Below are 51,077 nucleotides of genomic sequence, written 5' to 3'. Positions count from 1 at the left end.
TATTTTGGTGAAAAGCTGTTTGAACGGATGGTTATTGCAGCTCTTCATCCTTACGTGCAGTGAAGCGGATACACATATTAGAAATTGAGTAAACACTTTGTTTGAAGGTTAAGAATGAAAGAAAATTCACTTCATCTTAACAAATCTCGCATTTATATTATTTGGGTTTTCCCTATAAACTAACTCAAGAACAAGTTCATTTTCAGTTACTTTAACTAACCTAAAAGCTGTCGATGCAATCTTATCTATGTAGTTTACATTAATTTTATCTCCTTCTAGGAAAAAAATCCCCTTCTTTAAATCTATTTTATTTCTAATAAAGTCGGTCATATAAATAGTATCGCCCCGAAATTCATAGATTGTGTTATCTAAAGTGAATTCTATATTCCTTTCGATTTCTTTTTTTGTATTTTCATCAGCTAATAGATAGTCCGGTGAATTAATTACTAAATCAAAAGGGTCGAATTGAACCATCTTCCATTTCCCCTCCAGTTTGGGTTCGGCGTTAAGAAAAGACAAAATGAAGCTTAAAATAAATAGTTTCATATTTTTGTACAGATACAGGATTATTGAAGATATCTTTTTCTTCTGAAAAATCAAGCTTTAGGTATTACTAAGTTTGGATCCTCAACTTTTTTCAATCTTAAATACGATTAATATTTCATTAGCCTTGCAGGTTAAAGCAAAAAGCCCCGAGTTTGGGGCTTTTTTTATTCTATCAATTTCAAAAGTTCCTGAAGTTCCAAATCCGAATTATTCTCCTTCTCAGATTTATCAAAAGCCTTTAGGCTTGCCTATCAAAGTGGGGGATAGGTTTTACGCTATAACTCATTTAACAAGTCTTTTGCATCACGGGCTTTTAATTTTCCTTTTTTGATCAGATTCATTTCTTCCACTGCTATCTGGATACCCTGCAAAATCTCCTCTTTTGATTGGTCACCAAGCACTTCCTCCTCCAATCCTTTGAATTTTGATTTTAGCAATTCCCATTCCTGAATGGGGATAAATACGCCTGTGGTTTTGCCTCTGTTTTCTGAAATATATTGCAGGTTCATAATCAAGCTGGTTTTGGTTGGAATAAAGACCAAAAAAATGTAAAGGAGAAATTATATTTTATAAGTGTCCGCAATGTTGTTCGCCAGGCTTGAAAGGACTTTATTGTATGCGGATACTTGTCCAGGGACGAAGGTCGACTGTCCACAGAACCGCTAATCGTTTCCAAACCATTATTGGTTTGGCTACGTGCAAGAAAGCGGACACGTCTAGTGTTTCATATTTATGAACGCTTTCTGGCTAAAAACCAAATGAAATTCGGATTGAAAATTATGTGCAGTGGCTATGGACTGTCGACCGTGGTCTATGGACCGATTATAACAATACCGGATGTCTTTCAAAATCCTTTTGCCTGTCAAACAAATACCTGTAGGTGATCAAGGTCCGAAAGTGCTTTCCCCCGAGGTTTTTTGAGATATTCAGCATTTTGGGATTGAAATCTCCCTGCCAATAAAGCTCCAGTTTTTTGTAGGAAGTAGTGGATTTGATGACTTTTTCGGCCTCCACGATCATATAATAATCGAGACCTGTGCCTTGGAACTCCGGTACCACACCGAACACCAAACCCACAAAATTCTCATATTTCCCAAAGGTTTTGATCAGAAAAAATTTCAGTTTCGAAAACCAGTCAAACTTTCCGTCAAGGTGCTTGATGATCTGATTGATATCCGGAAGGTTGATCCACATCACCACAGGTTCATCTTTGTGGTAGACAAACCAGATCAGTTTTCCATCCAAGACAGGTTTGATGGATTTAAACAACTTCAAGGCCTGTTCCGGTGAGATATCTTTGTTACCCTGATGCTTTGCCCAAGCCTTGTTGTACACGGTACTCAGGTCTTTGGCATATTTTTCCAAGTTGTCTTTTTTGAGGTATTCCGCCCTGAAGTCCGGGTTACCATAAAACTTTTGATGCGCCTCATAAAACTTCGGATCCAACTGGTGCGCTTCTTGCGCCACGGAAAGGCTCCAGCAAATCTGATTGTAAAAATTCTGGAAACCGTAGGCTTCAAATAACTTTTGGTAATAAGGCGGATTGTAATTCATGTTGTAGATAGGCGGATGAAATCCATCCACCAACAAACCCCACCATTTGTCCCGGTCACCAAGGTTGATCGGCCCGTCCATAGCCTGCATTCCTCTTGACCCCAGCCAGTTTTTGGCAGTATCAAAGAGGAAGTCCGCAGCCTTTTGGTCATCTATGCAATCAAAAAATCCGAATCCACCAACAGGGACATCATCCCCTTTGTTGGTGTATCTTTTATTGACAAAAGCGGCAATCCGGCCTATAAGCTTCCCCTTATCGTCTTTCAGCACCCATCGTATGGCTTCGGATTTTGCCAAAAGTTTGTTCTTATTTGGATCAAAAACTGACATCACATCGATATCCAATGGCCTGATCCAATTGGGGAAGGGTTTGTTTAGCAGAACGTGAACTTCCAAAAAATCCCTTTCCAGTATTCCGGAATTGACTTCAAAAATCTTCATAGCATCATTTTGATTACTCAAAATTAACCTATTTGATTTCTTAAAAACTGATTTTTGACATGGTTTTCAAGAAAGTAACTCTTTGATCATTTTTGAAAATCAATATTCCTTAAAAAGCCATTATACTTCGTCCTTTTGACAGCCGACTTTGAAAAAACCTTACTGAATGTTTCTTCCGTGATTTCTTCCCAATCCCGATTGGTCATTTTCTCCAATTCGGATTTGGGATCAAAAAGCGGTTCCTGATGGGGTTTTGAAAATCTGTTCCAGGGACATACATCCTGACAGATGTCGCAACCGAAAACCCAGTTTTCCATTTTTCCTTTGAAAGCAGCAGGGATATTTTCTTTGAGCTCGATCGTCAGGTAAGAAATGCATTTGGATCCATCCACGACACCGGGTTGGACAATGGCCTCCGTCGGACAGGCATCGATACATTTGGTACAGGTACCGCAATAATCTTTCAATATCGGCGGGTCAGGGGCAATCTCAAGGTCGATGACCAATTCAGCTAAAAAAAAGAAACTGCCCATCTTCTTATTGAGTAGAAGACTGTTTTTTCCCAACCAACCCAGACCTGATTTTTGGGCCCACTGCCGCTCCATCACAGGCGCGGAATCCACAAATGCCCTTCCGCCAATTTCGCCGATTTCTAGGCGGAGGTTTTCGAGCAGTACTTTCAGCTTGTCTTTGATGACATGGTGGTAATCCTGCCCATAGGCGTATTTGGCGATTTTATAGGCCTTATCTTCTTGGAATAATTCCTTTTTTGGAAAATAATTATAGACCAAGCTGACTACGGTTTTGGCTCCATCGACGAGTTTGGTGGGGTCCAGTCTTTTGTCAAAATGATTGGCCATGTAAGACATCTCGCCTTGGTAGTTTTGGTTGAGCCAAGCGTCGAGTTTTGGAGCTTCTTCTTCCAAAAATCCCGCCTTGGCGATGCCACAAAAATCAAAGCCCAGGTTTTTGGCCTGGGTCTTTATGATTTGGCTGTATTTTTCTTGAAGGTGGTCCACAATTTCAAATCAGAATGAAAAAGCACAAAGCAATTATTCAAACAAACTGCCGCTGCTTGCCCCAAAGTTCGGTTTGAGGTTCAGGTGCTTGTAAGCGAGTTCTGTTGCCATTCTGCCTCTTGCGGTTCTTTTGAGATAACCTTCCTGAATCAAAAACGGCTCATACACTTCCTCTATCGTCTCCGCTTCTTCACTGCAGGCAGTGGCAATAGTAGAAAGCCCTACAGGACCGCCTTTGAATTTTTCGATGATGGTCAGGAGTATCCTGTTGTCCATTTCATCCAATCCATTTTCATCCACGTCCAAGGCTTTCAGGGCAATTTTGGCGATTTCCAATGTAATCGTCCCGTTGCCTTTGATTTCGGCAAAATCTCTTGTCCTGCGCAAAAGCATATTGGCAATCCTTGGTGTTCCTCGGCTTCTTCTCGCGATTTCATAGGCAGCAACTTCTTCTATCGGTGTTTGAAGAATCCCTGAAGATCTCTGCACAATGTCGGTCAGGAGCTTGGCATCATAATATTCCAGCCGGGAATTGATCCCAAATCTTGCGCGAAGCGGTGAAGTCAATAATCCCGATCTTGTGGTTGCACCAATCAGGGTAAAAGGATTGAGCGAAATCTGAACAGACCGGGCATTGGGTCCTGAATCCAACATGATGTCAATCCTGAAATCTTCCATGGCCGAATACAGGTATTCCTCCACGATGGGATTGAGCCTATGGATCTCATCAATAAAAAGTACATCTCCTTCGTCAAGGTTGGTCAGCAATCCGGCTAGATCTGATGGCTTGTCCAACACCGGACCCGAGGTGATTTTGATGCCGGATTCCAGTTCGTTGGCAATGATGTAACTGAGCGTCGTCTTTCCTAAGCCTGGAGGGCCATGAAGAAGTACGTGGTCCAAAGGTTCATTTCTTCGTTTTGCTGCCAAAACAAAAACCTTTAGATTTTCAACAATTTTGAATTGGCCTGTGAAGTCATCAAAACTCAAAGGCCTCAAAGCCTTCTCAATTTCCTTGTCTGATGAATTCAGTTTTTCTTTGTCCCCACTCAGGTAATCTTCTCTCATAGCGCAACAATCAGCATTTACAAATATAGAAAATAAGCCCAAGGCAAAAAGTTAAAAATAAGCTCCTTCCTTTTTGCAACAAAATTGCAAATAATAATTTTTTTGGAAACTAATTTAGAAAATTACCCTTAACTTTCGAAAAATTGCGCTTTTATATGCGAACCAACGCCAACAAGAACATTATCTATTCCATCATCCTACTGCTTTTGGTGGCAGTGGTTTATCTCTACCGTCAAAACCAACAAAAACCGGAGGAGAATATCGAAGAAAAAGTTACGGGCAAAGTGATCCTTAGCGGAAACACGATGGGGACAACTTATAACATCACTTACCTGGATCCAAGGGAAAGGGATTTTAAAGCAAGTGTGGATTCCTTATTGGTGGTTTTTAACCAATCACTTTCCACCTACATTCCTGATTCCGAACTCAGCAAATTCAATCAAAAAGACACCCTGTTTTTTGGATTGCCCTATTTTCTTCCTGTTCTCCAAAGTAGCAAAAAGGTATTTGAAATCACCGGTGGTGCCTTTGACCCGACAGTGGGCCCTTTGGTCAATCTTTGGGGTTTTGGCCCAACGGGGCCACAACTTAAGGACAGTGTTAATATTGATGGCATGTTAGATTTGGTTGGCTTTAATAAAATCAACTTCGATTCGACAAGTGTCAGAAAATCAAAACAGGGTATTTATCTTGATTTTAGTGCTATCGCAAAAGGCTTTGGGGTAGATGTGGTCGCGGAGTATTTGCAGGGAAAAGGAATCGAAAACCTGCTTGTGGAAATAGGAGGCGAATTGGTAGCGAGAGGAGTGAATGAAAAAGGGGAATTATGGAAAGTGGGCATCAACCGTCCCGAAGAATTAGGTAGGGCTGACGCATTGTATAGTATCGTGGCATTGGACAACAAAGGAATGGCCACTTCCGGAAACTATAGAAATTATTACGAAGCAGGAGGCATCAAAATATCCCATACCATCAATCCCGCTACCGGAAGACCTGTTAACCATAGCCTCTTGAGCGCAACAGTCTTGGCGGATGATTGCATGACTGCTGACGCCTATGCCACCGCTATGATGGTGATGGGAACTGAACAAGCGATTGATCTCCAAAAAAATCAAGGTTTGTTTGAAATCTTCCTCATATATAGCGACTCCACCGGACAGTTAAAATCTTATGCCAGCGAAGGACTTAAGCCGTTTCTTTCCTTTCCCCAGGATTAAACCGGTTCAAAAACCTTCAGTTTAGTTCAATGATGCCAAGTTCTTTCCCTTTATAAAAATATCAATCTGAATTTGGATTCAGGCTTATCTCAAACCATCAAAAGATGACATTTAATTTCCTTGTTTTATTCTTTACTGCCCTATTTGCAGGGGGCTTGGCCTATTTTATACCGAGTTGGGAAGAAAGGTATTTCAAACTGGTATTGGTTTTTGCAGGTTCATACCTTTTTGCCATTACGGTATTGCATATTCTTCCGGAACTCTTCGTTGAGTCTTCCGATCCTACAAAGATGGGATTCTATATTTTGTTGGGGTTTTTACTACAACAGATTCTCGCATTATTGTCGACAGGAGTGGAACATGGCCATATCCACCATCCAGACCATCAGCATAATGGGATGCAGGTAGGAATATGGACAATCATGATCGGCTTGTTTTTACACGCATTTCTAGAGGGGACATTATTGACTGAAGATGGTTCTCTGGCAGGTCATTTACATGAACATGAAGAGCATGTAGGTCACGGTCACCACCATCATCATGGAAGCAATAACCTGCTTTTAGGTATCCTGTTGCACAAGGGGCCTGAAGCGTTTGCTTTAGTCGCAGTTTTGATGGCAAGTCTTAAAAAAAGATGGGTTTTTGCACTTTTGGTGGTTTTTGCTTTTGCATCTCCTTTGGGTATGGTCCTGAGTAATTACATGTACGAAAGCAATATCCTGGGTAGAGAAGGATTGAATGTATTTTATGGTATGGTAGCAGGAGGATTTCTCCACATTTCCACAACCATATTTTTTGAAAGCAGTCCTGACCACCGATTTTATCTCAATAAAGTATTGATCAGCATCCTAGCTTTCGGATTGGCGGTTTTGCTGGAAATGCTTGTGTGATAGGTTAAATACTGTCAAGAACATTGAAGCCAATATTTTATTCTGAAAAATTATTTTTTTATTCTTGAAAGATTATATGTTGCTAATATGGTATACTTTCGCTAAAATGATATATCAAAACCAAATTAGAGCATATGGAAAAGGCAATATGTCCTAAATGTGAGCATGCCAAGGTAGCCAAAAGTGGTGTAATAGACGGGAGACAGCGGTTTAAGTGCAAAATATGTGGCTATCACTTTACAGTAAATAAGCTCGGTAAATCGATCGATAAATATTATGTAGTGAAGGCTTTACAGCTTTATATTGAAGGAATCTCTTACAGAGAAATCGAAAGAATACTAGGAGTTAGTCATGTCTCGGTTATGAATTGGGTCAAACTTTATAAAATCAAAGCCCCTGAAAACTACGATTATAGACCAACATATAAAGTATTGAATCACTCTGAATTGGTCAAATTTATGACCCTAAAGGAAAATCTTACAGATACGGGAATGGTGATCACTGAACTGGGAGACAAGTTTATGATAATTAAATGGGAGCGGTTTAAAAACAGATGATCCAGAATAAAATGCTGTTTGCTATATTAAATTAACAAAAATATACCTCTGTTTTTTTATTTGAATTTCAACGTTTCAACTTGGGTGGGTCTTGTAGCAGTGACAACGCTACAAGATCCAATTACAACAAACCCAAATGATTATGTTTTCCCGCTCTTATTATTTGTGCCTTTTCTTTTTTTGGATGGTGGTGTTGCCGGGATATGGCCAAGACTCACTTGCATCTTTTAGGACCCAGAAAGATGAGATGTTATTTGACCATACCTATAAGCCTCTCTTACTCAAACTCAGTGATGATGGATCTAAATATGTCAGGTTCCTGATCTGGAATCAAATGTGGCTGAGATCAACTGATAATAATCCGGGAACCCTCGGTGTGAATGGCAATCCGAAAAACAGTTCCACCGATATTGGAATCCGCAGGGCTAGATTTTTGGCTTATGCCCAAGTATCTCCCCGGTTTTTGATTTTGACTCATTTTGGGATCAACAACCAGACCTTTACAGGCGGAGGTGTCCCAGGTGGAGGCGTTACAGGAAATCCCGGAAATATTCCTGTGACTGTTAATCCCGAAACAGGAACCGGAACAGCAAACGGAATGTCAGCAAAAAAACCCCAATTGTTTTTTCATGATATATGGACCGAGTTTAAAGTAACCGAAGAGTTGTACATCGGGAGCGGGCTTCATTATTGGAATGGAATTTCAAGGTTGTCCAGTCACAGCACCATGTCGTTTTTGGCGGTGGATGCCCCCATTTTTAATTGGCCCCTGATAGAGTTTACTGACCAATTTGCTCGTCAGTTTGGCATCTATGCCAAGGGTCAGGTGTCAAAATGGGATTATAGGATTGCACTCAATAAGCCATTTTCTATAGGTACGGGGGGAAGCTTCGATAACAACAGGGAAAGATCGGTCGCAGCCAATGTGGTCAATGAAAACTGGGCTACCCAAGGGTACATTGCCTATCAGTTTTTGGATAAGGAAAATAATAAACTTCCCTTTTTTGTAGGGTCTTACCTTGGCACAAAGAAAGTATTCAACATAGGAGGTGGCTGGCACCATCATCCAAATGCCACAAGCTCTAGAAATATGGATGGTGCAATAAACTACCACGATATTTCCCTGCTTGGGTTGGATGCTTTTTTGGATATTCCCATCAATCCTGTTTCGGGGACAGCATTGACTTCCTATGCTGTTTTTTACAATTATAATTTTGGCCCCAATTACCTAAGGAATGTCGGGATTATGAATATTGGATTTGGTCCGGGCACCAGTCAAAATGGACCAGGGAATGCCCAGCCAACTATTGGGACCGGGAATATTTTTTATTCCCAAACAGGATTTCTTATGCCCAAGAGCATTTTGGGTGACCATGGGAGACTTCAGCCGTTCGGAGCATTTACTTATAAAGATTTTGATTACTTTGACGAAAGTTCCTTCCAATATGATCTTGGCATCAATTATTTCATAAATGGTCACCAAGCTAAAATTACATTGCAATACAGTACCCGACCTGTTTTTGAAAATTTTATCAAAAGCAGTATGGCAAGTGAATTCATACTCCAAACTCAATTATTCCTCTAAAAACCCAAAGTATTATGTCAGAAAACAAACTCAAAATGCAGGCTTACTGGAAAAAGAACCTCCGGACACTGCTTATCCTATTGGTCATTTGGTTTACAGTTTCCTTTGGATTCGGTATCCTGCTGGTAGAACAACTCAACCAAATCAAAATTGGTGGTTTTAAGCTCGGATTCTGGTTTGCCCAGCAGGGGTCTATCTACGCTTTCGTAGTGCTGATTTTTGTATATGTCTACAGAATGAATCAGCTGGACAAAGAATTTGACGTCAACGAAGAATAACCCCTAAAAAACCAAAATAACATGGATATCTTAACTTGGACATATATACTTGTCGGTGTTTCATTTGCCCTTTATATCGGGATAGCGATATACACCCGTGCAGGGTCAACCAAAGAATTTTATACTGCCGGAGGTGGAGTTTCTCCTCTTGCCAACGGCATGGCAACAGCAGCTGACTGGATGTCTGCGGCATCTTTCATTTCCATGGCAGGGATCATTTCATTTTCGGGCTATGACGGATCGGTTTACCTGATGGGATGGACAGGTGGCTATGTGTTGCTTGCGCTGCTTTTGGCTCCATATCTGAGAAAGTTTGGAAAATTTACTGTTCCTGATTTTGTGGGAGACAGGTATTATTCCAACAAAGCAAGGGTTGTAGCTGTCATCTGCGCACTATTCATTTCCTTTACTTATGTCGCCGGACAGATGCGAGGCGTGGGAATTGTTTTTTCTAGGTACCTTGAAGTAGACATCAACACAGGGGTAATCATCGGGATGTGTATCGTTTTCTTCTATGCTGTTTTGGGGGGAATGAAAGGAATTACTTATACCCAAGTGGCGCAGTATTGTGTGCTGATTTTCGCTTATATGGTTCCTGCCATTTTCGTTTCCATGCAGTTGACAGGAAATCCTATTCCCCAACTTGGACTCGGAGCAACTGTCGCGGATGGTACTCACCTTTTGGATAAACTGGATGGGGTATTGACAGAATTGGGATTTGCAGCCTACACCTCTGGGAGAAAAGAAATGGTGGACATATTTGCCATCACGCTCGCATTGATGGTCGGTACTGCCGGGCTTCCGCATGTGATTGTGAGGTTCTTTACAGTTCCAAGGGTAAAAGATGCCCGTCTTTCGGCAGGGTATGCATTGGTATTTATTGCGATTCTATACACTACAGCCCCTGCGGTGGCAGCATTTGGGATTTATAATGCCATTGAAACTGTTGCCGGTAAGCCTGTAGATGATTTGCCTGAATGGGTGGGGAATTGGCAGAAGACTAACCTTATTAGCGTAGAAGATAAAAACGGGGACGGTATTGTGCAGTATGTTGCGGACAAGAATGCCAATGAACTCACCATCGACAAGGACATCATGGTCTTGGCTAATCCCGAGATCGCACAGCTTCCAAACTGGGTTATCGGTCTGGTAGCAGCCGGTGCTATGGCGGCGGCCTTATCTACAGCTGCAGGACTGCTACTTGTGATTTCCACGTCCGTATCAAGGGATCTTTTCAGAACATTTAGACCTGAAATGTCCGAGAAAAAAGAACTGAGAATAGCCCGGATCGCAGCAGGGGGAGCAGTGGTGTTGGCAGGATATTTTGGAGTAAACCCTCCGGGATTTGTAGCTGAGGTGGTTGCCTTTGCCTTTGGATTGGCAGCGGCATCATTCTTCCCGGTAATCATCATGGGGATTTTCTCCAGCCGAATGAACAAGGAAGGGGCAATCGCCGGAATGGTATCAGGGCTTGTATTTACAATCGTTTATATCAGCTACTTCAAATTTATCAGCCCGGAATTGAATAATGTCGAGCATTGGTGGTTTGGAATTTCCCCTGAAGGCATTGGCTCTTTGGGCATGTTGATCAACTTTGTCGTGTGTTTTGTGGTATCTAAAGTAACTCCTGCTCCCCCGCAACATGTGCAGGATATGATCCAAGAAATCAGGATTCCAAGAGGAGCTGGAGGCGCACAGGCTCATTAATAAAATTCTAAAGAAACCGAGATGGACTCCGGCGAAGGATTAGCCGGGGTTCCTCTTTTTGGGGACTTAAAACTTATACAGAACGAATCATGAAAGACACACTCAAAAGCCAATACTTATGGGCAGTTTTTTTTCTGGGACTGTTTATATTGAATTATCCTGTGCTGTCCATATACAATATTCCCAAAACCCTTTTTGGAATTCCTTTATTGTATTTGTTGGTTTTTGGTTTTTGGCTGTTACTTATTGCCATCACCATGCTGGTGATCAGAAAAACAAATAAGAAAAACAATGCTTAGCAACGGGCTGATCATATCGTTTACCTTTGGTTATTTGGCATTATTATTTGCCATTGCATGGTATTCCGAGCGGTCAGCATCCAGGGGTAAAAAGCTATCTTCAAATCCCTACATATATGCCCTATCACTGGCAGTTTACTGCACGGCATGGACATATTATGGTTCTGTCGGTAGGGCAGCTACCAATGGAATGGAGTTTTTGGCGATTTATATTGGCCCTAGCCTTGTGGCCCCACTTTGGTGGGTCGTGATGCGTAAAATTATCCGAATCAGCAAAGTTCAGCACATTTCCTCCATAGCGGATTTCATTTCCAGTCGGTATGGCAAAAATATCACTCTTGGAGGCGTGGTGACTGTTTTTTGCCTGGTGGGAATATTGCCTTATACTTCCATACAGATCAAAGCTGTCGCCAATTCATTTGATATTCTCCAGTATTCTGAATTCAACCAAAACCTGATTTCTTATCCCTTTTACCAGGATACAGCGTTTTATTTGGCAATGGGCTTGGCTTTATTTACGGTGCTGTTTGGGACAAGGAACATTGAAGCAACAGCTCAGCATGAGGGCATGGTGATGGCAGTGGCGTTTGAATCTGTTTTCAAATTAGTTGCTTTTCTTACTGTGGGTGTTTTTGTTACGTATTTCGTTTATGATGGATTTGCAGACATTTTTACGAAGGCATCTTCACGGGGATTGGACCATTTGTTTGTATTTCATGGTGAGCATGCCGTCTCAGAATGGTTTTGGATGAGTGTCCTATCCATGATGGCGGTTCTGTTTTTGCCAAGACAATTTCAGATGGGAGTGATAGAAAACAATGACGAAAAGCATCTGGATAAAGCCATGTGGCTTTTTCCCGCTTACCTGCTTTTGATCAATGTCTTTGTATTACCGATTGCGTTGGGGGGACTGGTCCATTTTCCTGTTGGAACTGTGGATGCCGATACATTTGTATTGGCATTGCCCATAGCTTTTAATCAGGATTGGTTGGCATTGCTCGTGTATCTGGGTGGATTTTCTGCTGCGACGAGTATGATCATAGTATCAACTATTGCGCTGAGCAATATGGTCAGCAATAACCTGATCATGCCCATATTGCTGGTAAACGATAACCTGAAAATCAAGTATCAACATAAGCTAAGCAAAATTGTACTCCGGATCCGCAGGGTTTCGATTTTTGTAATCATACTTTTGGCATACGTTTACTATAAAGAAATCTCTACACGGTTTTCATTGGTATCCATTGGCTTGATCTCTTTTGTGGCCATTGCACAGTTTACCCCGGCGATTATAGGAGGTATATTTTGGAAGAAGGGCGCCCGCCTAGGAGCGTTGTTTGGTATCATTGTAGGATTTGTCTTATGGTTTTATACCTTGGTAATACCTACCATGGTGACAGCAGGATATGTCGCTCCGGGGATATTGGAAAACGGGCTTTTTGGTATCAGTGGATTAAAACCAACTGCATTGTTTGGATTTCAGGAAATGAGTTATGTGACCCACGGTCTATTTTTCAGTCTTTCTGTCAATGTCATTTTATATGTAGTCATTTCCTTTTTTTCTACCCAGACTTCCAAAGAACACAATCAGGCCGTGGTATTTGTGGATATTTTCAAATACAGCACTTCACTGGACAGTTCTATTATATGGAAAGGACAGGCTTATCTACCCGATTTGAAAGCATTGCTCCATAATTTTCTAGGGGAAGAAAAAACCCAAGAAGTTTTAAAGGATTTTTCAATCCGGACGGGTAGGACCATTGGCACCAAAAATTACGCTGATCCTGAATTGGTCAATTATTCCGAACGCTTATTGACAGGGATCATAGGATCTGCATCAGCAAGGATCATGGTCGGGTCGGTTGTGGAAGAAGAGGAGATCAGTATGGCAGAGGTATTGGGGATTTTGAGAGAAACCCAAGAGCTTAAAAGTTTGAATTTGGCCCTCAAACAAAAAAGTAAAGAATTGAGGAAGGCTTCCGACAAACTCCAAAAAATGAATGAGAAGCTAAGACTCAATGATATGCTCAAGGATGAATTTATCTCGACAGTGACCCATGAAATGAAGACCCCCATCACATCAATCAGGGCTTTTTCCGAAATTCTTTTGGATGATGATCTTCCTGAAGCGGATAAAAAAAGGTTTTTGGATATTATCATTCAGGAGACTAACAGAATGACCCGCTTGATTGATCAGGTTTTGGATTTGGAAAGATTTGATTCCGGAAGACAAGAACTTAATCTTGAAAAAACGGACATCAGGATACTCATTCTTCAGACCGTTGAGAGTATGATTCAGATTTTCAAGGAAAAAAACATTGATTTCAATCTTGAAATCGGATATGATGAACTTCAGTTGTTGGTCGATGAGGATAGAATAAAACAGGTTATTCTTAATTTGCTTTCCAATGCCTCCAAATTTGCCGGAAAAAAAATAGTCCTGAAAACTTACCTGAAAGATTATGATCTTTATCTTCAGGTCTTTGATGATGGAAAAGGTGTTCCTGAAGAAGAAGCTCCCTACATTTTCGAAAAGTTTTTTCAGGCTAAAAACCAAACCAGTAAAAAGCCTTTAGGCAGTGGTTTAGGCCTGGCCATATCCAAAAAAATCATTGAATATCATGGGGGAAAGATAGGCGTATTTACAAAGTCAGGTATGACCTGTTTTGAATTCATCCTGCCTCTGCAACTCGAGCATCATTTATTAACACATTCCAATAACGCCGATGAACAAAATACTGATAGTAGATGATGAACCCAATATCCTCTTGTCATTGGAGTTTCTATTCAAGAAAGAAGGCTTCAGGGTGTTTATCGCCCGAGACGGAGAAGAAGCAATGGGTATCATTCAGGAAAACCATCCGGAGCTGGTTATTCTTGATATAATGATGCCTAAAGTGGACGGTTATGAAGTATGTAGGCACATTAAAGAAAATAATCAAGGTGTCAAAGTAGTATTCCTGACAGCAAAAAGTAAACAGCAAGATGTCCAAAAAGGGATGAATCTGGGGGCGGATCTTTACCTTACCAAACCCTTTTCAAATAAAGACCTGGTTTCCAAGGTGAAGTCATTAATGAATTAAAATCAATAACAATAACCTAAAAAAATATAACCATGAGTGATAGAATCCATACCCTGAGCGGGTATTTCTATGAATACCAAAAATCAGTGGCCGAACCGGAAAATTTCTGGGCGAGAATAGCAGATTCATTCCATTGGAAAAAAAGATGGGACAAAGTGTTGAAATGGGACTTTGAGGGACCAAACATCAAATGGTTTGTGAATGGTAAACTAAATCTTACTGAAAATATTTTTGAGAAGAACCTCTTTGCCTATGGTGACCGGACAGCCATCATTTGGGAGCCAAGTGAACCGGGTGAGGATGTCAGAAAGATTTCTTACAAAGAATTGTACCATCAGGTTTGTCAGTTTTCCAATGCAATGAAATCCAAAGGCATCCAAAAAGGTGATCGGGTGATCATTTACATGCCGATGATCCCTGAGGCAGCCATTGCTATGCTTGCCTGTGCAAGGATAGGGGCGATCCATTCGGTTGTTTTTGCGGGATTCAGTGCCAATGCACTTACAGACCGGATTATTGACAGTGGAGCAAAAGCAATTTTGACCTCTGACGGGAATTACCGTGGCAATAAAAAAATCGGCATCAAAGCCATCGTGGATGAAGCTTTGGAAAAGGCCGACGTAGAAACGGTGATCGTCTGTCAGCGTACCGGTCAGGGTGTAACCATGAAAGCCGGCAGGGACCATTGGTGGCACGAAGTCATCTTGGGAGAAAAGGACAGTAACGTGGCTGAGGAGATGGACAGTGAGGACCCCTTGTTTATCCTGTACACTTCCGGATCTACCGGTAAGCCAAAAGGTGTGGTTCATACTACTGCGGGCTATATGGTCTATACCAAATATTCCTTTGAAAATGTGTTCCAATACTCGCCGGGAGATGTGTATTGGTGTACTGCAGATATAGGCTGGATTACCGGACATTCTTATATCGTCTACGGTCCTTTGTTGTCAGGTGCGACCACGCTGATGTTTGAAGGCGTGCCGACTTATCCCGACCCGGGAAGATTCTGGGCGGTAATTGAAAAGCACAAAGTCAACCAATTTTATACTGCACCTACGGCAATCCGGGCATTACAGGCATTTGGGACTGATCCTATTGCTCCCTATAATTTGGATTCGTTGAAGGTATTGGGTTCGGTAGGTGAGCCTATCAATGAGGAAGCTTGGAGGTGGTATTACAACCACATCGGCCAATCAAGGTGTCCAATCGTAGATACTTGGTGGCAGACTGAGACGGGCGGGATAATGGTTTCGCCGATCGCAGGTATCACACCTACCAAGCCTGCATTCGCTACTTTACCTTTACCGGGTATCCAACTGGCAATCGTAGATCCTGAGGGAAATGAACTTACAGGAAATTCTGTCGAGGGAAATCTTTGTATCAAATTCCCATGGCCATCCATGATACGTACCACTTGGGGAGACCATGAGCGCTGCAAACAAACCTATTTCTCCACCTACAAAGGCATGTACTTTACCGGTGACGGAGTCAAAAGAGACCATGACGGCTACTACCGCATACTCGGACGTGTAGATGATGTGATCAATGTATCCGGCCATAGAATGGGAACTGCAGAAGTCGAAAATGCCATCAATGAGCATCCATTGGTCATCGAATCAGCAGTGGTCGGATATCCGCACGAAGTCAAAGGACAGGGAATCTACGCCTTTGTGATCTGTGATATGTCCCACCGTACGGAGGAAAACCTGATCAACGAAATCAAGGAAACCGTCAGCAAAATCATTGGCCCAATCGCCAAACCTGACAAAATCCAGATTGTATCCGGACTGCCAAAAACCCGTTCGGGCAAAATCATGCGAAGGATCCTAAGAAAAGTAGCCGAAGGCAGCACAGACAATATGGGAGATACCTCAACCCTTCTCGATCCGGAGGTGGTCACGAAGATTATTGAAGGAAGAAAATGAAATAAGACTTGAGATGTGAGACTTAAGACATGAGATTTGATCCTGATTCAAAGTGAAATTCTGTCTACAATAAGGGATAATTCCAACTTACAACAAAATTTAGTCTTACGTCTTGTGTCTCATGTCTTGTGTCTGATATGTGTCTCACATTTTGTATCTAAAATAAATGGCCAACGTCATCGTCAACCGCGTCAAGGAATTCCTGAAAAGATTTCCTCCTTTCACTTTTCTCAATGAAGCCTCATTGGGATTGGTGGCAAAGGGCGTGGAGGTAAAATACTTTGCACAGGGTGAGCATCTTTTCAGCCAAGGTGATCCTGCACAGGATTTCTTTTTTGTCCTGAAAGAAGGCTCAGTCCAACTTTCAGAGAATAAAGATGGACAGGAACGGGTAGTCGAAGTCTGTGATGAAGGGGATGTGTTTGGGGTATTGGCTTTGCTGGGTAAAAGACCCTATATCCTCACTGCCAAAGCAAGGGAAGATAGCTTGCTCTATGCTATTCCTGTATCTATTTTTGAAAAAATCCTGAATGAAAATAGTAGGGTAAGTCTCTATTTTGCTGCCGGATTTGCTTCCGGTCAGGTGGTCGTCCGCAGCGACCTTTCCCAATCCCAAAAGGCAAGAAGGGATTTTACCGAATTGTCCAAGGACAATGGACTGATGATCTTCAGCGGGCAATCGGACCTTAATTATTCCACCGATGTCCTGACTTGTCAGAAAGGAACCACCATCCTGATCGCAGTTGAAAAGATGGCCGCCAAAGGTGTCGGGTCCATAGTGATTGTGGATCAAAACCAATTTCCGCTGGGGATCATTACCGACAAGGACATCAGAAATAGGCTTGTGGCCCATCAAAAAAGCTACGATACGCCTGTGGAAGAATTGATGACTTCGCCCGTGATGACCAAAAGCAAGGAAGCAGGTTTCTCCGACCTGTACCTTACCATGATCAAAAACAGGCTGCATCACCTTATTTTCACAGAAGATGGGACCCTCAAAAGTAAGGTTACGGGGATCCTTTCAGACCATGACATTTTGCTTTCGCAAGGAAACAGCCCTGCGGTTTTGATCAATGCCCTGATGAATACCTGGGAAGTGGACGAAATGGCTAAAATCCGAAACCGCGCGGAAAGGCTTTTGAAGTATTATCTGGAAAACGAAGTGGCGATGGATTTTGTGGCAAACATCATTTCTGAAATCAACGACATCATCATCCAACGTGCTGTCCAATTGGCCATCAATAAACACAGTCCAAACTATCCCGAAGCTTCGAAAGTGAAATTCTGCTTTCTGTCCATGGGAAGCGAAGGAAGGGAAGAGCAACTGCTCAGAACTGATCTGGACAATGCCATCGTTTTTGAAGATGTGCCAAAAGAATTGGCAGAAAATACCCAAGCCTACATGCTGTTGATCGCCCAAGAAGTAATGGAAACATTGTTTCTTTGTGGCTTTCAGGCCTGTCCTGCGGATATGATGGCCACCAACCCTAAATGGTGTCAACCTTTATCCCAATGGAAAAAGTACTTCTCCGATTGGATTCTGAGTCCAAACCAACAAGCATTGTTAAACGCCACCATTTTTTTTGACTTTCGGGCGGTTTTTGGCCATAAAAAATTGGCCGAGGAACTTACCGGACATATCTATCAGGAAATTTCCGACAAGTCTATTTTCCTAAATTTCCTTGCCAAAAATGCATTACTCAATCCTCCTCCCTTGGGTTTTTTCAGGAATTTTTTGGTGGAAAAGTCAGGCGAGCAAAAAGATAAATTTGACATCAAGCTCCGGGCAATGATGCCTTTGGCAGACATGGCAAGGCTATTAGTCCTCAGCCACCGTGTCGTGGGGATCAACAATACTTTCAAGCGGTTTGAAAAACTGGCCGAACTTGAACCAAACTATACCGAACTTCTGATCGAAGCCGGAAAAGCCTATGAAATCCTCATGCGGATGCGGGCTATAGAGGGATTGAAATCAGGAAACTCGGGAAGGTATATCCACCCGGAGGATTTGGGGAAGCTGCAGCGCCAATTGCTGAAAAACACTTTTGCTCCCATAGATGAGCTGCAGAAAATCATGCGAATCCGTTTTCAATTGGATTTTTTCACAAGTTGATATGGGATGGCTGGATTTTTTGTTGGGTAAAAAAACTCCCAAGTCTTCCTTCGTAGAAGCTTACGAAGCAGGTTTTGAAAAAAAAATCCCTGCCGTTAGGCCGATTTCCCAACTGACTTTTGTGGTTTTGGATACCGAGACCACCGGCTTCAACCCAAAAAGCGATCATGTTATTTCTTTTGGAGCCATCAAACTCAAAGGGTTCAGCATGCAGGTGGCTTCCGGCATGGAAAGGTATTTTGATGTGTCTGTCCAAAACAGGGAATCCATAAAAGTACACGAAATACTATATCCGATCGAAACCTCACCCTTGATGGATTTTGGCAAAGAACTCTTGGGTTATTTGGGTTCGGATATCATTGTCGGTCATCATATCGGATTTGACCTGATGATGCTGGAAAAAACTTTGCAACCTTTTGGATTTAGGAAGTTTTTGAACCCTGTAATTGATACCAAATATTTCGCCATGCGATTGGAGAAAGGTCCTCATTTTGACGAAAAAACCGCCCTCAAAGAAGAGTATGCCCTAGATGCTGTCTGCAACCGCTATGGAATACGATTGGACGACCGGCATACCGCAGCCGGGGATGCCTTCCTGACTGCGCAGTTGCTGATGAAGTTGCTTAAAATAGCCGAAACAAAAGGAATCAAGGATTTTGGAGGCTTGATGAGGTAGGGAAATAATGATTTAGTAATTTTATTATTCTTGATTATTCGAAAAATTCTTAAGCATATTTATTTTTTACATGATCTTGGATTATTGCTTTCATTTCAAAATCAGAGATTGTCTCACTTATAGCCAGCTTTTCTAAAAGCCTTTCTGAAGCTTTTTGTGATTCACTTTTTAAAATATTTTCCCCATCCTTTTCCATTTTTGGTAGCTGAAAAGTTTCTTTTGATTTAATGGACTCGATTAGGCTGCTTTCTATTCCCAATGTTATTTTCTTTTTCATATCATTATTATTTAAAAATTAAGACTCAGATGTAAAATCAAATCTTCCCCATTTAAATTAGATATTCACTCACCTTTTTTTTGATTTCTTTCTGTACACTATTCCATGTTTGGCCTTTGAGACTAACAGGATCCTCGCTTTCCTCGCCATCACCAAAGTAAGTGATTACCTCAGGAACGGTGATTAGGAGGTTTTTGGTATTGTATTTTTCTTTGTGAAATTTTACAAAATCCGATACTGAGTAATGTTTGAGCAATTCGGCAATATCCCAAAAATCTTTCTTTTTACCTCTGCCTAAAATGGCCTGAACTTTCATCGCTATGATGTCCTCATTAGAAAAGAACCGGATTCCTTCTATTTCTTTTATGGGACGAATGATGGGATGGGGATGTCGGATAAAATCGACTTTGATATCTTGGATATAGCAAAATATTCCAAAATGGGGAGGCTTTTCCTCCACAAGAAAGTCAGATCCAAACTCCCTTACCAAAGCCTCATTGACAATTATATTATCAAACTTTTCATTGGAAAATAAATCCAAATCAACCGATATTCTATGACCATATAGCAAGGAAAGGGCCGTGCCTCCAACCAATGAAAATCCCTTTAGCTCAGGAATTTTCATCATTGAATTTAGTATGGAAAAAGTCCCGGATTCGACTGTCTCAAGGCGTAGCATCTGAAAGCTGTGATAGGTTTATCAATAACGGCTGCTGCCAGGTACATCCTGGTTTCAGGGAGAAATTTAGCATTCAAAAGGACTCTAGTAATCTTCTCATCCCCATAATACCTCCTACAATTCCTTATGTCATCCACATCGCCTCGCTCAAATACCCGCTCAATAATAAAATTGGCCTTGGCATTATAGTCAAGCTTTTGGAAATCCACATCCCAAAAGATCCGCTTATGAAATATGGGTTTGGGTTTTTCTGACATAATTTCCAAAATTAAGAGTTAGTTTCACTAAATTTAGCAAGATCAAATGGATAATTCACGTGCCCAAAATTTATGAATATTTAGGGATCATTTTTTTCTTTTATTCGAATGACCATAAACCTATTCATGTTCATGGTCAGAAAGGCGAATTCGAATCCAAAGCAATCTTCATTTTGAAAACGAGGAAATTATTGAAATCCAGATTTCAAATATCAAAGGAAAAAAGCCACTAAAAGGGAAGGATTTATTAAATTTCAGGATATTTGTATCGACATATCATTTTCAAATTGCCAACAAATGGGAATCGTATTTTAAAGAGAAGAAAAAAGTAGAATTTGAAGTTATCTCCAAAATCAAATGAAAGTATCTGACTTAAATATAGAATATGCCGTCAAATCACTGAGAGTGAAGGAGGCTAAATATTTGAATCAATATATAATTCAGATATTGTTTACTGATGGAGTTTTGCAAAATGTTGATTTCGAGAAATTTTTATCTGACTCACAGCATCCTGAAATCCGAAAATACCTCGATAAATCCCTGTTTATGTCTTTTTCAATAATCAATGGGAATTTAAATTGGAATGACTACGATATGATATTCCCTATATCTGAGTTGTATGATGGGAAAATCACTTAAAATCTTTCAACCGCACTTCCATCTTCCCTGTTGACCTGAGGTAGATCCTTACGTCTTCCTCCGTATTGTAGATTCCCTGTACATCTAATGTTGGATTTTTGATCTGAAAGGTTGCAAAGCCTGTCTCGAAATTGCCCTGCTTTTCCAGTTCTTTCCTTGCCTCACCTAGAAAATCTCCGACAGGATAGTTTGCCAGTTTCTTGATCTGATTCATGATTTTCCGCTTCTTCAGCCTGATACCGATATTGGCCATGCCATTGTCTGATTTGACATCAAACTCAGCTTCATCAAACCGGAGTGATTCAGTCGCTGTGTCGAAGACAGGCTTGCCGGCAAAATACATCTTGCCTTTGATATCCTTTTTTCCTTTTCGGATACCGGTAAAATCCATGGACAACAAAGTCTTGTCTCCGTATTTTTGGGTTTTAAGATTGGTGGGGACCATCTCCGTCTTGCTGTCGATTTTAATTATTTTGCCTGACATTTCCTTGTTCAGGTAGCCATCCAAATCCTCATAGCGTAGGATCAGGGGAAGAATCAATTCAAGTTCGTTTTCTTTATTTTCATTGACATCAATATTGGGCAAAGGGGATTTTGGGACAATTGGTTTTGACCCGATCTTGGATATCATTTCTCCTTCGACGCCAATGTAGAGCTTCAATTGTTGATCCGTCGTGATCTCCTCTGTTAATTTCAATTTGCTTGGAATACTGTAAAAATGGATTTCCAAACCCTGCTGTGTCATGGTATAGGGTTCAGAAAAAACATCCCAGGTTTCTTGAGCCATACTTTTGAAATCAAAGCGGCTGAGATTGGCCGCCGATAGCTGATTGTCGAGCACGGTTTTAAGTTGGCTTTTGACCACCTTATCCAAGTCGATCTCAAAACCCAACAGGTTATACTTCATAGAGCGGCCCCAGTTTTCTATTTCAAGGTTTTTGATTCCCAACTCCCAATTGGTTCCTATTTCGGGAATGAAACTTATTTCAGGACTGATATTTTCATTGAAGGGAAAATTGGTGGATAATAACTGACCAAAAACCTTCTTCTCAATCTTCAGGTCTCCTTTGAGGTTCATCGGCATTTTGACCCTAAGCGTATTGTTTCCCAATCCTGTCAGCGCAATTTTGCCTGTTCTGGTCACATCGATATCGGTGGTAAGTCCGCTTCCGATAGGAAGTCCGGTTTCTGCAAACAACTTGCTATTCCAATCTTTGTTGAGGTTGGTTTCAATGTAAGAAAGAGGGATTTCTATGGGTACATTAACCTTGGAGATGGCTTGCGGAAGTTCAATTCCTGAAGAAGCCGGCGGGCGGTCAGGCTTGATGGTTTTACAGGAAGAAAACGCAATCAGTAGGATGAAAATGGAAAGTGTATATTTTGAAAGCATAGGAAAGGCAAATTCGAACTTTGAAGGTAACAGGCATTGGTTAAAGAACACAAAGCAATAACCTTGCCCCTGAGAAAATAATCTTTTGTACCGAAAGGTAGCAAAAGAGAAATTTTGGAAGGAACTAAATTCGGATGAAATTACTTTAAGCTTTGAAAGTTTAATAAAATTTAAGAAATGGATTGGAATATACTGGAAAACTTATCCCAATTGGAGGAGATCAAGCAAAAAAGCGGAGAGAAGCCGGTGTTGATTTTCAAGCATTCGACCCGATGTTCGGTCAGCGGAATGGCTTGGGACAGGTTGAAAAGAAACTGGAAAAAAGAAGATGACGAAAAAGTCACTCCTTATTTTTTGGATCTGATCCGTCACCGTGATGTCTCCAATCAGATCGAAAAGGAATTCAGCGTCTACCATGAATCCCCCCAGGTCATTATTGTCAAATCAGGGAAAGCGGTCTATGACAACAGCCACATGGGGATTAATTATTCGGATATAATGGGGAGGGTATAATTCAGAAGTGCTTTTTGAATTTGATCAAATAATTAATTTTTTGATGTTTTGATATTCATGGATACTGGATACTTTTTGATATTAAGGATATCAGTTCAGCTATTTATTAGTAAGGGATTGGATTGGATGGGTTTTAAATATCCTAATATCCAGTATCATTTTGGAAATGTGCCAAAATCCCCCTAACGATCAGGAATTGGGCGATGATGTATGTCCCCATCACAATTACGCCTGATTCGGGAAAGGGCTGGAAAAACTTGTTGATAGCCAAAACCCCATCTGAAACCATAAAGAAAGACCCCCCTATAAAGACCTGCCAAAAACTCGCCGCATTGGTCTTACCGAACCGCTCTCTCGCCGAAGTCACCATCAACACAATGACAATCAGGTAGACCACTACCGGCACTTTAATACTTCCCAGTCCGGGATTGATGAGAAAATAGACAAATGAGGCGGCAATATAAATCGGGAGATTGATGAACAAGAGCCTCAAAAAATCAACTTTTCCGATAGCAAAGGGATTGGTTTGGGCCATTTTGAAACCAATAATATAACAAATGTGCGCCATCAGGAATGCACCCAAACCATAAAGGAACAAATCCGGAAACATCAGCAGCACATCACCCAACCAAGAAAAAATCAAAGCGGCACTCATACTTTTTCTCAAAAGGGTTCCTTTGATTGCTGTGCTGGAAAAAATAAAAAATCCCCACAGTGCAATTAATATCAAAGGCTTGGTAAAGATCCTGGTAGAATTTTCTCCATTTGCGGTAAAAACAATGTCAATAATACCTGCAAAAAGGAATAAATAAAGCCAAAGCATGTTCTTATTTTTCATAGAAACCAGATTTTTTCATCGTTAAATATAGCCAAGTTATTCACTTTTATTCTGCCAATGATCACAAAAGCATCCCTAAACGTGGGCATAATAATTTTTTAACATTAGGATTTTAGGCCAAATGCCAACCATGCAAAATTGACGTGAAATGCATCATTTTGTAGCGAAATACAAAAAGTTGGTTAAAAATAAAACCTCCTTTGGATTTTAATGTTAGGGATATGTTAAGTAAACTTGTGAAAATTTGTTAAAACTTAACAATTTCAAAAAAAAATCCTTGCCCTTCTCCCATACATTTGTATCGGAAAAATAACCAGCTCCGAATATTATAATTTCAATTTTCCACAAAAAACAAAATTTATGAGGCAATCATTACTTAGAAGTTTATTTGCGGTCATCATGCTTGTATTTGCTACAGGTGTTGCTTATTCGCAAGGGGTATCCACCTCCAGTATGTCTGGTAGGGTAGTAGAAAGCAGCGGGGAAACCCTTCCCGGTGCCAATGTCGTGGCTACACACATGCCTTCAGGTACAAGGTACGGCGCGGTGACCAACATTGATGGCAGATATACCATTCCCGGTATGAGGGTTGGTGGACCTTACTCGGTAACAGTATCTTTTATCGGTTTTGAAACCCAGACTGTTGAAGGTGTATTTTTGAGTTTGGGTATCGCTGCCAACGTCAACGTCACCATGCTTGGTGATGGCGAGGAATTGGCTGAAGTAGTGGTTACCGGTGACAAAAATGCAGTATTCAGCTCTGACAGAACTGGTGCAACTACTGCCATCGGCAACGAAACCATCAACAAATTGCCTACTATTTCCCGTAGAATAGGTGATTTCACGAGATTAACCCCTCAGGCTAGCGGAAATTCTTTTGCAGGTCAGGATAGCAGGTTGAACAACATCACTGTCGATGGTTCTTATTTCAACAACTCTTTTGGACTTGGCGGTCAGCCGGGTGACAGGACAGGTGTATCTCCTATCTCTTTGGATGCGATTGATCAGATTTCTGTCAACGTGGCTCCTTATGACGTGAGACAAGGTAACTTTACCGGTGCCGGTGTCAATACAGTAACAAGAAGCGGTACAAACACATTTACCGGTTCCGCTTATTATTTCTGGAGAGGCAGCGACAATGTCGGTACACAAGCCGGAGACAATCCTTTCAATCCGGGTGAATTCAAATACAGACAGGTTGGTTTCAGATTGGGTGGACCGATCATCAAGAATAAATTGTTCTTCTTTGCTTCATTTGAAGATGACAAACAGACATCTCCGGGAACAGCCTTCGGTGCAAACACAGGAAGTGAACCTATTACAGGGAACAAAACAAGAGTTTTAGCTTCCGACTTAATAGGATTAAGCTCTTATTTGCGAAATAATTTCGGTTATGAAACAGGGCCTTTCCAAAATTATGACCATACTATACTTGCTACCAAGTTTTTGGCTAAGATTGATTATAACATCAACGACAAAAACAAATTAAGTGTAAGGTATAACCATTTGGATTCTTCTAGCGACATATTGGCATCGAACTCTTCCTCTCTTGGATTTGGTGGTAGAAACGGAAACCTGAATGCCTTGAATTTCCAAAATTCAAATTACCTAATCAATGAAAATATCCGGTCAATTGTAGCTGAATTGAATACAAGAATTTCTCCTACTATGACCAACAATTTGATTGTGGGTTATACTTATCAAGATGAAAGCAGGGGTTCAAGGGGTGATTTCTTCCCAATGGTGGATATTTTGAAAGATGGTGCAACTTACACCACTTTCGGATTTGAACCATTCACTCCAAGCAATGAATTGAGATACAAAACTTTCCAGATCCAAGACAACCTTCAGATCTTCAAAGGAAAGCATACCATCACCACAGGTTTCAGCTTCGAGAGATATGAGTCTGAAAACGTATTCTTCCCTGGATCTCAGTCGGTCTACACGTACAACTCTTTGGAGGATTTTTATGCAGATGCCAATGCGCATTTAGCAGGCACTCCGGGGCCATCCAATCTAAGAAGATTTGAAGTGAGATATTCCAATATCCCAGGTCAGGAAAAACCTATTCAGCCTTTGAAAGTAAGCTATGGCGGTATCTACGGTCAGGATGAAATCCAGGTTAACAAAGACTTTTTGGTCACAGTTGGTTTGAGAATTGACGTTCCGTTCTTTGCTGAAACAGGTTTCAGAAACCAAGAAGTGGAAGGATTCAACTTCCGCAATCCAGCAGGAGAGACAGTACAGTTCAGAACAGACAAACTTCCTGATCCCAATATCCTTTGGTCTCCAAGAGTAGGTTTCAATTATGACCTCAGCAAGGGTGCAAGAACTACCCAAGTAAGGGGTGGTACAGGGATTTTCACAGGTCGCCCTGCCTATGTATGGATTTCTAACCAGGTCGGAAATAACGGTATATTGACTGGATTTGAAAGGTTGAGCAGTGCTACAAACGCCCCGTTAACTTCAAGACCATTTAACCCAGATCCGAATTTCTACAAGCCTTCAAACGTAAGCGGTCAACCTGCCCCCAATTATGAGCTAGCTTTGACTGAATCCACTTTCAAATTCCCTCAGGTTTGGAGAACCAATATTGCCATTGACCACAGACTTCCTGGTGGAGTGATTGCAACTGCAGAATTTCTTTATAACCAAGATGTTAACGGAGTAGCTTACTATAATGCGAATCTGGATAACCCAAATGCAGCATTTACAGGACCAGATCCAAGGTCAAGATGGATTCCGGATGCAAGACCAAATACAGATCCAAACAGGGATCCATTTACCAACAGGATCAATAATAAGATCGATAACGCAGTGACGCTTTCTAACCAGGCAATCGGTAACTCTTGGGTAGCTTCCATCTCATTGGAAAAACCTTTTGCCAATGGATTGTATTTGAAAGCATTCTATAGCTATGGTGAAGCAAGAAACACTGTAGATCCAGGTTCTATTGCTTTTGGTTCATGGGTCAACAACCAGCATCAAGGTGATCCAAACAACCCAGGAGTGGGCTTTTCGTCAAACTCCATGGGCCACAGGGTAGTAGGTGTTTTGAATTATTCTGTTGACTTGTTCTCCTTCGGTACTACCTCCTTCTCTTTATTCTGGGAAGGTAGAACGATCGGAAACGCGAGCTATGTCTATGGCGGTGACTTCAACGGTGACGGTGGTTTCTCCAATGACTTGCTTTATATCCCGGCAACTGCTTCTGAAACCAACTTCCAACAATTCACTTCTTCAGGAAGAACTTTCACTGCAGCTGAGCAGTCTGCTGCTTGGGAAGCATTCATCAACCAAGACAAATACCTAAGCGCAAACAGAGGTCAGATCGCCGAAAGAGGTGCAGTATTCCTTCCAATGGTATACAGGGCTGACTTCAGTGCTTCACAAACTTTATTGACAACAAGCAAAAAGCAGAATCTTGAGTTCAGGGTAGATATCCTCAACGTAGGTAACTTGTTGAATTCTGATTGGGGTGTAGGTCAGTTTATGACTTCAACTTCTCCACTTGTACCTGCAGGTGTGGATGCCAACAACAGACCTCAGTTTAGATTCAGAAACTTAGGAAATACTTTGATCACGGATTCTTTCACTCCATCTGCTGGTGGTGCTGACGTGTGGAGATTACAGTTTGGTTTGAGATTTAATTTCTAATTAAATATCATTTCAAAATTCAAGAGGCATCCTTTTCGGGATGCCTCTTTTTTTTGGTCTTAACCGAATCGCATTCAAGATACGGGACTTCTCAAGTGGGAGGGGGTACTTCGGAAGTACCCCCTCCCACTTTATTAACCCAACGTAGGACCTTTTTGCTCGAACGTTGAGCCTATTTGGTGCGGCGTTGGACCTTATTATTCCGACGTTGGACCTATTTGCTCGGCCCTTTATATTTTTGGCTCAGATTACTAATTTTTAATACCCTTGATGAATTAAATAATCCACAAGAAAATATCTGAGAAAATGAATCTGTGAAGGAATTTGAAATCTTAAGCCATAGAAAATTCTTAAATTGGAACACGAGCGGGGAGGAAGCGCAATTCCGGGTCTGCGATGGCCTTATGCGATGGAGGATTATTGCGCTTGAACTTTTTGGTTACTTTTTGTTTCAAAGCCTGTCCCTTATTTATCGGGAACAAAAAGTGACTTAAGAAAGAAACCTCAAGAAAATACATGAAAAAAGGAATTGAATAAAATGGATAAATTAACCTTCCCTGTTTTTGGTGGAAACCCAATTTGACTCTATATCTTTTTTCTCCCAAAAACCAGGGACATCGCATTTTTCATTACCCCGAGCGGCGGTGTATAGGGATTGGTTTAAGAATTAAATTCAGAGAAGCACCTTGCACGGGGCTACGAATATTTCGCCCCGATGGGGCTTAAAGACCGAGAATATCAGTGGGGGAGTTTGAAATCTTTTACTTTTGAGGATTCGTTTTTTGAACGCGAGCGGGGAGGAAGAAATTTTACCGGGCCGGCGTGGCACTGCGCGGGGGAGGATTAAAATTTCTTGCCTTTTTTGGTGACTTTTTGTGGTAAGACAAAAAGTGACTTAAGAAAGAAACCTCAAGAAAATACATGAAAAAAGGAATTGAATAAAATGGATAAATTAACCTTCCCTGTTTTTGGTGGAAACCCAATTTACTCTATATCTTTTCTCTCCCAAAAAACAGAGACTTCGAATTTTCATTACCCGAGCTGCGGTGCATGGGGATTGGTTAAAGAATAAAATTCAGAGAAGCACCTTGCACGGGGCTACGAATATTTCGCCCCGATGGGGCTTGAGCGCCAAGAAAATTAATAATTGTAGGTTTCTCAATGTTTTTTGGAATTTATGTCTCATATCAAACTTCATAAAATTCAAAAGGTATTCTTTCCGAAAACCCTCTTTTTGTTTAAGTTGACTTCAAATTCAAAAACCATGAACAAGTACCGAAACAGCTTTTTTCAATTCTCTTTTTTGTGGATATTAATCTTCCTTGCTGCAAGAAACCAACCTGTTTTTGGTCAGGAAAAAACTAAATTCCTCACCTACACCCAAGTCAAAGGGAAAGTCACCTCAAATGGCAATCAGCTAAAAAACATCGTGGTATCTGACGGAAAAGACATTGTCCTTACCAATGAAAAAGGGGAGTTTGAATTTACCACTGACCAGGAATTTGTATTTATTTCCTTCCCTTCGGGATATGCTTTTGACTTATTGGAAAATGGTTCAGTGGATTTTTTCAGAAGGGTTGACCTGACCAAATCCACAAACACCCTTCTTTTTGAGCTGAAGCCAAATCCAAACGATGAATCCGACCACCACTTCATCGCCATCGCCGACCCGCAGGTGCAGACGGAGGAAGAAGCCAATCAATTTATTTCGGAATCATGTGTAGACCTGAGCAAGAAGAAAGCGGCACTCAACGATCCAAACCTGTTTGGCGTCGGCGTCGGAGATTTGGTTTTTGACAAGTTTGAATTGTACGAGCAATACAATAAAGGAATCAAATCTACCGGGATTCCGTTCTTTCAGGTGTTGGGAAACCATGACATCAACCTGAATGCAAGGTCTAACGAGAGCAGTCAAGAACCATTTACAAGTCAGTTTGGACCTGCCTATTATTCCTTCAACAGGGGAAAAACCCATTACGTCGTCCTGAATGATGTGTACTTTTTGGGAAGCAAACAATACTACGGCTACCTCCCCGAGACCCAATTAGCTTGGTTGGAAAAGGATTTGGCTTTGGTTTCAAAAGAGAATCCGATCGTCATTTTCCTGCATATCCCTAGCTTCTCCCAAGTAGTAGGCCATAACCCCGGCCGAGATATCAACAAGGAATCGGTCATCAACAGGGAAGCTTTGTACAAGATCTTGGAAGGCTTTGAGGCCCATCTGATTTCGGGACATGTCCATTGGAATGAAAACACAGTAAAAGGAAATATTTTTGAGCACAATACTGCCGCCATCAGTGGGGCATGGTGGTCAGGCATCTGCTATGACGGCACGCCCAAAGGCTATGGCGTCTACAGATCTGATGCAGGAGATTTGTCTTGGCATTACCAAAGTGTGGGTGAAAACCAGGATTTCCAGTTCCGTATTTACCGTCCGGGAACCCACCCGGATTTCCCCAATGACTATATGGTCAATGTATGGAATTGGGACCCTGAGTGGAAAGTCAGTGTGTATGAGAACGGAACAGAAACTGTCCAACCAGCACAAGTCATCGCCACAGATCCATTGGCAATGGAAATCTATGCACCGGGAAAACCCAAAAAGCAGCCTTGGATCTCTCCCCAAAAGAATGGACATATGTTTGTTTTTAAGCCAAACAACCCCGAATCAAAAGTGGAAGTGGAGGTGATCGACAGATTTGGCAACAAATACAAAAAAGGCCTTGACTGATTGGATAACCTGATTTTTTAGCATTAGATTTAACGAATAAATCCTTCCAAAATGACCGGTTCAGTATCTCTTGATTTCATCAAAAATGAGCTCATTTCTTTAGAAAAAACCATGGCTGCTGAAGTAGCCAATAAGTCTGTTCTGATCGAAAGCCTCCATAAAGACCAATGGGAAGCTGCCAAAAATATGGTGGAGTACCTGAGTGTCAGAAACAGAGACCTGCGAGTGTTGCAAGACGCCCTTCATGTTCATGGCTTGTCTTCACTTGCAAGCAGCGAAAGCCATATCAGGAGACAGGTTCAGGCGATTTTAGAGGTATTGGGAGAAACTTTTCCCGCAGACCATATCGATATCTGCGATTTTTCATTCAGCAAAAAGAAAATCGATGAAAAAAGCCATTTGCTGTTCGGCAACAAAACCATTCCCAGCATTCCTTCTTTGATGGTGACATTTGATTCCGGATTTGGGGATAGCTACGCTTTGATTAAAAGCTTGCTTGAAAATGGAATGAATGTCGCCCGGATTAACTGCGCCCATGATGATGAGGCCACTTGGTCCAAAATGATCAACAAACTCCGAAAAGCAAGCAAGAGAACAGGAATAGAATGTAAGGTATATATGGACCTTGCCGGTCCCAAAATACGAACTGTCTTACTTGGCAGAGGAAAAGACAAGGGAAAAGCCAAAGTGAAAGAAGGCGAACTGATTTGGTTGGCCGAGGAAGCAAAAGGATTTGGACACGATGATGTCGTCATCAGTCCCAATGTTCCTGGCATTATAGGATTCTTGAAAAAAGGAGACCGCGTCTATATCGATGATGGCGTCATCAGGGCAACCGTAGAAAAAACCAAATCTGGCAAAGCCGGAATCAGGATTACCCGGATCTCTTCTGAAAAAAGCCAAATCAAAGCAGGAAAGGGCATCAACTTTCCTGATACCCTGATCCAGATTCCTTCTCTGACAGACTTTGACAAAGCGTGTTTGCCTTTTATCTGCGAAAATGCGGATTTGGTGGGTTATTCTTTTGTCAGGACTGCTGCAGATATTAGTTATTTACAAACTGAACTCAAGGCCATTTCAGAACATCCTCCGTTGATGATCATCAAAATAGAAACGCCAGAGGCAGTCAGCAACCTGCCTTCCTTACTTATAGAAGGGATGAAACAGAAGGCTTTTGGGGTGATGATTGCACGGGGTGATCTGGCTGTGGAGATTGGTTTTGAAAGAATGGGTGAGATACAGGAACAGATTCTTTGGATCTGTGAAGCTGCACATGTACCGGTTGTATGGGCCACCCAAGTACTCGAAAGCCTCAACAAATCCGGTATGGCCACCCGCTCCGAAATCACTGATGCCGGTCAGGCTGCTAATGCGGAATGCGTCATGATCAACAAAGGAGACCATACCATCGAAGTCATGGAAACGCTTAAAGACATCCTGCAGCGAAGTGCTGAGCATAGGGTGAAAAAGCGATTCCGCTTCCGTCAGCTCAAGATTGCAGAGCGATTTTTGAATTCTTAATTCAATCGTAGGAATACCTTTTGAGCTATACAAACCTTTTCCAAAGTTGGGATCAGACCATGAAAATCTAAAAACATCCATTCCGAACTTTGGAAAAGTTGATCGATTTGTCTGCGCCAATCTGTGTTGTCTGAGGGAGACTTGGAGAAGATTATTATGCCGCAGATTTCTCAGAACTCCGCAGAAAAAAATTAGGTTTTGATAGAATTAACTCCTGACTGTCAACTGTCAGGGAAGACTTTGAATGTTCAATCAAAAATCCATTTTACTGTCTGCGCCAATCTGCGTTATCTGCGGGAGATTTGGAGAAGATTATTATCCCGCAGATTTCGCAAAACTCCGCAGAAAAAAATTAGGTTTTGATAGAATTAACTCCTGACTATCAACTGTCAGGGAAGACTTTGAATATTCAACCAAAAATCTACTTTACTGTCTGCGCCAATCTGTGTTATCTGAGGGAGACTTCAAGAAGATTATTTTCCCGCAGATTTCGCAGAACTCCGCAGAAAAAAATTAGGTTTTGATAGAATTAACTCCTGACTGTCAACTGTCATGGAAGACTTTGAATGTTCAACCAAAAATCTACTTTACTGTCTGCGCCAATCTGTGTTATCTGAGGGAGACTTGAAGAAGATTATTTTCCCGCAGATTTCGCAGAACTCCGCAGAAAAAAATTAGGCTTTGATAGAATTAACTCCTGACTGTCAAGCGTCATGGTAGACTTTAAATGTTCAATCAAAAATCCATTTTACTGTCTGCGCCAATCTGCGTGATCTGCGGGAGATTTAGAAATTTTATTTTCCCGCTGATTTGGCAGAACTACGCAGAAAAAAATTAGGCTTTGATAGAATTAACTCCTGACTGTCAACTGTCAGGGAAGGCATTGAATATTCAATCAAAAATCTACTTTACTGTCTGCGCCAATCTGCGTGATCTGCGGGAGATTTAGAGAAGATTATCATCCCAGATTTGGCAGAACTCCGCAGAAAAAAATTAGGCTGAAAGACAAATCCACGTAGTCTGCTTGAGAGATTGAAAGCTTCAGTTTTTACGTTCTATTCCGGAATTTTCGGTTAACTTTTTGAACGGAAGGCAGGTTTAATCACTTTTTATTTACTTTGAATAAAATACTCCCACGATTAACCTTACCTAATTGAAACCAACTAACCATAAATGGCTGATTCCAATCCTGTTCCTTTTGATTGGAACAAGCTACAGCTGTACCAAAAAAGAGGCCTCATTTAAAAATTTTTCCGGTCAAGACAAACCTGAGGATAGCAGATTCTCCCAAAAAGTCATAGCCGAAGGACTGGAAGAACCCCTACAGCTTGAGTTTGACAAACAGGGATTTGTCTATTGGATAGAAAGGGCAGGACTTGTCAAAAGAATTCACGAGTCGGTTGGAAACATCGAAATCCTCGGAACGATCCCCACGATTGTGGGTGAATCTCCCGGCATGATCGGGATTTTGCTGGACAAAGACTTTGAAAATACCCGTCATGTATTTCTCTATTTTTCTCCTGAATCAAAAAAAGGAAATACCATGCGGCTCTCAAGATTTACCTTGGGAACTGACAATACCATAGACTTGAATTCTGAAAAAATTGTCTTGGAAATTCCTTGGGAGCAACCGGATGGCAGCCATTTTGGAGGAGGGATGACGTGGGACAAGGAGGGCAATCTTTACCTTGCTATTGGCGGGGATTCTGCTCCAACGCAGTATTCTCCTTTGCCTTTTACCAATGAAGGGGGAAGAGGTGAGGATGAAGGTAGGACTGCAGGGAACACAAATGACTTTCGAGGTAAGATTTTGCGGTTTAAACCCCAGCCTGATGGGAATTACACCATTCCCGAAGGAAACCTTTTTCCGGTTGGAACTGCCAATACACTTCCCGAAATCTACGTCATGGGCAATAGGAACCCTTGGCGGCTTTCCATTGATTCCCAAACCGGTTACCTGCATTGGGGGGAAGTCGGACCTGATGCTGGCGTAGATTCAGAAGAGTTTGGGCCGATGGGCTATGATGAATTCAATGTTGCCAAAAAAGCTGGAAATTTTGGTTGGCCCTATATCATCGGAAAAAATCTGCCTTATAGAAGTTATGATTACGAGACCAGGACTTACGGAGAATACTATAATCCTGATTCCATTGTCAACACCTCGCCCAACAATACCGGCTTGAAAGTCCTTCCTTCCGCACAGCCGGCATTGATTGCTTATCCATACCGCGTATCGGAGGAATGGCCGATTTTGGGAAGTTCGGCGCGGTCAGCAGTCGGAGGACCTATCTTCCGCAAATCTGATTTTTCGGATAAAGCCAAAAGAGTATTTCCGGATTATTTTGAAGGCAAATGGCTGATCACAGATTATGTCAGAAACTGGATCATGGTAGTGAGTATGGATGAGGATAGAGACAATGTCACTTCCATCGAGCGGTTTTTACCTGCCGAAAAACTTATCCATTCCCAACCCTTGGACATGGATTTTGGATCAAATGGGGATTTGTACATTTTGGAATATGGTACAGGTACGAAAGGCAGAATTTCCAGGATTGAATTCAATGCAGGAAATAGAGCACCGATTGCGGAGGCTAAATCGATAGAAAAATCAGGTTCTACACCTTTTGAACTCCAACTTTATTCGGAAGGAAGCCGGGATGACGATGGTGATAAGCTTGATTTTGAATGGAAGATTGAGGGTGGGGAAACAACAGTATTGAATGCTGCCAATCCCAAAATAACCCTTGACAAGCCGGGAAAATACAAAGTCTCTTTGACTGTAAAAGACCCATCAGGAGCTTCTGACATTGATTCTTTTGAAGTTGTTGCGGGGAATACACAACCTGAAGTGATGATCGAAATTACATCAGGCAATAAGTCATTCTACTTTCCGGATGAAAAAATCAGCTACCAAGTTCAAGTCGCCGATCAGGAAGATGGAACATTGGCAACCGGTCAGATAAATCCGAATGCAGTCACATTGACAGCAGAATACATTCCTTTCGGAATCGACTTTGGACAACTGAGGAAGCTAAAATCAGAAGAAAATCTCCAACCTGAAACGGTCCTGCAATACCTCCATGCAAAAGCATTGATTATCAAAAATAACTGCACTGCCTGTCATCAGGAAGAAGTAAAATTGGTTGGGCCATCATTCCTAGATGTGGCTAAGAGATACAAAAATAACCCTGAAGTATATCAGATCCTTTCAAAAAGCATTATGGAAGGAGGCAGCGGCAAGTGGGGAGAAACCCACATGCCTCCGCAACCAAACCTCAGCGCCAACGATACCAAACAGATCATCGACTATATCCTCGACCTTGCTTCCACGGAAAAAGGAAACCCCAAACTTCCCTTACAGGGTGAATTCAAAACCAAAGCCATTCCAACCAAAATCGGTGACGGTCGCTTGTCCAAATTCTATCCGACTACTTATGAAATGGGTTCCTACGTCTTTTTGGCCCATTATACTGACCAAGGTTCAGGACAGGTAAGCGGTCTTAACCTCAAAAGTGAAGATTTTGCTTTGCTTCGGTATCCGTTGATGGGTCCTGAAAAAGCAGATGTTTTTTCCGAAACAGGAATTTCCTATACACCTTCTACTGATGATCCGGGTTTTATTTTCACGGGAAAAGGAGGCTATATTGGTTTCAAAAACATTGACCTGAAAGGGATTAATCAGATCAGCATTGGAGCCATCACAAGGTTTTGGCATTGGTCACACTTCATCGGAGGCGATATTGAATTGAGATTGGGTTCACCAGAGGGGACTTTGGTCGGACAAGTTCAAAAAGTACCTCCTGCACCTCAGGGAGAAAAAGGGCCTTTCTTCGGTGATGCAACAGGCAAGTCTACAGTGATCGATGTGTCTAAAATTGATGGCGTCCATGACCTGTATATCCTTGTCAAAAATCCGGCTGCCAAGGAAAGCGATGCTTTGGTGATTGTGACGGGGATTGAGTTTAAGAGGTGATTTGGAAAAGTCCATGGTCCATAGTCGACAGTCCACAGATGCGGCTTTTGGTAATTTGGACTTGGTTGATTTAGGAAGGAAAATGAAAATAAAGTCCATAGTCCATGGTCGACAGTCCACGGATGCGGCATTTGGACTTCAAGGCTTGTTTGATTTAGGGAGGAAAATGAAAATAAAGTCCATAGTCCATTGTCGACAGACCACGGCTGGTTCATTTGGACTTTAAGACTTGGTTGATTTAGGAAGGAAAATGAAAATAAAGTCCATAGTCCATGGTCGACAGTCCACGGATGCGGCATTTGAACTTCAAAGCTTGTTTGGGGTGGGAAAATGGGATTAGAAATTAGAATTTATGATTAAAATAAACAGAAATAAAAACTTATTTCACCTACTGACCTTTGGGATGGTGGCGCTGTTGTTTTCCTTGGAAAGCTATGGCCAAGTATCGCATATTTGGGAAGGATTTGTTCCTATTTTCAACGGGAAGGATTTGCAGGGTTGGCACATCAGCCGAACAAATCACCACGGTACCAAGGGTAATTTTTTTGTGGAAGACGAAGCCATTGTCATGAAGCAATATCCCTACGGTCAGGGAGGAATTATTTTGTCGGACAAAAAATACCAGGATTTTGAATTGTATTTAGAGTTCAAAGGTCATCCGGGAACGAACGGAGGGATTTTCTTCCTTTCGAGCGAAAGCGGTTCGGGATACCAGATAGAATTGTCAGGGGACGGCCAACCGGGTACTGCTAACCTGTTCGGCGAAATGCTTCATGTTGCGAGTGGTGCCCAGGCAACCGATTTGGGAAAAGTCTGGAAGAAAGAAGATTGGAATAGCTTCCGTCTTAGGGTTGTGGGTGAAAAACCAAAAATGACACTTTGGGTCAATGATGTCCTGATGTGGGAAGTTCAGGCAGAGCGCAATGACCTGATCGCAGATGCTACTTCGGGGATGATTGCTTTTCAGCTGCATTGGAGTGCAACGCTGATGCCTGTTCCGGGAGGACGATGCTGTGATTTCTCATGGAAACCGGATGCTGCACATGCTTATCGGAAAATAATGATCAAAGAATTATAGGCGATTGTAGCTGATTAGATTCAAACCTTTGATTCTATTCAATCCGATATTAATTGATATCCGATATTTATGGATATTGATTTTGATCAAATGCTTAAATTAAATTGAAAATTTTCCTTTCAAAAAATGGAAATCAAATTCAATGTCGATTAGATAAGCTTTTAAGTCATACAAACCTTTTCCAAAGTTGGGGACTGACCATGAAAATCTAATAACATCCATTCCGAACTTTGGAAAAGTTGATCGAATCTCCTATAACTAATCGACATTGAAATCAAATTTCTTAAAAATGAAAAACTACCTGGTATCGCTATCTCTGTTTTTGGCTAGTCCAATTCTTCTCTTTTCCCAACAAAAGGAAAAGGAAAGCTACAAAAATCCAATCGGGATGGAGTTTGTGTTAATTCAACCGGGAACAATGACAGTAGGCAGGATCGAAATCGAATGCCCTACATTTCCTGATACCCGAGATGTTCCTGAGAGCGAAAAGTGGACTGAAGCGGATTTCAAGCTTTGCCAGGAGATGGCCAAAAGGGATTCGAGAGAGGGATTTTTGGTCAGCATTTCCAAACCCTATTACATCGGCAAATACGAGGTGACCCAAGGCCAATGGAAAAAAGTGATGGGTACCAATCCTTCCCATTTCCAGGGAGATAAGGTTGCGGGAGACTCGGATCTGCATCCTGTGGAAAATGTGACTTGGGAAGATGCCAAGAGCTTTATTCAAAAACTGAATGAGATGGATCCTGCATATACTTACCGGTTGCCGACTGAGTTTGAATGGGAATATGCTGCCCGTGCAGGCGCGGAGGAATTGCTTTCTTGGTCTGAAACAGGCAAACAGGCTTGGATCCAAAAATCGGATAAAGGCATAACCAATGCCGTCGGGCAGATGAAACCCAATCCTTGGGGATTGCATGACATGTTGGGCAATGTGTGGGAATGGGTAGAAGACTTTTATAATGAGGACATTTTTGCCCATCCCGTACCTCCCGTTTCTGGGGAAGTCCATGTGCTGAAAGGGGGAAGTTTTATTTCTGACGTAGTAAATGCCACTTATTTTTTCCATGGAGGAGGGCCAGGTAATGGATATGATGTAGGGTTTAGGGTGGTAAGGGAAGTAAAATAGATATTGATGGATATTGGATATTGTAATTGAGCACCAAGGTTGAATTGAGATTGTTGAGAATCCTTCGTGGTTAACACTTCAGTAAGTGTCTTCTCTTTCTGCCTCAGTCAGTGTCTCCTCTGACTGAAATATCAAAGAGCGGAGAAATTTGATCCCGCAGATTTCGCAGAAAAAAATTAGGCTTTGATAGAATTAACTCCTGACTGTCAAGCGTCATGGAAGACTTTGAATGTTCAATCAAAAATCCATTTTACTGTCTGCGCCAATCTGCGTAGTCTGCGGGAGATTTGGAGAAGATTATTTTCCCGCGGATTTCGCAGAACTCCGCAGAAAAAATTTAGGCTCTGATAGAATTATCTCTTAACCGTCAACTGTCAGGGAAGACTTTGAATATTCAATCAAAAATCTACTTTCCTGTCTACGCCAATCTGCGTTATCTGCGGGAGACTTGGAGAAGATTATTATCCCGCAGATTTCGCAGACTTACGCAGAAAAAAATTAGGCTTTGATACAATTAACTCCTGACTGTCAACTGTCAGGGAAGACTTTGAATGTTCAATCAAAAATCTACTTTACTGTCTGCGCCAATCTGCGTTATCTGCGGGAGACTTGGAGAAGATTATTATCCCGCAGATTTCGCAGACTTACGCAGAAAAAAATTAGGCTTTGATAGAATTAACTCCTGACTGTCAACTGTCAGGGCAGACTTTGAATGTTCAATCAAAAATCTACTTTACTGTCTGCGCCAATCTGCGTTATCTGCGGGAGATTTAGAAATTTTATTATCCGCAGATTTCGCAGAACTCCGCAGAAAAAAATTAGGTTTTGATAGAATTAACTCCTTACTATCAACTGTCAGGGAAGGCATTGAATATTCAATCAAAAATCTACTTTATTGTCTGCGCCAATCTGCGATATCTGCAGGAGACTTGGAGAAGATTATTATCCCGCAGATTTCGCAGAACTCCGCAGAAAAAAATTAGGTTTTGATAGAATTAACTCCTGACTGTCAAGCGTCATGGAAGACTTTGAATGTTCAATCAAAAATCCACTTTCATGTTTGCGCCAATCTGCGTTATCTGCGGGAGATTTAGAAATTTTATTATCCCGCAGATTTCGCAGAACTCCGCAGAAAAAAATTAGGTTTTGATAGAATTAACTCCTGACTGTCAACTGTCAGGGCAGACTTTGAATGTTCAATCAAAAATCTACTTTACTGTCTGCGCCAATCTGTGTTTTCTGAGGGAGACTTAAAATAGCATTACTACATTAAATTAAAGTGATTTCAAATATCCCCCAGATTTCGCGGAAGGTTACAGAAAAAGGGAGAGATACGGTGAGAATTGCAATCCTGATAAACCATAAGCCCCTATGAAACTGAAATACGCCTTCTTCATTTTCCTCCTGCTCACTGTCATCGCTTTTGGGATGATGCGGTATCATCAATTCCAATTTGAATCAGAAACAGGTTTGAAATTCAATGTGATGGAATTTGAGCTTCCGGGGAGTCTAGAAAAGCTGAATGAGTTGATTGCAACCTGGGGCGAACCTGAACAAAAGGCATTTGTCCTAAAGCAACTGCAGTTGGATTACCTCTTTATGTCAACCTTATTTCCCTCCATTTTTATTCTTTGTCTGTGGGCAAGGAAAAATTCCCAGGTATTGGAATTGAGACATCATACTCCTGATAAGTTCCAATTCCCCAAAAACTTGCTGCTTGTCCTAGCGGCATTTCAGGTTCTTGCCCTGCTTTTTGATATCAGCGAAAATATCAGGTTGACACACTGGATCCAACAGGGTTCTGTTGGAAATATGGCCTTATTTGAAACCATGGTCAAGCTCAAGTTCTTTTTTGCGATTGTGGGGCTTTTGGGTGGGCTTGTGATGATTCTTATTACCCAATCAAAAGTGGGTAAGATTCAAAAAATAGGGTGGTAATTTCTGAAATTACCACCTTTTCATATGTTTGGTGAATTATTCTTTGTAAGGAATACTACTTAGCAGATGTTCCGCAGCAGCAATGAGTTCCTCTTCTCTGGTATCCTTGTCTATTTCGATCCAAGGGGCATAGTCTGTACTTGTTTTCTCAAACATGGCCTCTTTGTATTTTTGGTATTTCTTCAGGATTTTTGGAGTATCCTTAATCCAATTTTCCGTCTTCCATCTTGTGAGCGGGGATTTTTTTAATTCATTGTATCGGTCAGACTGCTCATCAGGACTGACTGTAAAATAGAATTTGACCAATATGATTCCTGAATCGACCATCATTTTATCAAAATTGTTGACTTGTTCCATGAATTTTTCATATTCGTCCTCGGTGCAAAGTCCGAGAATTGGCTCAAAAAGTGCCCTATTGTACCAGCTTCTGTCCCACAAAACTATCTCGCCGGCCTGTGGCAATTTCTCCACAAACTTTTTAAAGTAATACCCGTTTTCCCCGGATTCATGCTTGTGGGGCAAATTAACTTCCACCCTGTAATGCCTTGGATTATTATGGGAAAATATCTTCCGGATTACCGTACTTTTCTCTGAGGAATCGCCGCCATGAAACAGTACCACTACCTTTTTACCATTGGCAATAACCCAAAGCTGCAACCTGACCAACTCCGATTGGATTTCCCTCAATTTGAGTTCATGGCGGGTTGCTTTCAAGACTTTTTCAAGGTTGATTTTTTTATTGGCCAACAAGTGTTTGATGCCAATTTTAGAGTTCAACACCTCTACATCTTCTTTAGAAAGTACCATGGTCATTACAGGTCAAATTTTTTGTTCTTACGGAAATATTTAAAAATCACATTCGGGTCATTCTTCAGGTTGGCTTTGGTTTTGCCTTTCCCCTGATACTTAAACCTTGACAATACATACCGCAGACTTTCCAGTCTGGCTTCTTCCTTGTCGTTGGTTTCTACTACTACCCATGGGCAATAGGAAGTATGGGTTTCGGTAAACATCATTTCTTTGTACTCAGTGAATTCATCCCAAAGTTCTTGGCCTTTGAGATCCACCGGACTGAATTTCCATTCTTTGAGGGGATTGCCTAGGCGGGCTTCAAACCGCTTTTGTTGCTCTTCTCTGCTGATGTCAAACCAGAACTTGATCACCATGATGCCGTCTTCGTATAGCATATGTTCAAAATTAGGGACCTGCTTCATGAAGGTTTCATATTGCTTATCGGTGCAAAAACCCATCACAGGCTCCACCACCGCTCTGTTGTACCAGCTTCTGTCAAAAAATTTGATCTGACCGCTGTTGGGAAGTTCCTCGATATACCGCTGGAAATACCACTGTCCCCGTTCCACATCTGTATGCTTGCTGAGGGCGACGACCCCACTAGCATGAGGATTGAGGTATTCGACAAAACGCTTGATCGACCCTCCTTTTCCGGCTGCATCTCTTCCTTCAAAAATGACGGCCACCCGCATGTTCTTCTTTACAATATGCTCCTGAAGCAGGGAAAGCTCTATCTGTAGCAGCTTGAGTTCCTCTTCGTATTTTGCCCTTTTGATGGATTTTTTCAAGTTAATCCCTTCAATTTTGGACAAGGCCACCAGTTCCTTCCTGGTTTTTATATTTTCTAATTGCTCGGCTGAAAACATGAAATATTCGGTTTTATATTTAATTAAAAGTTAGAAAATTACAATCACTTAACAAAGTACATATTCCTATTCTTTTATCCAAAGGGGCTTTTGAAAGGAAAAATGGTATTTCTTTCTTTTGAAATCAAAGGTGACCTTTCACGACCTTGATTTATTCTACGACCAACCACGTGTACCCATCTGCCGGAATATCCACCCTGAGGGTAACTTCCTGTTTTTGATTGAGGGCATAGGAGTTTTTATTTTTACCCTCTACACTGACACTCGCTTTATCATTCAGCCCTGTGTAGTAAAGCGGGATTACCAAATCCTTGGACATGGGTTGTTTGGTGGGATTGAACAGCATGATGAGGGCCTTTTCTCTGCCTTGTGGATCTACATGCATCCAGCCGTCCCAATCTCTTCCGTCTGCCCGGCGGAGGCGAATGATGTCGGCGTTGAGGATATCTCTGTATTTTTTGTACCAATCGATCACCGAGATGACCACAGCCTTGGTTTCCTCAGTGTCATATAGTCTTGGGCCGCGGTAGCAAGCTTGCACACCTGCACCATAATATTGCATCATCAATTGCCTGTAATCTTCAAGATGCTCATTAAGCGGTTCCAACACCGCATCGGCTCCTCCACCATGATAAGCAGTCAAGGGTACAAAACCCCAGCCCATCGAAGGTGTCTTTTCCCAGGTCCCGTCATGGATATTCTGCCTGTTGAGGATTTTTTGTCTTTCTCTTGGCAGGGAAAAATTTACCTCCCGATAGCCCAAAGCGATCTTGTGCGTCCCATCCAAAAAGTACCAATCCGGTGCATTGATATAGATTCCACGTGCATTCATCCATTGGTAAAGTCCTTTTTGGAGATTGATCTGCACCCACTGCGAATCATGTAGACCCTCGTGGCCCGGATGGGAAGTGGAAGCACAGACATCCCCGGGATAAGGTCCGTCATTTTCAAAAATGTCGAATCCTGTATTTTCAAAGAAAAACCGGAGCTTGTCAAGATAATCTAGACCCCACTGACTTGCCATACAGGGTGCATTTCCAAAAAAAGCACCGCCAGGTTTGCCTGTAATCGGACTGATGACATCGTGTTCATCGCTTATTCTCCGGGAGCTAAAAAGCGAATAGCCTCCGATTTTGATCCCCTTCTCATGGGCATAATCTGCAAGGTCTTTCCAGCGGGAGATATTTTCAGGAGAAATATCCTCCATGTTGATATGGCTCCCAAAACTCAGAATCAAAGCCTCATATCCCGTGGCTACACATTGGTCAATGGCAGTCCTGACTTCCTCGTCGTTTTTGCTCACCAAATGCATGAAAATGGGATTCTGCAAAGTCCAAGGTGCCAAAGCACGGTACATTTTTCTCCTGGCCAGACCATTTCTTTCCCTATCATAACTGTCCAAAACCAATTCATACGTACGGATAGACTGGAAATTTTCTCCCGGCTTCAGGTCGATTCCAATTCCTCTTTCGGGATAGACTTCAAGAGTGCTTGGTGTCCGCAATTCGTAATTGACCTGGGAAGTGTAGCTGGAATCCGGCTTCCAATGCGTAGCCTGACTGCTGAGCTCGGCGTGCATGGCGTTGTTGAAGGCAAAATTGTTTTCGATATAAAGTTGGTGAGGCTTCTTCATCTTTTCCGTACTTCCGACCACCGCGGATTCTTCCTCCACGATTCCAAGGATTTCATTGACCACCTGGTCTATGTGGATGCTTTCCTTTCCGGTATTTTCAAGGGTGAGGTATTTGCCCATCAGCGGAAGGTCATCGAAGAGCTCATAATGGACTTTCAAAATGAGGTTTTCAAAATCAGGATGGCTATAGATAAAGCTTACTTTTTTGCCTGTAGCGTCTTTTTTATGGCCTGTCCAAAAAACAGTTTTGGTAGGAAAATGGGTCGTTATTTCACCGATTTCGTGGGATTGGTATTGGAAATCTTCAGATGATGACTCCATCTCGCCCAACCACTCTTTTCGGAAAAATCCCCTTTCTTGTTGTCCGCTAAGGCCGCCGATCTGATAGGTCTTGCCATCCAGGATAATCCGTGCTTCGGGCATAACTGTCCGGAGCATTTGCTCGCCTGTCATCAGGTTGGTAAAATCAAAGCAAGCCATATTGGGTGACAGGACGAAACTTCTGCGGATGAGGCCATTGCCCATATGGATTTCTTTATCATCCAAAAGCGTGATCTCGGCTTTCCTTTGTTGGCTGTCCACAAGCCAATCGTAAAATTCTTCTTGCTCCACATTGGTATTGCAGGAAATAAGCCCAATTAAAATAAAAATACAGACAATGCGTGCTGGGTGCGTTATCAGGGAATGGGACATCATAGCGGGGAGTTTAATGTTTTGATCAATTTAGAAAAATAACCCCAAATACCACCTCCATTTCCTTGATTTCTAATAAAAGAGGTATTCGGACAGAGAAATGTACATTGATATTGATAGGAAAAAACTATAAATCAGAAACGAGTATACTCCTGAGAGTCTTGGAATCTAGGTAGGAATTGACCCGCTTTTTCACCAAAAAATTTTCGTCCATTAGCAACATAAGAGGAGGGGCAAATGGGTTATTTTGACCATTGAACAAAATGGCCAAATCATGGAGTGGGGTTCTGGAAATTTTAAGTTGATTATTGGAAAATACTTTGCCATCAAAGGCTATATTATCCGGGTATTCTGCATTGAATTTTACAGCATAATAGTTTTGGGACAATTCAGAGACAATAAATGCCTTGGTAAAAACCTCAACTTCCATTTTTCGGCAGTAGGTACACCAATCTGTATGGAAATATAGAAAAATAGGTTTTGGATTGACCCTCAAAGAATCTTCCAACTGCTCGAAATCCAGCCAAAAATCCATAGATTTTTCCTGAGCAGGAGAATACCTGCTCAGGAAAATCAATATGAAAATGATAGGAATAGCCCTCATTATAGGAAGTTACCGATTTTTACTCCCATGAAAAAGGTTCTTGGTCTCATAGGCCCAAACACAAAATCGGAATCCCTGGTGGCACCGGTACTAAAATCTCTTTGAAAACTGTCAAACATATTTTGTACACCTCCACTCAATTCAATGTTGAATTTATTTTTCAATTGCCACCTGTATGCCAATCTTAAGTTGGCGTCTAAGAAAGAAGGAGTATCGATCAATTCAATAAAGGCCTCCTCATTTACCACTAATGGTGCAACCATTGACCCTGTATATACCCCAGTCAAGTCCAAGGTAAATTTCTTGTTTGGTGTCCAATTGGCGGCAAGAAAGCCGTGCAAATTTGGTGTTCTAATAAATTCAGAAACTGTGATTGCCGGAAATTCAGTCGAACCTTCTTCCGGTTCGAAAAGCACTTCATCCTCGTCATATAGTGCCCTTTGAAGCGTACCTCCTGTCTGGAAAGAAAAATATCGGGAAGGGGATATTGAGTATTCAAAGTTTACCCCCGAAACAGTCGCTCCGCTGCCATTTCTGGTTTCTTCCAGAAATGAACCGTTTTCTTGTTGTCCCAAATTAACTCTCTGAAATTGATTATTTAGTTTGGTATAAAAACCTTCAATTAAGAAGTTATTTTGAACAATCCCTGTATTTTTTCCAAAGTTTAGCGATGCTGTAATGGCATCGGATGTTTCCATTTCCAGGTCATTGGCTAGGATAACAAATCTTTGTTCACCTCCAACCGACGAAATATGGAGGTCTTCATCAAAGGCCTGAGGTGCCCTAAAACCTCTTGCATAGCCACCTCTCAACTGTGCCCCTGGCATCAGTTCGTATAATACGGTGAATCTTGGACTCAATACTCCATTATTGAAATCAACAGCCCTGTTTATATTACCGATTTCATAGACACCGTCCACATTGACAACATCATATCGGGTTCCCATGAAGAGCGTCAATTTTTCCGCAGCTTTCCATTCAAATTGTCCGTAAAAACCTATCGAATTGACTTGTTGATCAATTAATTTTTCATAACCGGCAATTTCATCCTTTACAGAATTACCCTGATATTCTATTCCTCCTACAAAAACATTCCTTCCCGTAAAGTTATGGGTAAATTGGGTTCCCAAAACTCCCGCAAAATCATTTGTCAATCCGTAGGCACTGGCAGCTAAAACACTATCTTCCAATGTTCGTCCACCTCCAAGTCCGCCATAAAAACTCCTTCTTGTCACTGAAAGCAAACTACCATAAGTAGATACTTTTGTTCTGCGGTCAGTGCTAAACTGGTCATAAGTCAAGCCTACGTTGATGATATTATGGTCCAATTGCTCCGCGATATCTGTAAAATGCGGGGGTAATTCCAATTGATCTCCACCCCTTCGAAATTCATCAATGGCATTGACATCCAAAGTCAATTTGCTGAGCTCTGTAGGTTTGTAAAAAGCCTTTGCCCCAAAAGTGAGGTTGTTTAACTGGACAATTTCGGTAAATCCATCGCCGTCTGCATCAAATCCTCCCCTGTCTCTTTTCATGCCATAAAAGGTCACCCCGCTATTGAGGTCTTCGCTTACTGTAGAACCATTGAAATTAAGTGTGTTGTCCGGAATCCCTCCTCTTAATAGTCCAAAATTAGACCCTATTTGCCAAGAGTTTTCTACAGGTTCTTTGGTGATAATATTCACTGTTCCGGCAATGGCATTGGAACCAAAAAGCGCAGAACCCCCACTTCTTACAACCTCCACACGCTCAATCATATTGGCAGGGATCATTTCCAGACCATATACTCCGGTCAAAGTACTGAAAATGGGTCTGCTGTTGACCAAAATCTGAGAATAAGGACCTTCGAGGCCATTCATCCTTAGTTGTGTAAATCCACAGTTTTGACAATTGGCCTCTACCCTGATCCCCGGCTGGAAACTCAAACCCTCGACCATAGAAACAGACTGGGTTGCATTCAAGATTTTGGATCCTATGACAGAAACTATGCTTGGCGCATCTTCTCTGTTGAGTTCGTATCGGCTACTGCTGACCACCACCTCGTTGAGACCAATTCTGTCCTCATTGATTTCCTTGCTGAGCTCTGTGGTTTTACCGGCTTCGACCGTGACATCCAAAACTGTAGTGGCAAAACCTACTGCCCTAATCTGTAACTTATAATTTCCGACCGGAATATCTGTGATGCTAAATTTCCCATCAAAATCAGAAACTGCACCAAACCCGGTATTCTGAACCATAATTGTTGCCTGTACAAGGGGACCGTCTACACTTGTCAAAAGCCCCTGAATTTTACCTACTTGTTGTGCCATCGAAGGACTCCATACAAGAAAAAGGATGTATATAAATAGTATGTATTTTTTCATATTTGTCTTAATTGAAATGCCATCCTTGAGGTTTTGTACCCAAGAGATAGTCATTAATGATAAATTAAAGAGAGTAGTCATAATGATGACTTAGGTAATAGAACAATGATTTCCAGGCTAACAGAAATATTGAGGTATTATAAAAGTTAAATTGTAATTGGTGGGCCCCTTCCAGAATGTAAGGGTTTGGTTCTACTTTCGAAAGAAATAAAAACGTAATAAAGAATATCACTGGATTCACCATAAAAAGGATTTATATCTAAATGAAAAAACTCTAATTCCAGTAATGGTGAGTTGTATATTAGGTCATAAAGCTCGTATTCTTCTTGTGAATGGGTGTCCCTCTTTTTGTTGCCATCTCTTTCATAATCAAAACTGTATGGGTGAGCGTGCAGTGCAATCAGTTGGCCATCGTACCAATGAGAATGTGTGAAAAAAATACTGTTGAAAAGCGACAAAAAATAGATCAGCATGAATATGCCAAATCCTATTTTTCGAATATTTGAAATTATGCTTTTCAAATTGTTAAAGGTTAAGCATTTGGAACTGATTATTCTTTTTTTTGTTTAAATAGATTTCCAAACAACGGCAGATCAGTTTATTGGTCACGTCAAAATTTCAATGCTGGTATTCTATGAGCGGATGCAAAGATTATCAATATGAAATAAAGTTGCAATTTTATCTAAAGATTATAACGGCACTTAGTTAACATTTTCAATGACACCGTATCAAAGAAAATCCCAATCAATTTTTTAACTATTTGCCATACTTTAACAAAACAGCCAACTGCCCGGCATGATAAGCGGTATGTGTGGTGATTCTGCCCAAGGACTCTGCTTTGGTCTTTTTTCCAAATTTCTTGGTTTCTATGACAGCCTCCCAGTCTTCCTGGCTTGCAATGGCTATTTCCAATTGTCTTCCGGCATCCTCAGTCAATTCCAACAATGCTTCCAAATCCATCCATTCTCCTGTATCTCTTCCGGCTTTGAGTGTTTTGGCATCTACCTTGACTTCCATGTTTCCAAAGACATTTTTGGCAAAAAGCAATTCCACCTCAGCCATATGTCGGATAAGGAAGCCGGCAGAATTTGGGCTGTCTCCGAGTCTTTTGGATAAATCTTCCTGCCTGATATTGCCCAGCTGATTGGTAAGCCGGGTGCGGCCTTCTTTCCAAAGTTGAATGAATTCTTTCATATCCCAAGGTAACAAATTTGACCAGAACTTTGGATTGGAAATCTAATCATCGTAATATTGCAATGTATATAAATGTTATAGGCGTTGCGATATAAGTTGATATATGCCTTCGGCGATATAATTTTCCACATCAGTGCTGATTTGGAGAGATTTAACCTAATATTTCAATTTTATTTCAACCATATTTCAATCGTATTTCAATCTATTTCTAAATAGTATCATCTCTCGCCGCTAAAACTCTAAAAAATGGGTGTCACTAAATCAGATTTATTCACCGAACAGCAAAACGAACTGGCCAGAGTCGCTAAAGTGCTGGCCCATCCGGCAAGGATCGCAATCCTCCAATACCTCATCCAGTCCAATACCTGCATCAACGGGGACTTGGTTCAGGAATTGGGTTTGGCACAGGCGACAATTTCACAGCATCTCCGTGAACTGAAAGAAACAGGAATCATCAAAGGAAGCATTGAGGGCGTTTCAGTCAATTACTGCATCGATCCGATCCGTTGGTCAGAAATCCAACATCTGTTTGAAACCCTATTTTCAGGTTTTCCAAAAATACCGGGTTGCTGCTAATCCTTTGAGGTTTTTGAAACCTCGAAGAATTAAGCTCTAATTAAATATTTAAAACCTTCGAGGTCGAAAAGACCTCAAAGGATACCCTTTTATAATCAAACATTCAATAAAATTCTAAAATTTGGCGCCTTAGCGTCTTTGCGAGATACGACTATGAAAACATCAGAATTTACCCAAATCCTCAGAGATAACCCTGAGAAGTCCCTTTTCTTCGAATACCAGGCAGGCCAATATGTCCGCACCGACTACCACATCACCGAAATCAAAAATGTCTCCTACGACACGGTGGACTGCGGCGGAATCCGCAACGAGTGGAACGAAGTCCACATCCAACTTTGGGAAAATGAAATCCCTGAACCGGACCATGCTGTCGATACCAGCAAAGCCCTGAAGATTTTCGACGTAGTCCAAAAAGTCAGACCGACTTTTCAGGATAGGGAGATCAAATTTGAATATGGAAACGGTTCCTTCCCTACAGCTGTGCTTCCGGTGCATAATATCAAAGAAGCCGGAAACAGCCTGATTGTGCAGCTGACTGCTGACCAAACAACCTGCAAAGCCAAAGACAGGGCGACCACTCCCGAAGAAAAAGCTGCTGCCTGTTGTGGTCCGGTTTCCGAAAAACCAAAAATCAGGGTTTCACTAGCCTCTCTTCAGACTGCTAATAGCTGTGAACCAGGATCGGGATGCTGCTAAAAAACCTTTGAGGTCTCAAAGACCTCGAAGGTCTTTTAAAATGGATTTTTGATCCAAAATAATTAACCATTGCAAACCAATGGTCCAAAAGAAATAGAAATTGAAAAGCTCAAGTTTGATAGATTTAATTTAAACCTTCGAGGTTCAAAAAAAACCTCAAAGGTTTAATCCTCCAACGGCCATGAACTTATACCCAACCCTCCAAGCCACAATTGAAAAGGCCAAAAGCCTTGAAATACCCCAGGACCGGATTCCCATCCTGCAGGATTTTATCGCCTATATCCAAAAGAAAGTCGATACAGACCAACCCGTAAACCTGAACTTTATCTGCACGCATAATTCCCGACGGAGTCAATTTTCCCAGATTTGGGCAAAGACAGTTGCTGCCTACTATGGTATTGAAATCAATTCATTTTCGGGTGGAGTGGAAGTCACTGCTTTCAACGAAAGGGCGGTAGCCTCCAGCAAAAGATCAGGCTTCAAGGTCACCCAAAAAGGTGTTGGAAACCCAAAATACTTTGTCTTCTATTCTGATGATGCGGATCCGATAATCTGTTTCTCCAAACTCTATGATGATTCTGCCAATGCTCCCAAAGGATTTGCAGCCGTGATGACCTGCTCGCATGCGGATGAAAACTGTCCCTTTATCCCGGGTGCTGAAGCCAGGATTCCGGTGAGGTACGAAGATCCAAAGGCCTTTGATGGAACTTCTGAAGAAGCAGATCGCTATGATGAGCGCAGTCTGCAGATAGCTTCGGAGATGTTTTATGTTTTCTCTAGAATATCTAAAGCCTAAAAGGATTGATATTAATTGATATTGGATATTTGTGGATATTGCTATGATGTTCCAAACCAATATCCAATAATATCGCGCAGCAAATATCTACCAATATCAGCCTCAATACCTACTGTATTATAAATCAATCTAAAAATGTCTGAACCTAAGAAAATAGCTTTTTTTGAAAAATACCTGAGTGTGTGGGTAGCGCTTTGCATTTTGGCAGGGATTGGTATCGGTCATTTTGCCGGGGACAGCATGGCTTCCCTGAGCGGGATGGAAATCTACAATGTCAATATTCCCATCGCCATCCTGATCTGGATGATGATCTATCCGATGATGTTGCAGATTGACTTCAGCAGTATCAAAGGCGTCGGGAAGGCACCAAAAGGGTTGATTCTGACTGTCGTCATCAATTGGCTGGTCAAACCATTTACAATGGCATTCTTTGCCTGGATCTTTTTTGACCAGATTTTCTCGGCATTTATCGAACCTGAACTTGCGGGAGAGTATATCGCCGGTGCGATTTTGTTGGGCGCTGCACCTTGTACAGCCATGGTTTTCGTCTGGTCTTATCTCACTGATGGAGATCCCAATTATACCTTGGTACAAGTTTCAGTCAATGACTTGATCATCTTGGTGGCCTTTGTGCCTTTGGTAGGTTTCTTATTGGGCATCACCGATGTGACTATTCCTTATGAGACTTTGGTATCCTCAGTAGTCATATTTGTCGTAATTCCATTGGTAGCCGGGATCATTACCAACAAGATTTTGGTAGGAAAATATGGAGAAGATTGGTTCAAAACGGTCTTTCTACCCAAGTTAAAACCTGTCAGCATCATTGCATTGCTTTTGACTTTGGTTTTGTTGTTTGCTTTTCAAGGGCCAAATATTCTGAATAATCCACTGATCATTGTTCTGATTGCCATTCCTCTGATCATTCAGACATATTTCATCTTTTTCATCGCTTGGTTTGGCGGAAGAAAACTCAAACTCCCGCATGCCATCTGTTCGCCGGCAGCCATGATCGGCGCAAGTAATTTTTTCGAGTTGGCCGTGGCCGTGGCAATAGCCTTGTTTGGATTAGAAAGTCCTGCGGCCCTTGTGACAGTCGTCGGCGTACTGACAGAAGTGCCGGTGATGCTGAGTCTGGTGGCTTTGGCGAATAAGTGGAAGTATTGAAGCGAGATTTGGGTATCTACTTTTTAGATTTTCATTTCTTTCCGAGTAACTACTCAGGTTGTAATTTAGCTATATGAGTGAGGTTTTGGAGGACATTTTCTGACTTTTTGATCAAGGTGTCG

The 51,077-nt window shown here is 41.6% G+C and carries 42 protein-coding genes; 26 read left to right on the top strand and 16 right to left on the bottom strand.

The features are described 5' to 3' along the window. Positions 1 to 126 precede the first annotated feature (126 nt). The 5 genes from MMU07_RS19150 to ruvB form a co-directional block, all read right to left on the bottom strand. Positions 127 to 546, bottom strand: coding sequence for a hypothetical protein (locus tag MMU07_RS19150; RefSeq protein ID WP_241128218.1), 420 nt, complete (start codon positions 544 to 546; stop codon positions 127 to 129). Between the two features lie 275 nt (positions 547 to 821). Then, positions 822 to 1,055 (bottom strand): hypothetical protein, encoded by a 234-nt coding sequence (locus MMU07_RS19145; RefSeq protein WP_241128217.1) that lies wholly within the window; start codon positions 1,053 to 1,055, stop codon positions 822 to 824. Positions 1,056 to 1,368: 313 nt separating this feature from the next. Further along, entirely contained in the window at positions 1,369 to 2,541 is a 1,173-nt protein-coding gene (locus MMU07_RS19140; protein ID WP_241128216.1) for a hypothetical protein, read from the bottom strand. A gap of 86 nt (positions 2,542 to 2,627) precedes the next feature. Beyond that, complete coding sequence (queG, locus tag MMU07_RS19135) at positions 2,628 to 3,560, bottom strand: tRNA epoxyqueuosine(34) reductase QueG (protein WP_241128215.1); 933 nt, start codon at positions 3,558 to 3,560, stop codon at positions 2,628 to 2,630. Positions 3,561 to 3,593: 33 nt separating this feature from the next. After that, positions 3,594 to 4,628, bottom strand: coding sequence for a Holliday junction branch migration DNA helicase RuvB (ruvB, locus tag MMU07_RS19130; protein WP_241128214.1), 1,035 nt, complete (start codon positions 4,626 to 4,628; stop codon positions 3,594 to 3,596). Positions 4,629 to 4,783: 155 nt separating this feature from the next. On the opposite strand from ruvB, the gene MMU07_RS19125 reads away from it, so the two are divergent. From MMU07_RS19125 to MMU07_RS19070, 12 genes are all read left to right on the top strand, one after another. Continuing rightward, positions 4,784 to 5,845: an FAD:protein FMN transferase gene (locus MMU07_RS19125; RefSeq protein ID WP_241128213.1), complete on the top strand. Its 1,062-nt coding sequence runs from the start codon at positions 4,784 to 4,786 to the stop codon at positions 5,843 to 5,845. 104 nt (positions 5,846 to 5,949) lie between these two features. Continuing rightward, positions 5,950 to 6,735, top strand: a complete 786-nt coding sequence (locus tag MMU07_RS19120; RefSeq protein WP_241128212.1) for a ZIP family metal transporter — start codon at positions 5,950 to 5,952, stop codon at positions 6,733 to 6,735. Positions 6,736 to 6,869: 134 nt separating this feature from the next. Continuing rightward, a complete protein-coding gene (locus MMU07_RS19115) occupies positions 6,870 to 7,292 on the top strand; it encodes an IS1/IS1595 family N-terminal zinc-binding domain-containing protein (protein ID WP_241128211.1) in 423 nt (140 codons plus the stop codon). Positions 7,293 to 7,434: 142 nt separating this feature from the next. Next, positions 7,435 to 8,877: a porin gene (locus tag MMU07_RS19110; protein WP_241128210.1), complete on the top strand. Its 1,443-nt coding sequence runs from the start codon at positions 7,435 to 7,437 to the stop codon at positions 8,875 to 8,877. Between the two features lie 14 nt (positions 8,878 to 8,891). Next, the gene (locus tag MMU07_RS19105; RefSeq protein ID WP_241128209.1) at positions 8,892 to 9,155 is read left to right on the top strand and encodes a DUF4212 domain-containing protein; all 264 of its coding nucleotides are present in this window, start codon (positions 8,892 to 8,894) and stop codon (positions 9,153 to 9,155) included. 21 nt (positions 9,156 to 9,176) lie between these two features. Then, positions 9,177 to 10,862, top strand: coding sequence for a sodium:solute symporter family protein (locus MMU07_RS19100; RefSeq protein WP_241128208.1), 1,686 nt, complete (start codon positions 9,177 to 9,179; stop codon positions 10,860 to 10,862). 89 nt (positions 10,863 to 10,951) lie between these two features. After that, complete coding sequence (locus tag MMU07_RS19095; RefSeq protein ID WP_241128207.1) at positions 10,952 to 11,161, top strand: hypothetical protein; 210 nt, start codon at positions 10,952 to 10,954, stop codon at positions 11,159 to 11,161. Beyond that, positions 11,154 to 13,913: an ATP-binding protein gene (locus tag MMU07_RS19090; RefSeq protein WP_241128206.1), complete on the top strand. Its 2,760-nt coding sequence runs from the start codon at positions 11,154 to 11,156 to the stop codon at positions 13,911 to 13,913. Before MMU07_RS19095 ends, MMU07_RS19090 begins: the two co-directional genes overlap by 8 nt. Beyond that, positions 13,888 to 14,244 carry a response regulator transcription factor gene (locus MMU07_RS19085; protein WP_241128205.1) on the top strand — a complete coding sequence of 119 codons (357 nt, stop codon included), beginning with the start codon at positions 13,888 to 13,890 and terminating at the stop codon, positions 14,242 to 14,244. The genes MMU07_RS19090 and MMU07_RS19085 overlap by 26 nt, the downstream gene beginning before the upstream one ends. Before the next feature lie 32 nt (positions 14,245 to 14,276). Then, positions 14,277 to 16,169 carry an acetate--CoA ligase gene (gene acs / locus MMU07_RS19080; RefSeq protein ID WP_241128204.1) on the top strand — a complete coding sequence of 631 codons (1,893 nt, stop codon included), beginning with the start codon at positions 14,277 to 14,279 and terminating at the stop codon, positions 16,167 to 16,169. Positions 16,170 to 16,335: 166 nt separating this feature from the next. Then, a complete protein-coding gene (locus tag MMU07_RS19075; RefSeq protein ID WP_241128203.1) occupies positions 16,336 to 18,282 on the top strand; it encodes a DUF294 nucleotidyltransferase-like domain-containing protein in 1,947 nt (648 codons plus the stop codon). Further along, positions 18,227 to 18,958, top strand: coding sequence for a 3'-5' exonuclease (locus MMU07_RS19070; RefSeq protein WP_241128202.1), 732 nt, complete (start codon positions 18,227 to 18,229; stop codon positions 18,956 to 18,958). Before MMU07_RS19075 ends, MMU07_RS19070 begins: the two co-directional genes overlap by 56 nt. Before the next feature lie 49 nt (positions 18,959 to 19,007). On the opposite strand, the gene MMU07_RS19065 is transcribed toward MMU07_RS19070, so the two are convergent. From MMU07_RS19065 to MMU07_RS19055, 3 genes are read right to left on the bottom strand one after another with little or no spacing between them, the layout of a single operon-like run. Continuing rightward, positions 19,008 to 19,235 carry a hypothetical protein gene (locus MMU07_RS19065; RefSeq protein ID WP_241128201.1) on the bottom strand — a complete coding sequence of 76 codons (228 nt, stop codon included), beginning with the start codon at positions 19,233 to 19,235 and terminating at the stop codon, positions 19,008 to 19,010. Positions 19,236 to 19,287: 52 nt separating this feature from the next. After that, complete coding sequence (locus MMU07_RS19060) at positions 19,288 to 19,863, bottom strand: nucleotidyl transferase AbiEii/AbiGii toxin family protein (RefSeq protein ID WP_241128200.1); 576 nt, start codon at positions 19,861 to 19,863, stop codon at positions 19,288 to 19,290. A gap of 5 nt (positions 19,864 to 19,868) precedes the next feature. Further along, entirely contained in the window at positions 19,869 to 20,171 is a 303-nt protein-coding gene (locus tag MMU07_RS19055; RefSeq protein WP_241128199.1) for a DUF6922 domain-containing protein, read from the bottom strand. A 59-nt stretch (positions 20,172 to 20,230) separates the two neighbouring features. Here MMU07_RS19055 and MMU07_RS21895 point away from each other — a divergent pair, with 59 nt between their 5' ends. Next, the gene (locus MMU07_RS21895; RefSeq protein WP_418884524.1) at positions 20,231 to 20,404 is read left to right on the top strand and encodes a DUF4160 domain-containing protein; all 174 of its coding nucleotides are present in this window, start codon (positions 20,231 to 20,233) and stop codon (positions 20,402 to 20,404) included. 124 nt (positions 20,405 to 20,528) lie between these two features. Continuing rightward, positions 20,529 to 20,810 (top strand): DUF2442 domain-containing protein, encoded by a 282-nt coding sequence (locus tag MMU07_RS19050; RefSeq protein ID WP_241128198.1) that lies wholly within the window; start codon positions 20,529 to 20,531, stop codon positions 20,808 to 20,810. On the opposite strand, the gene MMU07_RS19045 is transcribed toward MMU07_RS19050, so the two are convergent. Next, positions 20,803 to 22,200, bottom strand: a complete 1,398-nt coding sequence (locus MMU07_RS19045) for a DUF4403 family protein (RefSeq protein WP_241128197.1) — start codon at positions 22,198 to 22,200, stop codon at positions 20,803 to 20,805. The genes MMU07_RS19050 and MMU07_RS19045 overlap by 8 nt on opposite strands. 177 nt (positions 22,201 to 22,377) lie before the next feature. Between MMU07_RS19045 and ytxJ the strand changes: the two genes are divergently transcribed. Further along, positions 22,378 to 22,713, top strand: a complete 336-nt coding sequence (gene ytxJ, locus MMU07_RS19040) for a bacillithiol system redox-active protein YtxJ (protein ID WP_241128196.1) — start codon at positions 22,378 to 22,380, stop codon at positions 22,711 to 22,713. A 142-nt stretch (positions 22,714 to 22,855) separates the two neighbouring features. Here the strand turns inward: ytxJ and MMU07_RS19035 are convergent, their stop codons facing one another. Next, on the bottom strand, positions 22,856 to 23,551 hold the full coding sequence (locus MMU07_RS19035; protein ID WP_241128195.1) for a lysoplasmalogenase: 696 nt from the start codon (positions 23,549 to 23,551) through the stop codon (positions 22,856 to 22,858). Between the two features lie 360 nt (positions 23,552 to 23,911). On the opposite strand from MMU07_RS19035, the gene MMU07_RS19030 reads away from it, so the two are divergent. The 7 genes from MMU07_RS19030 to MMU07_RS19000 all read left to right on the top strand — a co-directional run bounded on the left by MMU07_RS19030 (position 23,912) and on the right by MMU07_RS19000 (position 39,578). Then, the gene (locus MMU07_RS19030) at positions 23,912 to 27,208 is read left to right on the top strand and encodes a TonB-dependent receptor (protein ID WP_241128194.1); all 3,297 of its coding nucleotides are present in this window, start codon (positions 23,912 to 23,914) and stop codon (positions 27,206 to 27,208) included. Positions 27,209 to 28,472: 1,264 nt separating this feature from the next. Next, positions 28,473 to 29,939, top strand: a complete 1,467-nt coding sequence (locus MMU07_RS19025; protein ID WP_241128193.1) for a calcineurin-like phosphoesterase C-terminal domain-containing protein — start codon at positions 28,473 to 28,475, stop codon at positions 29,937 to 29,939. 51 nt (positions 29,940 to 29,990) lie between these two features. After that, a complete protein-coding gene (locus tag MMU07_RS19020; protein ID WP_241128192.1) occupies positions 29,991 to 31,460 on the top strand; it encodes a pyruvate kinase in 1,470 nt (489 codons plus the stop codon). Between the two features lie 1,153 nt (positions 31,461 to 32,613). Then, positions 32,614 to 35,433 (top strand): PQQ-dependent sugar dehydrogenase, encoded by a 2,820-nt coding sequence (locus MMU07_RS19015; RefSeq protein ID WP_241128191.1) that lies wholly within the window; start codon positions 32,614 to 32,616, stop codon positions 35,431 to 35,433. Positions 35,434 to 35,785: 352 nt separating this feature from the next. Continuing rightward, a complete protein-coding gene (locus tag MMU07_RS19010; RefSeq protein ID WP_241128190.1) occupies positions 35,786 to 36,511 on the top strand; it encodes a 3-keto-disaccharide hydrolase in 726 nt (241 codons plus the stop codon). A gap of 289 nt (positions 36,512 to 36,800) precedes the next feature. Continuing rightward, positions 36,801 to 37,640 carry a formylglycine-generating enzyme family protein gene (locus MMU07_RS19005; RefSeq protein WP_241128189.1) on the top strand — a complete coding sequence of 280 codons (840 nt, stop codon included), beginning with the start codon at positions 36,801 to 36,803 and terminating at the stop codon, positions 37,638 to 37,640. A gap of 1,371 nt (positions 37,641 to 39,011) precedes the next feature. Further along, the gene (locus tag MMU07_RS19000; protein ID WP_241128188.1) at positions 39,012 to 39,578 is read left to right on the top strand and encodes a hypothetical protein; all 567 of its coding nucleotides are present in this window, start codon (positions 39,012 to 39,014) and stop codon (positions 39,576 to 39,578) included. A gap of 36 nt (positions 39,579 to 39,614) precedes the next feature. On the opposite strand, the gene MMU07_RS18995 is transcribed toward MMU07_RS19000, so the two are convergent. The 6 genes from MMU07_RS18995 to MMU07_RS18970 all read right to left on the bottom strand — a co-directional run bounded on the left by MMU07_RS18995 (position 39,615) and on the right by MMU07_RS18970 (position 47,723). Continuing rightward, on the bottom strand, positions 39,615 to 40,391 hold the full coding sequence (locus MMU07_RS18995; protein ID WP_241128187.1) for a polyphosphate kinase 2 family protein: 777 nt from the start codon (positions 40,389 to 40,391) through the stop codon (positions 39,615 to 39,617). Beyond that, positions 40,391 to 41,236 carry a polyphosphate kinase 2 gene (gene ppk2, locus MMU07_RS18990; RefSeq protein ID WP_241128186.1) on the bottom strand — a complete coding sequence of 282 codons (846 nt, stop codon included), beginning with the start codon at positions 41,234 to 41,236 and terminating at the stop codon, positions 40,391 to 40,393. The genes MMU07_RS18995 and ppk2 overlap by 1 nt, the downstream gene beginning before the upstream one ends. A gap of 151 nt (positions 41,237 to 41,387) precedes the next feature. Continuing rightward, on the bottom strand, positions 41,388 to 43,565 hold the full coding sequence (locus MMU07_RS18985; protein WP_241128185.1) for an alpha-galactosidase: 2,178 nt from the start codon (positions 43,563 to 43,565) through the stop codon (positions 41,388 to 41,390). 124 nt (positions 43,566 to 43,689) lie between these two features. Then, entirely contained in the window at positions 43,690 to 44,166 is a 477-nt protein-coding gene (locus tag MMU07_RS18980; RefSeq protein WP_241128184.1) for a thioredoxin family protein, read from the bottom strand. Further along, the gene (locus MMU07_RS18975; protein ID WP_241128183.1) at positions 44,166 to 46,529 is read right to left on the bottom strand and encodes a TonB-dependent receptor; all 2,364 of its coding nucleotides are present in this window, start codon (positions 46,527 to 46,529) and stop codon (positions 44,166 to 44,168) included. The genes MMU07_RS18980 and MMU07_RS18975 overlap by 1 nt, the downstream gene beginning before the upstream one ends. A gap of 756 nt (positions 46,530 to 47,285) precedes the next feature. Continuing rightward, positions 47,286 to 47,723 (bottom strand): DinB family protein, encoded by a 438-nt coding sequence (locus MMU07_RS18970; protein ID WP_241128182.1) that lies wholly within the window; start codon positions 47,721 to 47,723, stop codon positions 47,286 to 47,288. A gap of 246 nt (positions 47,724 to 47,969) precedes the next feature. On the opposite strand from MMU07_RS18970, the gene MMU07_RS18965 reads away from it, so the two are divergent. From MMU07_RS18965 to arsB, 4 genes are all read left to right on the top strand, one after another. Next, complete coding sequence (locus MMU07_RS18965; RefSeq protein WP_241128181.1) at positions 47,970 to 48,299, top strand: ArsR/SmtB family transcription factor; 330 nt, start codon at positions 47,970 to 47,972, stop codon at positions 48,297 to 48,299. A gap of 153 nt (positions 48,300 to 48,452) precedes the next feature. Next, complete coding sequence (locus MMU07_RS18960; RefSeq protein WP_241128180.1) at positions 48,453 to 48,995, top strand: DUF6428 family protein; 543 nt, start codon at positions 48,453 to 48,455, stop codon at positions 48,993 to 48,995. 181 nt (positions 48,996 to 49,176) lie between these two features. Beyond that, a complete protein-coding gene (locus tag MMU07_RS18955) occupies positions 49,177 to 49,791 on the top strand; it encodes a low molecular weight phosphatase family protein (protein ID WP_241128179.1) in 615 nt (204 codons plus the stop codon). Between the two features lie 135 nt (positions 49,792 to 49,926). Continuing rightward, positions 49,927 to 50,955: an ACR3 family arsenite efflux transporter gene (arsB, locus tag MMU07_RS18950; protein ID WP_241128178.1), complete on the top strand. Its 1,029-nt coding sequence runs from the start codon at positions 49,927 to 49,929 to the stop codon at positions 50,953 to 50,955. Positions 50,956 to 51,077: the final 122 nt, after the last annotated feature.

Origin of the sequence: Cognataquiflexum nitidum (assembly GCF_022538055.1) — a bacterium.
In the GTDB taxonomy this organism is placed as follows: Bacteria; Bacteroidota; Bacteroidia; order Cytophagales; family Cyclobacteriaceae; genus Cognataquiflexum; species Cognataquiflexum nitidum.
This window is presented reverse-complemented; position numbering and strand designations above follow the sequence as displayed.

Excerpts from the sequence above, each read along its gene's own strand:
- MMU07_RS19150 (WP_241128218.1), bottom strand. The coding sequence starts at position 546 with ATGAAACTATTTATTTTAAGCTTCATTTTGTCTTTTCTTAACGCCGAA.
- MMU07_RS19115 (WP_241128211.1), top strand. The coding sequence starts at position 6,870 with ATGGAAAAGGCAATATGTCCTAAATGTGAGCATGCCAAGGTAGCCAAA.
- MMU07_RS19085 (WP_241128205.1), top strand. The coding sequence starts at position 13,888 with ATGAACAAAATACTGATAGTAGATGATGAACCCAATATCCTCTTGTCA.
- MMU07_RS19010 (WP_241128190.1), top strand. The coding sequence starts at position 35,786 with ATGATTAAAATAAACAGAAATAAAAACTTATTTCACCTACTGACCTTT.
- MMU07_RS18960 (WP_241128180.1), top strand. The coding sequence starts at position 48,453 with ATGAAAACATCAGAATTTACCCAAATCCTCAGAGATAACCCTGAGAAG.
- MMU07_RS18970 (WP_241128182.1), bottom strand. The coding sequence starts at position 47,723 with ATGAAAGAATTCATTCAACTTTGGAAAGAAGGCCGCACCCGGCTTACC.
- MMU07_RS19145 (WP_241128217.1), bottom strand. The coding sequence starts at position 1,055 with ATGAACCTGCAATATATTTCAGAAAACAGAGGCAAAACCACAGGCGTA.
- MMU07_RS19105 (WP_241128209.1), top strand. The coding sequence starts at position 8,892 with ATGTCAGAAAACAAACTCAAAATGCAGGCTTACTGGAAAAAGAACCTC.
- MMU07_RS19075 (WP_241128203.1), top strand. The coding sequence starts at position 16,336 with ATGGCCAACGTCATCGTCAACCGCGTCAAGGAATTCCTGAAAAGATTT.
- MMU07_RS19110 (WP_241128210.1), top strand. The coding sequence starts at position 7,435 with ATGTTTTCCCGCTCTTATTATTTGTGCCTTTTCTTTTTTTGGATGGTG.
- MMU07_RS19005 (WP_241128189.1), top strand. The coding sequence starts at position 36,801 with ATGAAAAACTACCTGGTATCGCTATCTCTGTTTTTGGCTAGTCCAATT.
- MMU07_RS18980 (WP_241128184.1), bottom strand. The coding sequence starts at position 44,166 with ATGAGGGCTATTCCTATCATTTTCATATTGATTTTCCTGAGCAGGTAT.
- MMU07_RS19125 (WP_241128213.1), top strand. The coding sequence starts at position 4,784 with ATGCGAACCAACGCCAACAAGAACATTATCTATTCCATCATCCTACTG.
- ppk2 (WP_241128186.1), bottom strand. The coding sequence starts at position 41,236 with ATGTTTTCAGCCGAGCAATTAGAAAATATAAAAACCAGGAAGGAACTG.
- MMU07_RS19100 (WP_241128208.1), top strand. The coding sequence starts at position 9,177 with ATGGATATCTTAACTTGGACATATATACTTGTCGGTGTTTCATTTGCC.
- MMU07_RS19050 (WP_241128198.1), top strand. The coding sequence starts at position 20,529 with ATGAAAGTATCTGACTTAAATATAGAATATGCCGTCAAATCACTGAGA.
- MMU07_RS18985 (WP_241128185.1), bottom strand. The coding sequence starts at position 43,565 with ATGATGTCCCATTCCCTGATAACGCACCCAGCACGCATTGTCTGTATT.
- MMU07_RS19030 (WP_241128194.1), top strand. The coding sequence starts at position 23,912 with ATGAGGCAATCATTACTTAGAAGTTTATTTGCGGTCATCATGCTTGTA.
- MMU07_RS19065 (WP_241128201.1), bottom strand. The coding sequence starts at position 19,235 with ATGAAAAAGAAAATAACATTGGGAATAGAAAGCAGCCTAATCGAGTCC.
- MMU07_RS19140 (WP_241128216.1), bottom strand. The coding sequence starts at position 2,541 with ATGAAGATTTTTGAAGTCAATTCCGGAATACTGGAAAGGGATTTTTTG.
- MMU07_RS19060 (WP_241128200.1), bottom strand. The coding sequence starts at position 19,863 with ATGATGAAAATTCCTGAGCTAAAGGGATTTTCATTGGTTGGAGGCACG.
- MMU07_RS19090 (WP_241128206.1), top strand. The coding sequence starts at position 11,154 with ATGCTTAGCAACGGGCTGATCATATCGTTTACCTTTGGTTATTTGGCA.
- MMU07_RS19095 (WP_241128207.1), top strand. The coding sequence starts at position 10,952 with ATGAAAGACACACTCAAAAGCCAATACTTATGGGCAGTTTTTTTTCTG.
- MMU07_RS19120 (WP_241128212.1), top strand. The coding sequence starts at position 5,950 with ATGACATTTAATTTCCTTGTTTTATTCTTTACTGCCCTATTTGCAGGG.
- arsB (WP_241128178.1), top strand. The coding sequence starts at position 49,927 with ATGTCTGAACCTAAGAAAATAGCTTTTTTTGAAAAATACCTGAGTGTG.
- acs (WP_241128204.1), top strand. The coding sequence starts at position 14,277 with ATGAGTGATAGAATCCATACCCTGAGCGGGTATTTCTATGAATACCAA.
- MMU07_RS18955 (WP_241128179.1), top strand. The coding sequence starts at position 49,177 with ATGAACTTATACCCAACCCTCCAAGCCACAATTGAAAAGGCCAAAAGC.
- ruvB (WP_241128214.1), bottom strand. The coding sequence starts at position 4,628 with ATGAGAGAAGATTACCTGAGTGGGGACAAAGAAAAACTGAATTCATCA.
- MMU07_RS18965 (WP_241128181.1), top strand. The coding sequence starts at position 47,970 with ATGGGTGTCACTAAATCAGATTTATTCACCGAACAGCAAAACGAACTG.
- MMU07_RS18975 (WP_241128183.1), bottom strand. The coding sequence starts at position 46,529 with ATGAAAAAATACATACTATTTATATACATCCTTTTTCTTGTATGGAGT.
- MMU07_RS19035 (WP_241128195.1), bottom strand. The coding sequence starts at position 23,551 with ATGAAAAATAAGAACATGCTTTGGCTTTATTTATTCCTTTTTGCAGGT.
- MMU07_RS19055 (WP_241128199.1), bottom strand. The coding sequence starts at position 20,171 with ATGTCAGAAAAACCCAAACCCATATTTCATAAGCGGATCTTTTGGGAT.
- ytxJ (WP_241128196.1), top strand. The coding sequence starts at position 22,378 with ATGGATTGGAATATACTGGAAAACTTATCCCAATTGGAGGAGATCAAG.
- MMU07_RS19020 (WP_241128192.1), top strand. The coding sequence starts at position 29,991 with ATGACCGGTTCAGTATCTCTTGATTTCATCAAAAATGAGCTCATTTCT.
- MMU07_RS19045 (WP_241128197.1), bottom strand. The coding sequence starts at position 22,200 with ATGCTTTCAAAATATACACTTTCCATTTTCATCCTACTGATTGCGTTT.
- MMU07_RS19070 (WP_241128202.1), top strand. The coding sequence starts at position 18,227 with ATGAGCTGCAGAAAATCATGCGAATCCGTTTTCAATTGGATTTTTTCA.
- MMU07_RS18995 (WP_241128187.1), bottom strand. The coding sequence starts at position 40,391 with ATGACCATGGTACTTTCTAAAGAAGATGTAGAGGTGTTGAACTCTAAA.
- MMU07_RS19025 (WP_241128193.1), top strand. The coding sequence starts at position 28,473 with ATGAACAAGTACCGAAACAGCTTTTTTCAATTCTCTTTTTTGTGGATA.
- MMU07_RS19000 (WP_241128188.1), top strand. The coding sequence starts at position 39,012 with ATGAAACTGAAATACGCCTTCTTCATTTTCCTCCTGCTCACTGTCATC.